The sequence below is a fragment of the Microbacterium sp. MYb54 genome, from assembly GCF_002979515.1.
Lineage (GTDB): Bacteria > Actinomycetota > Actinomycetes > Actinomycetales > Microbacteriaceae > Microbacterium.
On record NZ_PCPA01000025.1, the window covers coordinates 1 to 47,667 of the forward strand.

The window sequence follows — 47,667 nt, forward strand, 5'->3', positions numbered from 1 at the left end:
CCGCCGCCCCCGGCACCCCCGACATCTCGCCGAGTGCACCGGATGCTGCCGAGTGCACGGCTTCTTCCGGTGAACAAGCCGTGCACTCGACGACAAGCCGTGCACTCGGCGGCGAGGGCGCGTACTCCGACGCGTTGCTGGGAGCGTTCGCGGCGATCACGCCCGTCGCCTCCGCGGCGATCCAGGCGCTGGATGCCGGCGACCGGGAGGGGTATCTGCGCATCCTCGGCCCGACCGAGGAGCTGAGCCGACAGGTCTTCGCGGCTCCCACGTTCTATTACAAGACCGGGGTCGCCTTCCTCTCGTGGCTCAACGGGCACCAGCCCGCGTTCCAGATGGTCGGCGGACTCCACTCCGCCCGCAGCCTGCCGCATCTGAGCCGCATCGTCGAACTCGCCAACGCCTCGCTGGCGCTGGAGCAGCCCGACCTCGCCCGTGAACGGTGGCACGGCATGCTGCGTCTGAACGGAGTGGACGCATGAGCGTTCCTTCGCAGACCCCCGACCCGCGTCTGTCGATCAACCAGGCGACCGTCAAGTACGCCGACCTCGCCACGGCTCTGCGGGTCACGGCCGACGCCGGGGTGCAGGCCATCGGACTGTGGCGCGAGCCGGTGAACGAGGTCGGCCTCGACGTCGCGGCCCGGATGCTCGGCGACTCGGGCCTGCGCTTCACGACCCACTGTCGTGGAGGCTTCTTCACGCTGCCGGCCGGAACGCAGCGGAACGCCGCGCTCGACGACAACCGCCGGGCGATCGAGGAGACGGCGACCCTGGCCGCTGCCGGTGCCGAGGGGTCGACCGCCGTGCTCGTGCTCGTCGCGGGCGGACTGCCCGAGGGATCGCGCGACCTGGTCGGGGCGCGTGAACGCGTGCGAGACGCGATCGGTGTGCTGGCTCCGGAGGCGAAGGCGGCGGGCGTGACGCTCGCGATCGAACCGCTGCATCCGATGTACGCGTCCGATCGGGCGGTCGTCTCGACACTCGGACAGGCGCTCGACATCGCCGCCGACTTCGACGCGGACGTGGTCGGCGCCGCGGTCGACACCTTCCACATCTGGTGGGATCCGCAGGTGCTCGAACAGATCGCACGCGCCGGTCGTGAAGGACGCATCGCCACGTACCAGGTGTGCGACTGGAAGACGCCCCTCGCCGCCGACGTGCTGCTCTCGCGGCACTACACCGGAGACGGGGTGATCGACTTCGGCTCGCTCACCCGTGCGGTGGTGGCGACCGGGTACGACCGCGACATCGAGGTCGAGATCTTCAACGCCGACATCTGGGCGGATGCTCCTTCGAGCGTCGTGCGCCGCACGGTCGAGACGTTCGCCGCCGCCGTCTCCCCGCACCTCGGTTGAACAGGGCGATCGGGCACGACTTGAGAGGATGACACCATGACCCGAATCCGCGCAGGACTGTGCTCGGTGACGTTCCGAGCTCTCACGCCGGAGCGGATCGTCGAACTCGCGAAGGATGCCGGGCTCGAGACCATCGAGTGGGGCGGCGACGTGCACGTGCCGCCGGGCGATGTCGTCCGAGCAGCCGAGGTCGCCCGGATCACCATCGACGCCGGACTCGCGGTGGCCTCTTACGGGTCGTACTTCCGCGCCGGGGTCGGGGAATCGCTCACGCCGATCCTCGACAGTGCCGAGGCGCTCGGCGCAGACCGGGTGCGTATCTGGGCGGGCGACGTCGGATCGGATGCGGCCGCCGAGGGCGACCGGCGCGCCGTGGTCGCGCGACTCCAGGCTGCGGCATCCGAGGCCGAGGGGCGGGGGATCGGTCTCGCCCTCGAGTTCCATTCCGGAACCATCGCCGATACGGCGCCGAGCACGCTGCGATTTCTGGCCGAGGTCGGCAGCCCTGCGCTGTCGACGTACTGGCAGCCGACGGTCGGCGCCGGGGTCGATGCGGTGCTGAACGACTACCGGGCGCTGGCCGCGCACACGAGTGCCGCGCATGTCTTCTCCTGGTGGCCGGAGCACGAGCGCCTGCCGCTGCGGGCCAGAGACGCCCTGTGGACGCGGTTCTTCGCCGAGGCCGGCACCGCTGCGACTCCGCCGCGAGATGCACTGCTGGAGTTCGTGCCCGGCGACGATCCGGCGCTGCTCGCGAGCGAGGCGGCAGCGCTACGGGGGTACCTCGTGGGGTCGGTGTGACGATGCCCCTGGAAGTAGGCTCTGGGGCATGACAAAGTCCGCATCGTCCGCGGAACGACCTTCGCCGACGCGGGCCCAGCGTCACGCGCGGGGGCCCGCTCCCACGCTGCACGACGTCGCGCGCGAGGCCGGTGTGTCGCTGGCGACCGCGTCCCGAGTGCTCAACGGATCGGAGCGCAAGGTCGCCGAGTCGTTCCGGGAGCGTGTGGAGTCGGCGGCCGAGAAGCTGGGATACACCGCGAACGTCTCGGCCCAGTCGATCGCTCGTGGCACGTCTCCGGTCATCGCCCTGCTCGTCGCCGACATCGCCGACCCCTACTTCGGCCTGATCGCTTCCGGTGTGGCCCGTGGCGCCGACGAGGAGGGGCTGGTCGTGACCATCGCGATCACCGAACGCGACCAGGCACGCGAGGCGCGGATCGTGCGTGCCCTGCGTGGGCAGCGTCCGCGCGGGCTGATCCTCGCCGCCTCCCGCACGCAGGAGCCGACGGAGACCGAGACCGCGCACGAACTCGCGGAGTTCGTGCGCCTGGGCGGCAGGGTCGTGGCGTTCGGGCCGGATGACGAAGGCGAGCGTCGCATCGAGATCGACAATCGTTCCGGTGCGGAGGCTCTCGGTCAGCGGATGGCCGAGGCCGGATACCGCTCGGCGATCGCCCTCGGTGCGGCGGAAGGCGTGCGGACGTCGGACGATCGTCTGGCCGGCTTCCGTGCCGGATTCGAACCGGCCGGTGGTGTGGTGGAGAGCGTGCGCCGGGGAGACTTCCGCCGCGAATCGGGGGCGGCGGAGATGAAGAAGGCGCTCGTCGACGGCGTTGCGCCCGGCACCCTGATCTTCGCGATCAGTGATGTGGTGGCGCTCGGAGCGATGTCCGCGATCCGTGATGCCGGGCGCGAGGTCGGCGGCGACATCGCGGTCTGCGGCTTCGACGACGTGCCGGCGAGCAGTGATGTCTCCCCGGCTTTGACGACGGTGCGCGTGCCGTTGAGCGAGGTCGGCTACCAGGCCTTCCGTGCGACGGTCGATGCCGACTGGGAGCAGGCGCCGTTGCCGCTCGAGATCGTCGTGCGCGCCAGCACCCCGGGGCTCGCGCAGTGACCAGGGTCGTCCTGGCCCCGGACAGTTTCAAGGGCACGATCACGGCTGCGGATGCGGCTGCAGCACTCGCCGAGGGATGGGCCGCTGTCGACCCCACCGCCGAGTTCGTGCACCGCCCGATGGCGGACGGCGGCGAGGGCACGGTGTCCGCTTTCGAGGCGGCGGTGCCCGGCGCTGTGCGGATGCCGATCACGGTCGACGGACCTGCCGGGGAGCGGATCGACACGTCGTGGCTGCTGCTCCCGCCCACGGATGATGCCCCGGCCGGCACGGCCGTCGTCGACCTCGGCTCGACCTCCGGCATCGAGCTGCTGCACGAGCTTCGCCCCTGGGATGCCGACACGACGGGTCTCGGCCAGGCTCTGTCCGCAGCTCTCGACCACGGTGTCTCGCGGTTGGTCGTCGGCATCGGCTCCAGCGCATCCACCGATGGTGGCACCGGGATGCTCTCCGCTCTCGGCGCGCGGTTCCTCGATTCCGCGGGTGTGCCGGTCGCGCGAGGCGCGCGCGGGCTCGACGACATCGCATCGGTCGATCTGACCCGACTGCGCACGGCACCCGAGGTGCGCGTGCTCACCGACGTCACCAACCCGCTCACAGGTCCGCGGGGGGCCGCCGCGGTGTTCGGCCCGCAGAAGGGTCTGCGCGCGGCATCCGACATCGCCCGCGTCGATGAGGGCCTGCATCGGCTCGCCGGGCTGCTCGGCATCGATCCGGCGGGTCGGGGAAACGGCGCGGCAGGGGGCACCGGAGCGGCCCTCGTGGCGTGGGGTGGCACACTCGCCCCGGGAGCCGCCGAGGTGGCCGCGCTCATCGGACTGGCCGACGCGATCGCCGAGGCCGATGTCGTCATCACCGGCGAAGGCTCCTACGACGGACAGTCCGGTGACGGCAAGGTACCGTCGTTCCTCGCCGGGCTCGCCGCACACGCGGGCGCGGTGGCGATGCTCGCCGCCGGCCGCATCACCGCAGACGCCGACACCGCGCTGTTCACGGCATCCTTCTCGCTCACCGACCTCGCCGGGGCATCGGATGCCGCCCTCGCGGAGCCCGCTCGCTGGTTGCGAGAGGCCGGGGCAGCACTGGCACGCACCGCGTCCTGATCCGGTCGATCGATCCGTGACTCGGCCGTTCGCTTCCTGACCCGGCCGAGTCGACCGGCCGAGTCGAGCGGAGTGTCAGCCCCCGAGGGCCGCCGACACCACGGCGCGGGCCTCGGCCTGCACCTCGGCGAGGTGCTCCGGGCCGCGCAGGCTCTCGGCGTAGAGCTTGTAGACGTCTTCGGTGCCCGACGGGCGGGCGGCGAACCAGGCGTGCTCGGTCTGCACCTTGAGCCCGCCGATCGCCGCGCCGTTGCCGGGCGCATGCGACAGCTTCGCGGTGATCTCCTCGCCGGCGAGAGTGGTCGCCGTCACGGCCTCGGGGGCGAGCTTGCCGAGAGTGGCCTTCTGCTCCGGCGTCGCCGGGGCGTCGACGCGCTGGTACGCGGAGGAGCCGAACGCCTGCTCCAGCTCGGCGTACCTCTCCGAGGGGGTCTTCCCGGTGACGGCGATGATCTCGGCCGCCAGCAGACACAGCAGGATGCCGTCTTTGTCGGTCGACCACACCGAGCCGTCCCTGCGCAGGAACGAGGCGCCGGCCGACTCCTCGCCGCCGAACGCGACCGAGCCGTCGAGGAGCCCGGGCACGAACCACTTGAACCCGACCGGAACCTCGAGCAGGCGTCGGCCGAGCGACTCGGCGACGCGGTCGATGATCATCGACGACACCAGGGTCTTGCCGATCGCCGCGTCACGCGGCCAGTCCTCCCGATGCGAGAACAGGTAGTCGATCGCGACGGCCAGATAGTGGTTCGGGTTCATCAGTCCGGCATCCGGGGTCACGATGCCGTGCCGGTCGGCGTCGGCATCGTTCCCGGTGAGGATGTCGTAGGAGCCCTTCTTCGCGACCAGCGACGCCATCGCCGAGGGGGAGGACGGGTCCATCCGGATCTTCTCGTCCCAGTCCAGCGTCATGAAGCGCCAGGTCGGGTCGACCTCGGGGTTCACGACGGTGAGGTCGAGGTCGTGCATCTCGGCGATCAGCGCCCAGTACTCCACCGATGCTCCGCCGAGCGGATCGGCGCCGATGCTGACGCCGGCGTTGCGGATGGCGTCGATGTCGATGATCGTCGGCAGATCGCGCACGTAGGCGTCGCGGAAGTCGTAGCCGGTGAGGGAGTCCCAGTCGATGTCGGCGAAGCGCTCGAGCTTGACGCCCTCGAGTCCCGCGGAGATGAGCGCGTTCGCACGGTCGGCGATCCAGCCCGTGGCGTCGGTGTCGGCAGGTCCTCCGTGCGGCGGGTTGTACTTAAAGCCGCCGTCGCGTGGCGGGTTGTGCGATGGCGTGACGACGATGCCGTCGGCGCGGCCGGGATCGTCGGCGGCCTTGTCGCGGTTGTAGGTGAGGATCGCGTGGCTGAGCGCCGGCGTCGGCACCCATGAGTCGCGGGAGTCGACGCGCACGTCGATGCCGTTCGCGAGCAGCACCTCGATGGCGCTGCGCTCCGCCGGCAGTGAGAGAGCGTGCGTGTCACGGCCGAGGAACAGCGGACCGGTGATGCCCTGGGCGTCGCGGTAGTCCACGATCGCCTGCGTGGTGGCGAGGATGTGGTTCTCGTTGAAGCTGTTCGAGAGCGAGGATCCGCGATGGCCGCTGGTGCCGAACGCGACCCGTTCGGCCGGAACCTCGGGGTTCGGGGTTCGGTCGTAGTAGGCGGCGATCAGCTCGTCGACGTCGATCAGGTCACTTTCCTCCGCGGGGAGGCCGGCACGGCTGGTCATCCCCTCAGTCTGCCCCCTGTTCGGCAGGACCGCATCCGGGAAGTCACCGGGAGATCGGTCCCGTCGCCGAGGGCTAAGGTGAAACCCGTGACTGAACGCCGCACCTACAGCTATCTCGGCCCTGCCGGAACCTTCACGGAGGCGGCGCTCGATCAGGTGGCCGAGGCCCGCGGCCAGGACTGGCGCCCCGTGCACAACGTGGGCGAGGCTCTGGCCGACGTGCTCGAGGGCCGCAGCGACGCCGCGATGATCGCGATCGAGAACTCGATCGAGGGCGGCGTCTCCACCACGCAGGACGCCCTCGCCACGCTCCCAGGGCTCCGCATCATCGGCGAGTACCTGGTGCGGGTGAACTTCGTGCTCGTCGCTCCCCGGGGCACGACGCTCGACCAGGTCGAGGTGATCGCGGCACATCCGGTCGCGTACGCCCAGTGCCACGGCTGGCTCGGGGCACACCTGCCATCGCACTCGCACGTTCCCGCGTCGAGCAACGTGGCCTCGGCGATCGGCGTCCTCGACGGCACGCTCCCCGCACAGGCCGCCATCGCAGCCCCCGGCATCGTGAACCACTACGACGTCGACGTGCTGGCGGACGGCATCGGCGACAACGCCCAGGCCGTGACCCGCTTCGTGCTGGTCACGCGCACGACCCGTTCACCTGAGCCGACCGGGGCCGACAAGACCTCGCTGATCGTCGAGCTCCCGCACGACCACCCCGGCTCGCTCCTCGAGATGCTCGAGCAGTTCTCGACCCGCGGCATCAACCTCTCACTCATCGAGTCGCGGCCGATCGGCGACGAGCTCGGCCGCTACCGCTTCGTGATCGACGCCGACGGTCACATCGAGCACGAGCGCATGGCCGACGCGCTGCTCGGCATCCGCCGGTTCAGCCCGCGCGTGGTCTTCCTCGGCTCGTACCCGCGTGCGGACCGTCAGATCGTGCAGTACCCCGACCGCTACTCCGACGACGTGTTCGTCGAGGCGCGCGACTGGCTGCGTGGCATCCTCTCCGGCGAGCCTGACGCCTGACGTCACCCGCCCGACCGCCCAGCGCGGTCAAGCGGATGCCGTGGTTCAGTGCTCCTGGAATCGCGGCCAGTCGCTGCCGGGCGCCATGTGCGAGTGCAGAGCACCCTTGGCCGATGCCAGGCTCGGGTACGTTCCGGTCGAGGCTTCGGACCCGACCATCGTGACCGTGTAGCCGTCCTCATCGTGACGGATGCTGCCGACCACTCCGTTCGGGCCGTACGCCACCCAGAGGGCGAGGGTCTTGGTGGTGCTCATGATCGAACTCCTTCCACTGCCGGTGGCCCGTGCGTCCGCCGGTGCGGTTGCGCACCAGACGGCCACACTGATGGTGACGCTACGCCTGCGGCCCCCGGAAAGCCAGGGGTTGACAGACGGTCCCAGGGGTTGACAGACGGTCCCAGGGGTTGACAGACGGTCAGAGTGCAGCGGCGATGAGTTCCAGGGTCTGTGCGCGACCGGTCGGGGCGTCGTTCGGTTCTGCCTCATAGGCGCCGGCGACCGGCGACAGCATGACCTCGTCGACGCCGTATCGTTCGGCGAACGCGCGGACCTCGGCGGCGACGGTCTCACCCGTGCCGACGAACCAGCGCGAGCGTGCGGCCTGCACGACCTCGTCGGTCGCGGCATCCGTCACGGCGGCGGCTGCCTGCTCCACGGTCTCGAGCGCCGCGAGGGGCTGGTTCAGCCGCAGACGCGCCATCATCCGCAGCTGCGGGAGGGCGCGGGCCTCCGCCTCCTCCTGCGTGGGCGCGGCGACCGCATTCACGGTCAGGAAGGTGCGCGGCTCGGGGTTCTCCTCGCTCGGGCGGTAGCCGGTGCGGTAGAGGTCGAGCGCCCGCTCGAGGCCCTGCCCGGAGAAGTGGTTCGCGAAGACGTAGGGCAGCCCGTGCGAGGCGGCCAACTGGGCGGAGTAGTCGCTCGAACCGAGCAGCCACACCTCGGGCGTGCCGGTCGCAGCAGGTGTGGCACGCACGGTGTACTCGCCGCCGGAGGTGAAGCGCAGCGCGGCGCCGTCACCGGAGAGCAGTGCCGCGATGTCCTGCACGTGGCGGGGGAACTGCTCGACGTCGCTCGTGGTGCCGGAGCCGCGCAGCAGCTGCGTGATCACCGGGTCGCTGCCCGGCGCGCGGCCGAGGCCCAGGTCGATGCGACCGGGGGCGATGGCCTCGAGGGCGGCGAACTGCTCGGCGACGATGAGAGGTGCGTGGTTGGGCAGCATCACCCCGCCCGAGCCCAGACGCAGCCGCGAGGTGCGGGTGGCCGCAGCGGCGATCAGCACCGGGGGAGTGGTGGATGCCACCGACGGCATGTTGTGGTGCTCGGCGAACCAGTAGCGGCGATAGCCGAGCTTGTCGGCGACCTCCGCGAGAGCGAGCGAGGCGGCGATGGCCTCTGCGCTGGTCTGGCCGGTGCGGACCGGAACGAGGTCGAGGACGGAGAGAGCTGTATCGGACATCCTCAACCACAACGCGAGCCCGAGCGGCTCCATTCCCCCGCTACCGTTGGGGACATGGAAGCAGGCATCTTCTACGTCCTCGTCGGATCCGTCGCCGTCGCCGCTCTGGCGCGCTGGCGCGGGTGGCCGGCGCCACTGCTGGTCACCGTCGCGGCGCTCGCCGCATCGTTCCTGCCTTTCGTGCCGAATCTGGAGATCGACGGGCACGTGCTGCTCAGCCTCGTGCTGCCGCCGCTGCTGTACTCGGCTGCACTCGACGTCTCATTCGTCGGATTCAAGCGCAGCCTGCCGCAGATCCGCCGACTCGGCATCTGGCTCGTGCTGATCACGGCGCTCGCAGTCGGCCTCGTCGCGTGGTGGATCCTGCCGTCCCTCACGCTTCCGGGCGCACTGCTCCTCGGCGCGATCGTCGCCCCGCCCGACGCGGTGTCGGCTGCGGCGATCGGCCGTCGGCTCGGGCTGCCACGCCGCATCATGACCGTGCTCTCGGGCGAGAGCCTCATCAACGACGCGACCTCGCTGACGCTGTACCGTGTGTTCGCGGCGATCCTCGCCGGCGCGACCGTCTCGATCTGGGGCGGCATCTGGCAGTTCCTGGTGGCGGTCGGGGTCGGTGTGGCCGTCGGTCTCGTGTTCGGCATCGTCCTGCACCAGTTGCGCATGCGCATCAGCGACCCCGTCGTGATCGGCACGTTCGGGCTGCTCGCTCCGTTCGGCGCCTACGCGATCGCCGAGCATCTGCTCGGATCGGGTGTCCTCGCGGTCGTCGCGATGGGGCTGTACGTCGGCTACAACTCGCCGCGCACCGATTACACGACGCGTCAGCAGGAGAAGCCGCTGTGGCTCTCGGCCGATCTGCTGCTGGAGAGCTTCGTGTTCGCCTACATCGGGCTGCAGTTCCCGCGTGTGCTCAACGACCTCGGCAGCGAGTCGGTCGGGCAGATCCTGCTGCTCTCCGGTGCGGTGCTGCTCGTGGTCCTGATCGTGCGGCCGCTGTACATCTACCCGACCAGTGCGTGGGCGAACTTCCAGGACCGCAAGCGGCTCGAACGCTGGGATCGCGGCGTCGAATCCGGAGAGTTCGACAAGCGGCACCGCAAGTCCCGCCGCTGGGAGAACTACACCGCCGACGAGTTGCGCAGCCACATCGTGCGCGAGCAGATGGCCGGGCTCAAGCTCACCTGGAAAGACAGCGCCGTCATCTCCTGGGCCGGCATGCGCGGGGTGGTGACGCTGGCCATCGCGGTGGCTGCAGCCGACCTCGCAGCGCTCGACACAGAGGCATCCCATGCGATCGTCGTCGTCGCGTTCATCGTCACGGTCGGCACGCTGCTGTTGCAGGGGCTGACGCTCCCGATGCTCATCCGTGGTCTCGGCATCGCCAGCGATGTCGACGAGGAGGAGGACGAGGCGGCGCTCGCCGAGGTTCGTGCGAAAAGCCGTGAGGCCGGGAAGAAGTTCCTCGCCGAGAAGCGCGTCGAGTGGGAGGCGAAGTACGGCGATGTCGATCTCAGCGTGTTCGATGCGTTCACCAAGCGCATGACCCGGGTCGAGAAGGACACCGATGAGGCGCAGAAGGTGGAGGATGCCGCGAGCCGGCCGTCGTACGAAGACCTCGTCGCCCTGTCGCGGGGATGGCTGCAGGTGCGCCGCGAGATCCTCCTCGCCGAGCGCAACGCGGGCAACCTCGACGAGGAGGTCATGCGCGAGCTGATCGCCGCGATGGATGCCGAGGAGCTCGCGCTCGACACCCGTGGTGCCACTCGCCAGCAGAGCCGCGCCTGAAGCCCTGAACGACAGAGCGCCTCGTCCCGGAGAAGGGGCGAGGCGCTCTGTGCGTCGAGGCAGGGGTCAGCGGGCGCCGACCGGCTCCTTGTCGGAGGCGGCATCCGTCTCGGGAGCATCCTCGTCGTCTCCGGAGTCGTCGGCGAAGGGCAGGCCCTCGCGCGGCGCGTTGTAGAGCTCCTCGTTCAGGATGCCCTCGCGCTTGGCGACGATCGTCGGGATCAGCGCCTGACCTGCGACGTTGACCGCGGTGCGGCCCATGTCGAGGATCGGGTCGATCGCGAGCAGCAGTCCGACGCCCTCGAGCGGCAGACCCAGGGTCGACAGCGTCAGCGTGAGCATCACGACCGCTCCGGTGGTTCCGGCGGTGGCGGCGGAGCCCACGACCGAGACGATCACGATCAGCAGGTACTGCACGAAGTTCAGCTCGATGCCGAAGAACTGGGCGACGAAGATCGCGGCGATGGCCGGGTAGATCGCGGCGCAGCCGTCCATCTTCGTGGTCGCGCCCAGCGGCACGGCGAACGAGGCGTACGAGCGGGGCACGCCGAGGTTGCGCTCGGTGACGCGCTCGGTGAGGGGCAGCGTGCCGATCGAGGAGCGGCTGACGAAGGCCAGCTGCACGGCGGGCCAGACACCCGAGAAGTACTGCTTGATCGACAGGCCGTGCGTCTTGACCAGGATCGGGTAGACCACGAACAGCACGAGCGCGAGGCCGATGTAGACCGCGGCGGCGAACCAGCCGAGGGATGCGAGCTTCTCCCAGCCGTACTTGATGACGGCCGAGCCGATGAGGCCGAACGTGCCGAGCGGGGCGATGCGGATGATCCACCACAGCACACGCTGGATGACCTTCAGCAGCGACTCGGTGAAGACGAGGAACGGCTCGGCCTTCTTGCCGGCCTTGAGAGCTGCGATGCCGATCACGGCAGCGACCACGATGACCTGCAGGATGTTGAAGCCGACGTTCGACGAGAAGGTGCCTTCGACAGCGCCGGGCGAGGTGCTGACCGTCAGGCCGAGGAAGTTCTGCGGGATGAGTCCCAGCAGGAAGTTCCACCAGGTGCCGACGGTGTACGGGTCGCCGGGTTCGAGGCCCTCGCCGGCGCGGTTGCCCGGCTGGATCACGAGGCCGAGGACGATGCCGATGATCACGGCGATGAACGCGGTGATCGCGAACCACAGGATCGTCTGGCCTGCCAGGCGCGCGGCGTTCTGCACGCGACGCAGGTTCGAGATGCTGGCGACGATGGCGGTGAAGATCAGCGGGACGACGGCGGCGCGCAGCAGCGTCACGTACGAGTTGCCGATCGTGTCGAGTGTCGCGGACAGCCCGGTCGGGTTCTCGGCGGTGGCGCCGAGCTGGCGGCCGATCAGACCGGCGGCGATGCCGAGGACGAGGGCTGCGAGGATCTGGAAGCCGAACGAGGTCAGCAGCTTCCGGACCGGTCCGCGGGTATCTGGCGCTTTCTGGGCGCGTGCGGTGGTGCTCATGGGGTGGGGACTCCAGAATCGCGGCGCGCCGTGTGCGCGCCATGAGGCCCAACGCTATGACTGCCTGAGAATTCCCTGGGTGGATATGACGAACGATGACGCTCGAGCCGGATTCCGCTCGGTGCGGCCGGCAGACCTGGTTCCGGTCGCACTTCCTGCTGCCTGAACGCGCCACGAGCGGCAGCAACTGCGACCGGAATCGGGGTTCCCCGTCAGCGTGGGGCGAGCACCAGCAGGTCGCCGACCTCGCAGTCGAGAGCCTCGCAGATCGCACGCAGCGTCGAGTACCGGATCGCGCGGGCGCGGTCGTTCTTCAGCACCGACAGGTTCACGATGCTCACCCCGACCGTGGCGCTCAGCTCGGTGAGCGTCATCCCCCGGTCGGCGAGCAGCTCGTCGAGTCGGCAGTGGATGCCGGTGAACTCGTCGTCGCTCTCGGCCGGGGTCACACCAGACCCTCCGTGTCCTTCTGCAGACGCGCGGTCTCCAGCTGCAGGCGTGCCCGGTCCTGGTCGAGGCGCATGCCCTGACGGAACACCGCGGCGAGGGCGAGGAGCCCCAGGGCAGCGGCGAACGGCAGAGGGGAGACGTTGAGGGAGAAGTTCGGGTACCACTCGCTGTCCGGCGGGAACACCTCGCGCAGACCGGCGGTCGCCGCGATGGCGCCGAGAAGATCGGTGGCCACCCCGAACACGAGCACGGCGATGGCCCCGACAGTGAGAGCGCGCGTCACGGTCTGTGAGAACGCGCGACCCCGCAGCGTCTGGAAGCAGATGACCATGAGCATCGCGGCAGGCGTCGTGGAGAACGCCAGCGATGCGAGCTGCGCGGCGCCCGCAAGCGCCCGGAGCCCGAGCGAGGCGTTGGCGACGGTGAAGTTCGTGATCGAACCGCCGCCGCATCGAAGGACCGCAGCGGTCACTTCATCAGCGTCGCTGCAGGGGACGTCGGTGGGCCAGGGGACCCAGAGCGACCCCGAGGCGATCTCCGCCCAATCGGTCGCGAACACCTTGAGGATGATGATGATCGCACCGACGGCGGACAGGATGACCCACCAGCCGGAGACGGTGAGTGCCGCGTCGATCGCGAGTGTGCGGCTCCCGCGACGTCGGCCGCGCCAGACGACGATGCCCACGATCACGGCGATGACCGCCAGTCCGATCCCGATCTGGCCGAGCGAGGTTCCGAGGTCTTCCGAACTGATTCCGAACATCAGACGAGTCCTTCCGTGTCGCGCTGCAGCCTTCGACCGATTTCGAACAGACCTGCGACGAGCGCGAGCGCGAACGCCCAACCCACCGGCGCGAGGTCGAACTGCACCAGCAGCGTCCACAGCACGTCCTCGACCTGCGGGTCCGTGTTCGCAAGGTCCTGGACGATCATGGCTCTGCCGACCCCGCCGGCGAACTGTCCGAGCAGAGCGCCGGCGATCATCAGGCACGCGGCGAGACCGAACATCCACCCGAGCGATGTGCGGAACGGGCGCGACCGGATGAGCGACACTCCCAACCACCAGACGCCTGCGCACAGCGCGACCGTTGCCAGGGCGGGAAGGGCGGTCTCGAGGAACAGCATCCAGCGCGCGCCGGTGGGCATGGCCGGAATCGTGACGAGTGCGGAGTCGACCGTCGCCGCGCTCACGCCAGAGACGTCGTCGAGAGCGGTCAGGTCGACATCGTGCACGGGCATCGACACCGTGGGCGCGGCCCCGAAAACGGCGAATGCGGCGGAGACGACGGCCACGATCGCGCCGATCGCGACGCTGACCGCTCCGGTCGCGATGAGCCCGAGCGCGATCCCTTCCGTGCGTGAGGGGCGTCCTTCTCTGGCGAGCATCGCTGACTCCTAGCGTGGGTTGTTATCGACTGTCGTTAACATAACGACTGTCGATAACACGGTCAACCCCCGGTATGCCCACGGCGAACACGGGCATACGTGCCCTGCGTGGTGGTTACTCTCGATGTACAGGCGCAGAGAACGCCGTAGGTGTCAGCGCTTCGCCCCGTGCGAATAAGGAGTCACAGCATGTTCGAGAGATTCACGGACCGAGCCCGTCGAGTGGTCGTCCTCGCCCAAGAAGAGGCGAAGATGCTCAACCACAATTACATCGGAACCGAGCACATCCTGCTCGGCCTCATCCACGAGGGCGAAGGTGTCGCCGCCAAGGCGCTCGAAAGCCTCGGCATCTCCCTCGACGCCGTGCGCGAGCAGGTGCAGGACATCATCGGCCAGGGTCAGCAGCAGCCGACCGGGCACATCCCGTTCACCCCGCGCGCCAAGAAGGTGCTCGAGCTCAGCCTCCGCGAGGCTCTCCAGCTCGGCCACAACTACATCGGCACCGAGCACATCCTGCTCGGCCTCATCCGTGAGGGTGAGGGTGTCGCAGCCCAGGTGCTCGTCAAGCTCGGCGCCGACCTGAACAAGGTCCGCCAGCAGGTCATCCAGCTGCTCTCCGGCGCTCCCGGCCGCGAGCCGGCATCCGTCGGTGCGCAGACGAACGACTCGCAGGCCAGCGCCCAGGGCGGTTCGGCCGTGCTCGACCAGTTCGGCCGCAACCTCACCCAGGCCGCGCGCGACAACAAGCTCGACCCGGTGATCGGGCGCGAGAAGGAGGCGGAGCGGGTCATGCAGATCCTCTCCCGCCGCTCCAAGAACAACCCCGTCCTGATCGGTGAGCCCGGCGTCGGCAAGACCGCCGTCGTCGAGGGCCTGGCCCAGGCGATCGTCAAGGGCGATGTGCCCGAGACGCTGAAGGACAAGCAGCTCTACTCGCTCGACCTCGGCTCGCTCATCGCCGGTTCCCGCTACCGCGGTGACTTCGAGGAGCGTCTGAAGAAGGTCACCAAGGAGATCCGCACGCGCGGCGACATCATCGTCTTCATCGACGAGATCCACACCCTCGTGGGTGCGGGTGCCGCCGAGGGCGCGATCGACGCGGCCAGCATCCTGAAGCCGCTCCTCGCCCGTGGCGAGCTGCAGACGATCGGTGCGACCACGCTCGACGAGTACCGCAAGCACTTCGAGAAGGATGCCGCTCTCGAGCGCCGCTTCCAGTCGGTGCAGGTCAACGAGCCGACGCTGCCGCACACGATCAACATCCTCAAGGGCCTGCGCGACCGCTACGAGGCGCACCACAAGGTGCAGATCACCGACGGCGCCATCGTGGCGGCCGCGAACCTCGCCGACCGCTACGTCTCCGACCGCTTCCTCCCGGACAAGGCCATCGACCTGATCGACGAGGCCGGCGCACGCCTGCGTCTGTCGATCCTGTCCAGCCCGCCCGAGCTGCGCGAATTCGACGAGAAGATCGCCGCTGTCCGCGAGCAGAAGGAAGTCGCCTCCGAGGAGCAGGACTTCGAGAAGGCGGCATCCCTCCGCGATGAGGAGAAGAGCCTCCTCGCCGAGCGTCTGCGGCTCGAGAAGCAGTGGCGCGCGGGCGACGTCGCGACCTCCGCGGTCGTCGACGAGGGTCTGATCGCCGAGGTGCTCGCACAGGCCACCGGCATCCCCGTCTTCAAGCTCACGGAAGAGGAGTCCTCGCGGCTCGTCTTCATGGAGAAGGCCCTGCACCAGCGCGTCATCGGTCAGGAAGAGGCGATCGCCGCCCTCTCCAAGACGATCCGTCGTCAGCGTGCCGGTCTCAAGGACCCGAAGCGTCCCTCGGGCTCGTTCATCTTCGCCGGCCCCACGGGTGTCGGAAAGACCGAGCTCGCCAAGGCGCTCGCCGAGTTCCTGTTCGACGATGAGGCTGCGCTGATCTCGCTCGACATGAGCGAGTTCGGTGAGAAGCACACCGTCTCGCGTCTGTTCGGTGCCCCTCCCGGATTCGTCGGATTCGAAGAGGGTGGCCAGCTCACCGAGAAGGTGCGGCGCAAGCCGTTCAGCGTGGTGCTCTTCGACGAGATCGAGAAGGCCCACCCGGACATCTTCAACTCGCTGCTGCAGATCCTCGAAGAAGGTCGTCTCACCGACGGTCAGGGTCGGATCGTGGACTTCAAGAACACGGTCATCATCATGACCACCAACCTCGGTGCGCGTGACATCGCCGGCGGACCCGTCGGCTTCCAGGTCGAGGGCAACGACTCGACCAGCTACGACCGGATGAAGGGCAAGGTGAACGAAGAGCTCAAGCGGCACTTCAAGCCCGAGTTCCTGAACCGTGTCGACGACATCATCGTGTTCCCGCAGCTCTCCAAGACCGAGCTGGTGCAGATCGTCGATCTGTTCACCAAGCGCCTCGGCGAGCGTCTGCTGGACCGCGACATGACGATCGAGCTGTCGCAGCCGGCCAAGGAGCGTCTCATCGAGATCGGCTTCGACCCGGCTCTCGGCGCCCGACCGCTGCGTCGCGCGATGCAGCACGAGATCGAGGACCGTCTGTCGGAGAAGATCCTGCACGGCGAGCTCAATTCCGGTGACCACGTGAAGGTCGACGCGAAGGACGGGGAGTTCCTGTTCGAGCACGGCCCGCGCGGCGAGAAGGTCGCAGTCGGTGTCAACACCGGCGGCGGCGCGATCGCCAGCACGCCTGACCTGGCGGTAGCCAGCGGGGAGTGACCTCCGGTTGAACAGAGAAAGGGGCGGATGCTGCGGCATCCGCCCCTTTCCTGTGTCCGGTCCAGGTGCCGACCGACCAGGGGTTCTAGGCTTGTCTCGTGAGCGAGTACATCGTCAGGCCGGCGCGGAGCGCCGACATCGTCGGCATCCGTGACCTGCTGCAGCCGCTCGTGGAGCAGCGCATCCTGCTCGGCAAGGATCTGGCTGTGCTCTACGGTGCCGTGCAGGAGTTCGTCGTGGCGGAAGCCGACGGGGTGCTGATCGGATGCGGTGCACTGCACGTGTTCTGGGAAGACCTCGGTGAGGTGCGCACGCTGCTCGTGCGCGACGACTGGCTGCACCACGGTGTCGGCCGCGCACTCGTCGACGGGCTCGAGGAGAACGCCAGGATGCTCGGTCTGTCGCGCCTGTTCTGCCTCACGTTCGAGGTGGAGTTCTTCGGACGCCGCGGGTACACGTCGATCGGCGAGCAGGTCGTCGACTCCGACGTCTACTCCCAGCTGTTGCGCAGCGGCGACGCCGGTGTCGAGGAGTTCCTCGACCTCGCCCACGTCAAGCCGAACACGCTCGGCAACACCCGCATGCTCAAGGTGCTCTGAGCACGCGCCGCAGACCGCATCCGCCGTCCGGCCTCCCAGGCTGGGCGCGGGGGATCGCATAGCCTGGAGGCATGTCTCGTCGCCCATCCGCCGCCGTCTACCGTCGTCGGCGACTGGTCGTCATCGTCGGACTCATCCTGGTCGTCGCGGCCATCGGCATCGGGGCGTGGCTTCTGATCGCGCGGCCCTGGGCGGCCGCCGACACTGCTGAGACGCCTTCGCCTTCGGCGTCGACGTCGCCGAGTGCGGCCCCGTCGACCGGCACCGACTCTCCCTCTCCCTCTCCCGATGCCTCGACCGAGCAGGCTCCGGCGATCGTCGCGTGCGAGGCGAACGACATCGAGGTCGCGGCCGTCGCCGACGCCGCCACGTATGCGGCGGGTGTCATGCCGAAGCTCTCCATCTCGTTGACGAACAAGGGCGCCAAGGACTGCACGATCGACGTCGGGTCGACCACGCAGGTGTTCACGGTCTCCAGCGGTGAAGACGTCTGGTGGCGTTCGACCGACTGCCAGGAGAACCCGAGCAGCATGATCGCCACTCTGACGGCGGGGACGACGGTCACCAGCAAAGATCCGGTCACCTGGGATCGCACGCGCTCGAGCGTCGAGACGTGCGCGCAGGAGAACCGACAGCGCGCTCCTGGCGGGGGAGCCTCGTACCATGTCGAGGTTTCGATCGGCGGCTTCACGAGCCTCTCGACCGCGCAGATCCTGCTCTACTGACCTCCGCTGACTTCGAAGCGATCATCGCAGGCGTCTTCGAAAATCGTCGTGAACTGATTCCGGACGCACGAAATGATGCGATATCAGACGCCTTCGGCACGCGATGCTGACATCTGCGAGTCTTTGGGATACCATTGACATGACTCTCCGCATCATGCGGCAATATGCCATCCCCAGTGGCGTCGAACTACAGCGTCCCCAGCGCTTCGACACCGCCGCTCGAGAGTCCGAGGGCCCTCTCGAGTACCCCAGTCCCCAATGTGGGACTCGAGAGGGCCCCAATCGTATCCGCGGTCGATTCCGGGCGGATGCCGTGGCTGTTCTCCATGCCTAAGCTGGAGGCATGGCAGCGAAGAAGGCGAAGTCCGCGAAGAAGAAGCCCGCACCCGAGGACTTCCGCTCGGATGCTCTGGCCCAGGCTCTGGAGAAGCAGGATGTCGCCGCGGTCGCTCTCGCCCTCCGTCACGGCACCACCGTCGTGCCGCTGATCACACCTGGTGCGCGGGACAACCCCCTCGACAGCGGTGAGGTGTGGACGTACCGCGATCCGAAGACCGGCGACCTCGCCCTGCTTCTGTTCAGCGATGCCAAGAACAAGCCGGCCAACCTCCCGCCCGGTGTGGGGATCTACACGGCGGACTGGCTGCGGAAGTTCCTCGCCGCGCACCCGATCACGACAGTGTTCCTCGACATCGCCGGCCCCCACCCGATGCAGGCCGAACCGGCCGAGCTGCTCAAGGCCCTCGACGCCTGACGGCATCGGCGCCTGACAGCCCGTTGCGGCTGTGGTCAGAACGGCGGGATGTCGCGATCGGAACGGCGTGACGTGTTGCGTGCGCGCACGTCTCCGAGCGCCGCGCGGAGGGTCTTCGATCGGTCGTCGACCACCTGTTCGTAGCCGAGCCGTGCGGCCTCGGACCGCCGCTGAGCAGCCTGGGTGACGGGACGGATCTCGCCCGCGAGGCTGAGCTCGCCGACTGCCGCGATCGTGCGCGGCACCGAGAACTGTTGGATGGAGCCGGCCACTGCGATCGCGATCGCGAGGTCGGCGGCTGGCTCCGTGAAGCGCACTCCTCCCACGGTCGAGACGTAGACGTCGAGGGTGCCGGTGGGGATGCCGGCGCGCCGCTCGAGGATCGCGAGCACCATCGCCACCCGCGAGGAGTCGAGGCCGTGCACGATGCGGCGCGGGTTCGGTGCGTTGCTGGGGACGGTGAGCGCCTGCACCTCGACCGGCAGCGCACGCCTGCCCTCGAGCGAGATCGCAACGCACGTTCCCGGTTCGGTGGCGCCCTGGGAGAGGAAGAGGCCAGACGGGTCTGGCACCTCGGCGATGCCGTCTCCGGTCATCTCGAAGCAGCCGACCTCATCGGTCGGCCCGAAGCGGTTCTTGAGCGCGCGGATGAATCTCAGTGACGTCTGGCGGTCGCCCTCGAAATGACAGACGACGTCGACCAGGTGCTCGAGCACGCGGGGTCCGGCGACCTGGCCGTCTTTCGTGACGTGGCCCACGAGGATGATCGGCAGATCGCGATCTTTCGCGATGCGGATCAGCGTCGCCGCGACCTCGCGCACCTGGCTCGGCTGCCCGGCGGCGCCGTCGATCATCGAGGACGAAACCGTCTGCACCGAGTCGACGATGACGAGCTGCGGCTTCACCTCGTCGATGTGGCCGAGGATGGTCGCCAGGTCGGTCTCGCTCGCGAGGTACAGCTCGTCGTGCAGCGCGCCCGTGCGCTCGGCACGCAGTCGCACCTGGCCAGGAGACTCCTCGGCGCTCGCGTAGAGCACCCGGCGCCCACCGCGAGCCGCTTGTGCTGCGACCTCGAGCAGCAGTGTCGACTTGCCGACACCGGGCTCGCCGCTCAGCAGGATCGCAGCCCCGGGCACGATGCCGCCGCCGAGCACGCGGTCGAACTCGCCGACGCCGCTCGAGCGGCGCGGAGCATCTTGCGTCGTGATCTGTGTGATCGGCCGTGCTGCGCGATCGGCGGTCGGCGCGACCGCGCCCACGCGGCGGAGGATGCCGGTCTGCGCGGCCTGTTCCTGAACCGTGCCCCACTGCTGGCACTCCCCGCACCTGCCGACCCACTTGGCGGTCGTCCACCCGCATTCCGTGCACACGTACGCGGGTGGAGCGGGTTTCCGGGTGGCCATGCTCCCAGGCTATCGCCGGCATCAGACATCCCTATCGGCCAGGTGTTTATTCACGGCCATACCTCTCGGCAAACTCGCAGTCTCGCGGGATACTGGGGTCATGGCCAACGGCGGGCCCGTCTGCGGGCCGATCTCGAGCTACTCCCGGGTGCAGATCCTGCACTTGCTCTTCGAAGCGGGAAGCTCGAGGACCCGAGCCGATCTCTCCATCACCGAGCTGTGCGAAGCCACCGGGCTCCACCCCAACACGGTCCGTGAACACCTGCAGCGACTGATCGAGGGCGGCTACGTGATCCCGACGATCGAGCACCGCACCACGAGGGGGCGGCCGCGCACGCTGTACAGCGCTGCCACCGGAGCGCCGGGTGCTTCCAGCCCGGTCGCGCGCGACAAGGCCAAGGCGGCCGCTCGCCGCGGTGACCTGATGCGGAGCATGCTGCCGGACGCGACGGCATCCGGGCTCGGACGCGAGGCCACCTACCAGCTCGACGCTCTCGTGGAGCATCTCGAAGAAAGCGGCTTCGAGCCCGTTGTCGACGACCAGGGGCTCACGGTCGACCTCAGCCCGTGCCCGCACGCGGCCGGTCGCTCGGAAGACCGCCCCATGCTGTGCCGCGTGCACCTCGAACTCATGCAAGGCGTCCTGAACGAGGCAGGCGGACCACTCGAAGCCGAGTGCGTGCGCGACGCTGTCCTCTCATCGGATTGCACCGTGCAGCTGCGCGACACCACCGCGCCGCTGATCGAGGGAAAGGGGCGGCTGCGTCACAGCACCAGGCAGCGCCTCCACAGAACAGGAGTCGCGCATGGAATGGCTTGATCCACTGGTCCTCGCCCGATGGCAATTCGGGCTGACGACGGTCTATCACTACCTCTTCGTGCCGCTGACGATCGGCATGGCGCTGGTCGCCGCGATCTTCCAGACCGCGTGGGTGCGCACCGGCAAGGTGCAGTACCTGCATCTGACCCGCTTCTTCGGCAAGATCTTCCTGATCAACTTCGCGATGGGTGTCGTCACCGGCATCGTGCAGGAGTTCCAGTTCGGCATGAACTGGTCGGACTACTCCCGCTTCGTCGGCGACGTGTTCGGCGCCCCGCTCGCGTTCGAGGGGCTGCTCGCCTTCTTCTTCGAGGCCACGTTCATCGGGTTGTGGATCTTCGGCTGGGACAAGCTCCCGCAGAAGCTGCACCTCGCGACCATCTGGTGCGTCTCGATCGGCAGCATCCTGTCGGCGTACTTCATCATCGCCGCCAACGCGTTCATGCAGAACCCGGTCGGCTACACGTTCAACGAGGCGACGAACCGGGCCGAGCTCACCGACTTCTGGGCGCTGCTGACGAACCCGGTCGCGCTCGCGGCCTTCCCGCACACGATCTTCGGCGCGTTCATGTTCGCCGCCGGTGTCGTCATCTCGGTCTCGGCCTGGCACCTCGCACGCGGTCAGCACTTCGACACCATGCGCATCTCGCTCAAGTTCGGGCTGTGGGCGATGATCGTATCCACCGCGGGTGTCGTGCTCACGGGCGACCAGCTGGGGCTTGCGATGTATGCCGCGCAGCCGATGAAGATGGCGGCGGCCGAAGCGACCTTCAATACCGTGTGCGGGCCGGACGCCTCGTTCAGCCTGTTCACGCTGGGGACACCGGACGGCAGTTCGGAGCTGTTCTCGATCCGCGTGCCGTATCTGCTGTCGCTGTTGTCGACGCACACGCTCGACGCGTGCGTGCACGGCATCAACGACCTCAACGCCGAGTACAGCCAGACGTATGCCGCCACCGGTCTCACCGACTTCGCTCCGGTCCTGTGGATCACGTACTGGGCGTTCCGCTGGATGATCGGCCTGGGCATGGCTGCAGCGCTCGTCGCCGTGATCGGTCTGTGGCTCACCCGCAAGAGCGCCAAGAAGCCCCCGGCGCAGTGGATGTGGAAGCTCGCGATCTGGTCGTTCCCGCTCGCACTCGTGGCCAACATCATGGGCTGGGTCTTCACCGAGATGGGCAGACAGCCCTGGATCGTGTTCGGACTGATGACCACGCAGGACGGCGTCTCGCCAGGGGTCAGCGGTGTCGAGGTGCTCATATCGCTGATCGCGTTCACGGCGATCTACGCGGCCCTCGCCGTCGTCGAGATACGCCTCATCATCCGGGCAGCGCAGAAGGGCCCCGACACCGAAGAACAGCCACATGACGAGACGGCCCAGCTGCCGTCGGTCGTCTACTGAGAGGGAGGAGCATCATGGATCTCGCAACACTCTGGTTCTTCATCGTCGCCTTCTTCTTCGTGGGCTACTTCGTGCTCGACGGGTTCGACTTCGGCGTCGGCATGTCGCTGCCGTTCCTCGGCAAGAACGATGTCTCGCGCCGCCAGGTCATCAACACCATCGGTCCGGTCTGGGATCTCAACGAGACCTGGGTCATCGTGGCCGGTGCCTGCCTGTTCGCGTCGTTCCCCGAGTGGTACGCCACCCTCTTCAGCGGCTTCTACCTGCCGCTGCTGCTGATCCTGCTCGCACTGATCCTGCGCGGAGTCTCGTTCGAGTACCGCCACCAGCGCGACAGCGTGAAGTGGAAGGCGGGCTTCGACCGGATGATCGTGATCGGCTCGGTCGTGCCGGCTCTGCTCTGGGGCGTCGCCTTCGGCAACATCGTGCAGGGCGTGGCGATCGATGAGAACCACATCTACGTCGGCGGCTTCTTCGCGCTGCTGAACCCGTACTCGCTGCTGGTCGGCGTCACCACGCTGCTGCTGTTCTTCCTGCACGGGGTGCTGTTCGTCGCGCTCAAGACCGACGGGCAGGTGCATGAGGACGCACGGAAGCTGGCGAAGAAGGCCGCCATCCCGACCATCCTCGTCGCGGCCGCAACCGTGATCTGGACGATCGCGATCGCGATGGGCCGTGAGGCTCCGCTGCTCTGGCTCGTCATCGGCGCCGGCGCGCTCGCGGCGGTCAGCCTGATCGCGGCGGTCGGATTCTCGTTGGTCCGACGTGACGGCTGGGCGTTCTTCGCAGGCATGCTCACGGTGATGTTCGCGGTGGTCATGCTGTTCTCGGCCCTGTTCCCGTTCGTGATGCCATCGACGATCGACCCGGCATTCAGCCTGACGATCGCGAACGCATCGAGCACGCCGTACACGCTGCAGATCATGAGCTGGACCGCCTTGATCGCGATGCCGCTGGTGATCGCGTACCAGGCCTGGACGTACTGGGTCTTCCGCAAGCGTGTCACTCGCAAGTCCATCGAGGGGGCTCCGGCGCACGCGTGAAACCCGTCGACCCGAGACTGCTGCGCTACGCGGGTGCCGCGAGGGGCTTCCTCGCGGCATCCGCGGTGATCGGCGTCATCCAGACCGCGGTCACGATCGCCTTCGCGTGGTTGCTGACCGATGCGATCACCGGCGCGATCGCGGGTCGCGATGTCACCTCCTCCCTGATCTGGCTGCTGGTCGCGGCGCTGCTGCGCGGGCTGCTGATCGCAGCGTCGGATGCCGCGGGGACGCGGGCGGCGGCGAAGACCGGGATGCAGCTGCGCTCGGCGCTCGTGAAGGCGGTCGGGAAGCTGGGGCCCGGATGGCTGGCACAGCGGAACCAGACCGCACTCGCCGTCACCGCGGGCCACGGGCTCGAAGCGCTCGACGCGTACTTCGCGCGGTACATCCCGCAGCTTGTGCTGACCGTGATCGCGACTCCGGTGCTGGTCGCGGTGATGTGGTGGCAGGACTGGCCGAGTGGGCTGACCGCGGTCATCACCCTGCCGCTGATCCCGCTGTTCCTGATCCTGATCGGCATGGCGACGCGCACGGTGCAGACGCGGCAGTGGCAGACGCTGCAGCGCCTCGCCGCCCGATTCGCAGACACGGTGCAGGGACTGTCGACGCTGCGACTGTTCGGGCGCGACCGCCGCGCGGCCGACCGCATCGAGGTCACCGCAGAGGAATACCGCCGCGAGACCATGAAGGTGCTGCGGTTCTCGTTCCTGTCCGGGTTCGCGATGGAACTGCTGGCCTCGATCGCGGTCGCACTGATCGCAGTATCGGTCGGCTTTCGGCTGCTCTCGGGTGACCTGACGCTCGAAGTGGGGCTGTTCGTGCTGCTGCTCGCCCCCGAGGCGTTCCTGCCGATCCGCCAGGTGGGGGTGCAGTTCCACGCGGCCTCCGAGGGGGTGGCCGCGACCGAGGATGTGTTCGCGGTGCTCGACGCGGCAGGGGAAGGTGCGCCCGCTGTTCACAATTCAGGGCAGCCGTCGTCCTCCGGTCCCGGTGACCCGGTTCGGCGCACTGCGGAGCACGTTCCTCCTGAGTTGCGGACGGAGAACGGCGGAGAGCTGATCGTCGAAGAGCTGCGGGTGCGCGATCTGCCGCCCGTGTCTTTCGCCGCAGCGCCGGGAACGATCACCGTCATCGAAGGGCCGAGCGGGTCGGGGAAGTCGTCACTGCTCGCGGCGCTTCGAGGCGCGGTCGAGTTCGAGGGCACGGCCTCGTACGCCGGGACGGACCTGCGGGGGCTCGCGCCGTCGGCGTGGCTCGCCTGGGCAGGGCAGGCACCGGGCCTCACGCGGGGGACCGTGGCGGCGAACGTCACCCTCGGTGACCCGGAGCCGGATACCGGCCGGGTGCGCACCGCACTCGACGACGCCTGCGCCGAGGCCATCGACCCCACGCTCGAACTCGGTGTGCAGGGAGCAGGACTGTCGGGCGGGCAAGCACAGCGTGTGGCGGTCGCTCGAGCCCTGTATCGCCAGGCATCCGCTTCCGACCGCGTGCTCGCGCTCGACGAGCCCTCCAGCGCCCTCGACGGCGAGACCGAGGATCGGCTGTGGCGGTCGCTGCGGGAGAAGGCGGATGCCGGAGCGACGATCCTCCTCGTCTCGCACCGTCGGACCGCACGGGAGATCGCCGATCAGATCGTGACGCTGGGGGTGAGCGCATGACCGCACGCCGAGACGCGTCCGAGGCCGCGCACCCGCGCGGGCACCGGGTCCGTGGCATCCTGCGGCTCGCGCAGCCGCCGGTCGGCCGATTCGTGCCAGGACTCGTCTGGGGGATGCTGTCCGCCGGCGCCGCAGTGAGCCTGCTGGCGGTCAGCGGCTGGCTGATCGTGAGCGCTTCGATCGTCGACTCGCTCGTGCCGCTGTCGATCGCCGTCGTGGGGGTGCGCTTCTTCGCGGTGTCACGCGCGGTCACCCGCTACCTCGAACGTCTGAGCGGCCACGACGCGGCACTGCGTCAGCTCGCCTCGACCCGCGCCGACATCGTGCGGCGGCTGATCCCGCTGTCTCCGGCCGGCCTCGGCTCGACCGACCGCGGGCAGGTGCTCACAGCCCTCGTGGACGATGTCGAGAACCTGCAGAACCTGCCGCTGCGGGTGGTGCAGCCGCTCGGGGTCGCAGCGCTCGTCGCGGTCGGTTCCATCGGCTTCATCGCCTTCGTCTCCCCTCCCGCCGCGCTCGCGCTCGCCGTGTGTCTGCTGGTCGCCGCGGCCGCGGCGATCGGTCTCGGCTGGGTGTTCGGCTCACGTGCCGAGGCGTTGGTGTCGGCACGTCGCGCCGAGCTCTCTGCGGCCCTCGTCGACTACTTCGGCAGCCTCGACGTGCTCCTCGCCTACGGGGCGGAAGAGCAGGCGCGCGCACGGATCGGTACGGCGGATGCCGCGCTGCGACGGGTGGTCGACCGCGCCTCGTTCGCGCAGGCCGTCGCCGCAGGCGTGGTCTCCGCGGTCGCCGGGGCTGCCTCGGTCTGGGCCCTCGCTGCTGCGGCTCCCGGACTCGCAGACGGCACGATCGACGGCCCCTGGCTGGCCGTGGCCGTGCTCGTGCCGATGGTGGTGTTCGAGATCTTCGGAGCGGTGCCGATCGCTGCGGCATCGTGGCGGAGTGTGCGCTCCAGTGCCGAGCGCATCGTCGACGTGCTGCCGGAGCGGATGCCGGACGAGCTGCGCTCCGACGCCGGAGACGACATCGAGATCGAGGGCACCCCGGCCGTGCGGATGCGCGGCGTGCGGGCGAACTGGCCGGGTGGTGCGCCCGCTCTGAAGGGGATCGACCTCGACCTCCGCCCTGGTGAGAGGGTGCTGGTCGCGGGACCGAGTGGGGCGGGCAAGAGCTCACTCGCCGCGGCCCTTGTCGGCTTCCTGCGGGTGGAGGGCGAGTACCTGGTCGACGGGCGTGATGCCGCGGAGCTTTCGGGCCCCGCACTGCGCCGCGTGATCGGGCTGTGTGAGCAGAGTCCTCAGCTGTTCGACGAAGACATCCGCCAGAACCTGCTCTTCGCACGCGACACTGCGACGGACGCCGAGCTGCAGGAAGTGCTCGACAGGGTCGGCCTCGGCGCCTGGGTCACCGAGCGCGGTGGCCTCGACGCGAGGGTCGGCGACCGGGGTGCGCTGGTGTCGGGTGGGCAGGCACAGCGGATCTCGCTCGCCCGCGCACTGCTGAGGGGCTTCCCGGTATTGGTGCTGGATGAGCCGACCGCCGGGGTTGACCCTGAGGCATCCGATGCCCTGCTGCGCGATCTGCTGCAGGCCGCAGGCGAGCAGTCGGTGCTGCTGATCTCGCACCTCGCGCCGCCCGCGGGCACGGTCGACCGGGTGGTCCGCATCGAAGACGGCCGCACGATCTGACGGCGAGGCCGCGCGCGCCTCAGACGTTCATGTCGACGGGCGGTTCCATCACGATGCCCTGCGCCTCGAACGCGCGACGGCGCTCTTCGATGCGGCGGTGCAGCTCGACCTGTGCGGCGTCGACGAACTGCGGGTCGAGGTCGACCGTCGGCGGGTTCGGGTCGCCGTGGTTCGCGGCGATGTACGCATCGAGCTCGGGGCCGCTGGTCCACGAGGTGATGAGCGCGTAGCGGGGTGCCGTGCCGCGGTGCCAGACCGCGTGCCAGAAGCGCTGGGTGTCGACGATGATGCGGGAGCCCGCGCGCAGCGGCAGGCGGATCTCGGTCGCCGGGTCGAAGCGGTCGGCGCGCAGGATCAGCATCGACTCGGTGTCGTCGGAGAGGTTGAAGAACCCACGGACCACCCAGCCGGTGCCCTCTTCGTTGAGGCGGTTGTTGTCATCCTGATGCAGGTTGTAGATGGCGTCGGCGTATTCGTTCGCCTGCAGCTCGATCACGCGGCAGCGTCCGATGCCGGCACCCGGCTCTTGCGCCCGACGCTGGAGCGTGGGGGCGATGGCGACCTGCGACTCGACCCAGATGCCGTCCTTGTCGGCGCGCGGCGGGGTGTGGTTCCAGAAGCCGTTGCAGTCGACGTCGCCTGCGTAGCTGGTGAGCGGGGCGAAGCGCGTGATGCCGGAGGAGCGCCAGCCGACGTACTCCAGGTCGTGCCACTCGGCGGGGTCGGCGGGCGAGGTGTGATCGTCGAGGACGACGTAGCCCGTCTCGGCCAGTGCCTCGGAGGTGATGAAGCCCATGATGAATACCCTTCCCGTCATCGCTGCCCCCACAGGCGGCGGGTTATTAGGCCATCCTAACCGGGATGCGCCTCCCATGGCGGAGGGCCGACCGGGGAAAAGGGCGGTGGGGAGCGCCGATATTCTGGGGATATGACTCAGCCGCAGGGTGCCCTCCTCGTGGGCAGCGTGAACTACGACGACGCCGAGACCACGATCCGCACCGCCGCGGATCTGCTCGGCCCCCGACTCCGCCGCATCCCGGACGGAGAGGTGGGCAAGCGGTTCCACTGGATCATGTTCCAGCCCGACGTGATCGGCCAGGCCGAGGGCATCGAGCGCGTCGGCGACGAGCCCATCCCGTTCCCCGCCGGCATCGACGCCAGAGGACTGCGGCTCGCTCAAGGAGTGGATGCCGCGAGCATCGAGCTGCCTCCGCTCGGCTACGCCGCAGCCGCGATCGAGTCGTACGCCGTGTTCACGCGTCTCCGTGCAGAGGGTGCTGTTCCGGCCGGCATCCGGTTCCAGGTGTCGCTGCCGACGCCGCTCGCCGTGATCTCCTCGTTCTTCCACGGCGATGATCGGGCCGAGATCGAGCCCGTCTACACCGCTGCGATCCTGCGCGACCTCGACGAGATCCTGGCCGCCATCCCGCATGAAGACCTCTCGGTGCAGTGGGACGTCGCCAGCGAGATGGGCATCATCGAGCGCGCGGTCGGCTACGGAGCGGTCATGGAGGCGTGGTGGCCCGGTGACCCGTTCGACGGTCTCGTCGCGCGCCTGGCTGCGCTCGTCGATGCGGTGCCCGCTGACGCCGAGGTGGGCGTGCACCTCTGCTACGGCGACGCGGGGGAGAAGCACTTCTTCGAGCCGAGGGATGCCACGAACCTCGTGCGCTACGCGAACGCCGTCGTGGCGGCATCCGCCCGCCCGCTCACCTGGCTGCACCTGCCGGTGCCGATCGACCACGACGACGAGGCGTACTTCGCCCCGCTCGCAGACCTCACCCCGGTCGACGAGCTCTACCTGGGACTCGTGCACCGGGAGGACGGCGCGGAAGGGGCAGCTCGCCGCATCGCCGCCGCCGCTCCGTTCGCGACGGAGTTCGGCGTCGCGACCGAGTGCGGCATCGGCCGTGCGCCCGCCGGATCGACCGAGGGCATTCTGCGCACGCACGCCGAGGTCGCCACCGCCTGGTGACGAGCAGCTCTCGATTCGCGTGCAGGCCCCGCGTCGCGTAAGCTATTCCGCGGTGACGTGTCCGAGCGGCCGAAGGTGCAACTCTCGAAAAGTTGTGTAGGGTAACCCCCTACCGTGGGTTCAAATCCCACCGTCACCGCCATGGAAACCCCCTCCGAGTGAGGGGGTTCTTCCGTATCCGATGTGGGGTCTCAAAGGAAGCGTCGGCGGTTGTCGACGCTCGGCCGCCTCGATGAGATGATGCGATGGTGACCGATGCCACGCCTCATATTCGCGCACTGCTCAGACGAAACATCGGTGCGGGTGCGATTCTCGACGTAGCCTCGCGCCTGCGCGAGGACCTGGCAGCGACAAATGTCCTTTCTGCGATGGGCCTCGCTGTCGGGACCGGCGCTCCGCCGGAAGTCCGCGCCGCCTTGGCCGAACAGCTCAGGCGAGTGCTTGCAAGCGCGGTGCTCGATGCTGAACACTTGACGTGGATACTCGCCGCGTCATCCATCCCGGCTGCAGAGGCTCAAGCGATCGCGAAGACGCTTGCGGCGCTCCGATTGAATGTCCTTGATGGATCCCCGGAGCCGTATGGTCTTCCCCCGGACGTATGGGTGACGATCACCGGACCGGATGTCCTCGTCGACCTCCTATTCCAGCCGCTCAACGTGTTCGCCACGTTCGTCCGCGCCGTATTCACGACCTGGCAGGGTGCTCTGGACGCGGGTGCACGGACCTACTGGGAGAACAAGCTCCCGGATGAAGCGACGACCTCCATCGAGCTCTTCATCCTTCGCGCATGGGGAGTGCCCATCGCCCCTTTCGCTGCGCTCGAGACCGCCGAGGGGGCAGCTAAAAGGGTGATCGAAGGCCTCGACCTCGAGCCCGTCGATTCTGTCGACGATCTACCTTGGGAGCGCAATCCCGACCCGTTCGTCAATCAGAGCGCGTTCGTGTCGGTTCCTGCACGGGAGGCGGGCGGGCTCGCCGACCGCTTCTACGGTCATGTGTTCAGCAACGACTTCTGGGAGGCGGTCGAGGCCCCATACCGGCCTCGAAGGCGTATGGAGCCACTCCCTCCGTACGGCGTGCTGTCTGTCCCGTTTCGCGAGATTCCTCGGTTGTATGCGTCTTCGGCGGACGAACTCCTTGCAATGTGCTCGAGTATTGCTCGCCACGTTTCGAAGCAGGGAACCGGGGTCAACAGGATCCTGTTCCGCGGACAAACGCGCGAGTACACGCTGCCGCGTGACAAGACGACGTTGAAAGCGCTATACGGCCGTGACGATGTGATCGAACCGTCCTTGGTGCCCAGCGCTTCCCGCCGCCCCCCTTCGAGTGCAACGCAGATGGCCTTCGCGTCTGTTCTCGAACTCGCGTCAGTTTCTCCCGCAGTGCAGCAGGCGACCTGGCGCTCGATTCTCGGGGACAGGCAGAAGGTTGCCTTCGCACAGCACTACGGACTCGCGACCGACGCGCTCGACCTCACGGAAGACGTGAAGGTTGCGCTGTGGTTCGCACTGACTCGACTCGACGCCGCCACCGAAAACGACTTCGTTGCGTCTCCCGTCGACGAGGACAACGTGAGTGTGCTCTACCTGTTCCGAGTCGGCGAGTTCGACGCACGCGCGATCGACGTCGTCGATTCGCCGAGTTCGCGCCCCGCACTGCAACGGGGGTGGGTGAGCTCCGGTTCGTGGGGGTGGCGGGCGAACCGCGCTGCGACGCGCCTCGAAGCGGCCATCTACTTTCCCGGGAGCGTTCGCAACGCCTTGGCGCTCCCCGCCACAACCGAACTGTTCCGTCCCCCGACCGACGAGCCAGTCACCCGAATCGCCCAGGAACTCCTCGAGAGATTGCCGGAAAGCGTCGTCGGAGCGGAGCTGGCCCGCGCCCTCTACTCGATCGTCACATGACTTCGTCCCCCGGCTCCGCCCCGCGAGGCTTGTACTGAAGAAGGAGTTACCGATGGTCATGGCCGTGTCGCATGAGAATTTGATCAACCGCTCGCTGGCGGGCCTGTTCCTTCCATTCAGGCCTAAGCTCACTCGCTGTGCGGCTCAGCTGCTCGGGTTCCCGCAGCGCATCGGCGCGAAGGTGCTGGACAACGTGTCGTTCAACGGGTTCGGCCCGGACGTCGTGCTCCTCGAGGAGGGCACCTCGGAGATCCTGGTCGTCATCGAGACGAAGCTGCATGCGGCCGCGCAGGCGACCACTCTGGTCACAGTGCAGAACACCCCGCCACGCCTTGGCGACGAGCGGGCGACAGCGGTTCATGATGCCGTGAAGGACCCCGCGTACCGGGTCGTCGGCGGAAAGGCCAATGCCCAGGGCATCAAGCCCGAGGGTGTCTGGCAGATCGACGCGTATTACGGCTGGAAGTGGTGGGACAACGACTTGCCACAGTTGAGTCTGGCTTCTGACGCGCAGTTCATCTACTTGACGCTCGAGGGCGGCGAAGCGGCCGGAATGTATCGCGGCGCCGCGTCCGCCGCGCACTGGTGTGCGATGAGCCTCGTCGCCCTGGTCTTCGGCCTCAACCGAGAGCTCCGCCGCGAGCAGGAAGACGGCTTCGTGCCGGATGAGTCCGGCGTCTTCACTCAGGACGAGAAGGATGCGATCGCCGTCCTGACTTTCCTGGTCTATACCCACGAGGGCGGTGAGTGCGCGAGTCCTCGCGACTGGGTGGATGCGTTGGAATGATCTGATGGTCGGTGTGAGCGACATCAGCCGAGCAGTTCCACCCCGAAACCCGAGACGACAGTGCGCAGTTCGGCGAGGTAGCGCTGCGCCTGCTCGGTGAGCGGGATCGCCGCGTGACCGATCCAGCCGATCTCGATGCGCTCGTCGACGTCGAGCGGGATGGCGACGATCTCGGGATCGAGGTCATCGCTGATGATGCCTGTCGAGATGGTGTAGCCGTCGAGTCCGATCATCAGGTTGAAGATGGTCGCGCGGTCGGAGACGCGGATGTCGCGCGAAGTCGAGAGGGTGGAGAGGATCTCCTCGGCGAAGTAGAAGGAGTTGTTCGCGCCCTGGTCGAAGGTGAGTCTGGGCACATCGGCGAGATCGGCGAGGGTCACGCGATCTCGAGTGGCGAGGGGGTTCTTGCGGGAGATGAAGATGTGCGGTTCCGCGACGAAGAGCGGGTGGAACGCGAGCCCGGAGTCGCGGAGCAGCTTGTCGATGACGTTCCCGTTGAAGTCGTTCCGGTAGAGGATGCCGAGCTCGCTGCGGAGGGTGCGGACGTCTTCGATGATGTCCCACGTGCGCGTCTCACGAAGGGAGAACTCATACTGCTCGGCCGAGGTCGCCTTCACCATCCGCACCAGTGCGTCGACAGCGAATGAGTAGTGCTGCGTCGACACCCCGAGCAGGCGTCGCGAGGGCGGTCGGCCGAGGTATCGCTGTTCGAGGAGTGCCACCTGCTCGACGACCTGCCTGGCGTACCCGAGGAACTCCACACCGTCGGTGGTGAGGGTCACGCCGCGAGCGGAACGGAGGAGGAGCACGCGCCCGACCCGGCTCTCGAGGTCTTTCATCGCCGCCGACATCGTGGGCTGGGCGACGTAGAGCAGATCGGCGGCGGCACTGATCGATCCTTCCGCGGCGACCTCGATGTAGTAGGTGAGCTGCTGCAGGGTGATGCCGCTCGAGCGCTTGGCCATAGCCTCAGACTATGTCATGGCATAGTCGCGGCGCATTACTCGATAGGGCCGTTCGCACCGCACCATGGAGGTATCCCCTTCGCGAGGCCGAGCCCGGCCGATCAGCTCACCGATTGGCACCTCATGGCACACGACTTCACGTTCCGCATCACGACGACCCGCTTCGACGAGGACTACTCGCCGTCGGAAAACTCCCGGATCACCACCAACTTCGCCAACCTGGCGCGGGGCGAGCACCGTCAGCAGAATCTCCGCAACGCCCTGACGATGATCGACCGTCGGTTCAACGATCTGGCGCGCTGGGACAACCCGAACGGGGATCGCTACACCGTCGAACTCGAGATCGTCTCGGTCGCGGTGCAGTTCGCCGCAGAAGGCGAGGACCAGGAGTTCCCGCTGCTCGAGGTCCTGGACATCCAGATCGTCGATCGTCTCACCGGAAAGCGCAGTCACGGGATCGTGGGGAACAACTTCTCGTCCTACGTGCGCGATTTCGACTTCAGCGTGCGGCTGCCTGCTGCCGCGGAAGCAGCGGGCCGGTTCACCGTTCCGGCTGACTTCGGCGACCTGCACGGCAAGCTCTTCCAGCACTTCCTCGACTCGGAGACCTATCGGGAGCGCTTCACCGTGTCGCCCGTGATCTGTATCAGCGTCTCGACGAGCAAGACGTACCGTCGCACCGAGAACCACCACCCGATCCTCGGTGTCGAGTACGAGCAGAAGGATCCCTCGCTGACCGACGAGTACTTCGGCAAGATGGGGCTCTCGGTCCGGTACTTCATGCCACGCGGCAGTGTCGCCCCGCTGGCGTTCTACTTCCGTGGCGATCTGCTCAGCGACTACACGAACCTCCAGCTCATCGGCACGATCAGCACGATGGAGACGTTCCAGAAGATCTACCGACCGGAGATCTACAACGCGAACGCGGCCGCTGCGAGCGTCTACCAGCCGAGCCTCGAGGAACAGGATTACTCGGTGACGAAGATCGCCTACGACCGCGACGAGCGCAGTCGGCTCGCGGCCGAACAGGGGAAGTATGCAGACGAGCACCTCATGAAGCCGCACGGCGAGCTGCTCGAGCAGTGGGCCGCCGGCTCCGCCGCCTCCCTGGTCTCCGTCGGATGACGAACGGAAGATCGCCGATCATGAACACCCTTCTTCCCACGTCGATCGTCGGCAGCCTGCCCAAGCCGTCCTGGCTGGCTTCGCCCGAGACCCTCTGGGCTCCGTGGAAACTGGAGGGTGATGACCTGGTCGAGGGCACCCAGGATGCGCTGCGTCTCACCGTCGAGGAGCAGCGTCAGGCGGGCCTCGACATCATCAGCGACGGCGAGCAGACTCGCCAGCACTTCGTCACGACGTTCATCGAGCATCTCTCCGGCGTCGATTTCGACCAGCGCGAGACCGTCCGGATTCGCGACCGGTACGACGCCAGCGTGCCGACTGTCGTCGGCGCCGTGAGCCGCGAGAAGCCCGTGTTCGTCGAAGACGCGAAGTTCCTCCGCCAGCAGACGGATCAGCCGATCAAGTGGGCCCTGCCCGGTCCGATGACGATGATCGACACGCTCTACGACCGTCACTACAAGAGCCGCGAGAAGCTGGCCTGGGAGTTCGCGACGATCCTCAATCAGGAGGCGAAGGAGCTCGAGGCGGCCGGGGTGGACATCATCCAGTTCGACGAGCCGGCATTCAACGTGTTCTTCGACGACGTGCAGGACTGGGGCGTGGCGGTGCTCGAGAGGGCGGCCGAAGGATTGCGCGCGGAGACCGTGGTGCACATCTGTTATGGGTACGGGATCAAGGCGAACACCGACTGGAAGGCCACTCTCGGGTCGGAGTGGCGGCAGTACGAGAAGTCTTTCCCGCTGCTGCAGCAGTCGAGCATCGACACCATCTCGCTGGAGAGCCACCACTCGCACGTCCCGCTGGACCTCGTCGAGCTCATTCGAGGCAAGAAGGTCATGCTCGGAGCGATCGACGTCGCCAGCGACGTGATCGAGACCCCGGAGGAGGTCGCCGACACCCTCCGCAACGCGCTTCGTTTCGTCGACGCTGACAAGCTCATCCCGAGCACGAACTGCGGCCTGGCGCCGTTGGCACGTGACGTCGCACGCGGCAAGCTGCACGCGCTCAGCGCGGGCGCCGCGCTCCTCCGCGAGGAGCTGGCCGCGGCAACAGTCTGACTTTCTGCGGAGCTCGGGCGACCGAAGATTGCGCCAGGCATCCGTGGCCCACCCGTCGTCAGAAGAACAGCATCGCCTTGTAAGCGATGACGGATGACACCACGCACAAGGCGACGACGAGAGCTGTGCCTGCGAGAGGGATTCTCCAGACCGTGGTGCGCCGACGCAGCGCGATGATCAACACGATGCTTATGAGTTGGATCAGCGCGGTAGCGATCATGAAACCCTGGAAGTTGAAACCCAGGAGATCCCACTCGCAGTTCGGCGAGCAATGCGGGGTCGAGATACCTAGGAAGCCGACCCAGAACACGGCCGCCATCGACGCCAGCAGCTGGAGGCACCAGACGAAGAGGCTGCTCCAGTATTCGGGCGCAGGTTTCGGCCGGAGCCACATGCCGATGGCGACGGCGATACCGAGCGCGATCGCGGCCGCGAGCCCCGCATATCCGAACAAGACGTTCATCTGCGCATCCTTCGGGCTCCACTCACATCTCTGCTGTCGTTGTTCACATTATGTATTCCTCCACGCGGCGGTCCCGGTTCCACATTGCCCAAAACTTCGTGGGTCTCATCGTTGCCGCTACGGTGGAGCCGCCACGCCCCACCACATCAGGAGACCGCATCACATGGTGAAGCTCATGAACGCCGACCAGCTCGTCAAGATCGCCGCCGGCGCCGGAATCTTCCTCCACGAGGCGACCCCGGAGACGGAGAACCTCTACGTCTATGCCACGGATGACAGCCAAGCTCACACCGTCTACGTCGGCAAGAGCGCGTCGCGCGCTCGCAGCACCGGCGAGGTGAATGTGGAGGGTCAGGACTACAAGGACCGGATTGGTGTCGGCTTCTCCGCCCTCATCAAGGAGAACAACGCCACACGTCGCTCGTTCCGCTACGACCCGACCTCGTTCGACCCGGCGCTGCTCCTCCGGCACATCGAAGAGCACGAGTGGGGTGGTCCTGCAATCGAAGCCCTGCGGGAGCGACTCGACGCGCACCTCGTGGCTGCGCCGACGATCTCGGTCGAGGACGTCGAAAAGGTCCTCGTGCGCATCCATGTCAACACAGGCCGCCTGATCGGGAACTCGCAGTTCGCATCGCAGTGGGAGGCGACCGTCAACGGCGCCCCCAACGTCATCGCGGTGCTCGCCGCCGACATCGCTCGACAGAACGGCACGTTGCCGAAGGACACCGACGTGGACGCTGTCCCGACTGTCGAACGCCCCCGCGACGAAGCCGAGTGACCCGAGGCGACCCCGTTCGCCCCGTCGGAGAGTCGGCTCAGGAGCGCACGAGGCGCGAGATCGCGTCGGTGGCTTCCTTGATCTTCGCGTCCGCATCGGCACTGCTCATCCGCGCGGCGTCGACGACGCAGTGCTTGAGGTGGTCGTCGAGGAGGCCGACGGCCACAGCCTGGAGCGCACTGGTCAACGCGCTGATCTGCGTGAGGATGTCGATGCAGTACTTCTCCTCGTCGACCATCTTCGTGATCCCACGCGCCTGACCTTCGATGCGGCGCATCCGATTCAGGTACTTGCTCTTGTCGGTGATGTAGCCGTGCGTGTGCTCTTCGGTCGTCGCCTCGGGGGTCATGTCCAGGTCCTTCATCTCGTGGTCGGCCCTCTCAGCGGCCGAGGACGGCGCGCGTGCTCGCGTCTGGTGTGAGGTCGATGCGGCGCAGCAGCTGTGCGTTCAGTGCGACGACGATGGTCGACAGCGACATCAGGATAGCGCCGACCGACATCGGCAGGATGAATCCGATCGGGGCCAGGACGCCGGCGGCGAGCGGGACCGAGATCAGGTTGTAGCCGGCCGCCCACCACAGGTTCTGCTTCATCTTGCGGTAGGCGGCGCGGGACAGCTCGATCACGGAGATCACCGAACGCGGGTCGGAGCTCGCGAGGATCACGCCGGCCGAGGCGATGGCGACATCGGTTCCGGCACCGATGGCGATTCCCACGTCGGCCTGTGCGAGGGCGGGCGCGTCGTTCACGCCGTCGCCGACCATCGCCACCTTCTTGCCTTCGGCCTGCAGCTCGGCGACCTTCGCGGACTTGTCCTCGGGGCGCACGCCGGCGAAGACCCGGTCGATGCCGAGTTCGGCAGCCACCGACTCGGCGACGGCTTGAGCATCGCCCGTGATCATGACGACCTCGACGCCCAGACGGTGGAGGGCGTCGACGGCCTGCCGGGACTCGGGACGCACCTCGTCGGCGAGTCGGAGCCCGCCGGCCACCTCGCCGTCGAGGACGACGTGGAGGATGATGGCGCCTTCTTCGCGCCACTCCTCAGCGGCAGCGATCTCGCGCCCGCCGATCTCGTCGAGGAGCTTCGGACCGCCGACGCGGACCTCTCTGCCGTCGACGGTCGCCGTGACGCCCACTGCCGGAGACGAGGTGAATCCAGAGGCCTTCGCGAGCGTGAGGCCTCGTTCCTGTGCCGCGCGCACGATGGCACGAGCCAGTGGGTGCTCGCTGTCCGCCTCCGCGGAGGCGGCGAGGACGAGCAGGCGCTCGGCATCCACGTCGCCGGTCGGCTCGATCGCCGTGATCGTCGGGGCGCCCTTCGTCAGCGTGCCGGTCTTGTCGAACAGGACCGCGTCGACCGTGCGCATGCTCTCCAATGCGAGTCGGTCCTTGATCAGCACGCCACCGCGCGCTGCCCGCTCCGTGGCGATCGACACCACCAGCGGGATCGCGAGACCGAGTGCATGGGGGCAGGCGATGACCAGCACGGTGATGCTGCGCACGACGGCGGCATCCGGATTCCCCACCAGCGTCCACACCACAGCGGTGAGCGCGGCGGAGAGCAGCGCGAACCAGAAGAGGAGTGCGGCGGCGCGGTCGGCGATCCGCTGCGCACGGGACGAGGAGTTCTGCGCTTCGGTCACGAGGCGCTGGATGCCGGCGAGGGCGGTGTCGTCGCCGGTCGCGGTGATCTCGACCCGGAGTCCGGAGTCGGTGGCGACCGTGCCCGCGGTGACGGTGTCGCCCGTGGCTCGCGTGACCGGACGCGATTCGCCGGTCACCATCGACTCGTCCATCGCGGCGGTGCCGTCGATGATGCGGCCGTCGGCGGGGACGCTCCCGCCCGGGCGCACCACGACGACATCGCCGACGACCAGATCGGCGGGGGAGACCTTGACGATCTGGTCGCCCTCGACCCGCTCGGCTTCATCGGGCAACAGGGCGGCGAGCGAGTCGAGCGCCGAGGTCGTCTGTGCGAGCGAACGCATCTCGATCCAGTGGCCGAGCAGCATGATGACGATGAGGAGCGCGAGCTCCCACCAGAACTCGAGCTCGTGGTGGAGCAGCCCGAGTGTCGCGCCCCACGACGCGAAGAAGGCCACGGTGATCGCGAGACCGATGAGGAGCATCATCCCCGGTCTGCGCGTCTTGAGCTCACTGACGGCACCGGTGAGGAACGGCCATCCGCCCCAGACATACATGACGGTGCCCAACACCGGCGCGATGAACGTCGCCCAGGCAGGCACCTCGTACCCGAGGATCATCGCGAACATCGGCGAGAACGCGACCACCGGCACGGCGATGACGAGGTTGATCCAGAACAGGCGCCGGAACTGTCCGACGTGATCGCCGTGGCCCTCATGACCCCCGTGCCCGGAGTGGTCCTCGTGACCGGAGCGATCCTCGTGATCCTCGTGCCCGGAGTGACCCTCGTGCCCGGAGTGGTGCTCGTGACCGCCGTGGGCATCCTGGTCGTGGTGGCTGTCGGCGCCGGCGGGGTGTGCCGGCGCGTCGTGGTGCGCGTGCGGATCGGTCATGAGTGTTCCTTCCACGGGCTGTCTGCGAGCTCACCCCTACCCTATACCCCAATAGGGTATGCAAGTCAGGGGTGGACGGTGGGGTTCGCAGCGGGAGTCGAGCGCCGCGAACCCCACCTCGGTGTCACGCCATGTTGGCGGCGTACTTGGCGGGATCGGAGTCGAAGGCGGGCCCGCATCCGGCGCAGCAGAAGTAGTAGCGCTCGCCCTCGTGGTCCCGGAAGAGTCCCGCAGCCTCCGAGGCCTTCTTGCTCACGGGGCTGCCGACCATCACCGGGCAGGTGGTGAGGTCATCCCCGGCGCTGCCGGCGAGCAGATTCGCGCGCCCGTTTCCTGCCGCAGCAGGGTTCACTGCGCTGGTGCTGCAACAGCTGGCGGTCACCTCGGTGTCGTTCGTCATGCGGGATGATTCCTTTCTCGTTCTCTCCTGGTGGTGGGAGATGGTGCGTGCGTCGTCACTTGGCGACGCTCTTGAACCCGCGCAGGCGCAGGCTGTTGCCGACGACGAAGACGCTGGACAGCGCCATCGCCGCGCCGGCGAGCATGGGGTTGAGCATGCCGAGCGCTGCGACGGGGATCGCTGCGACGTTGTAGGCGAAGGCCCAGAACAGGTTGGTCTTGATGGTTCCGAGCGTCTTGCGCGAGAGTCGGATCGCATCGACGGCGCTGCGCAGGTCGCCCCGCACGAGCGTGATGTCGGATGCCTCGATCGCGACGTCCGCGCCCGTTCCCATCGCGAGCCCGAGGTCGGCCTGGGCGAGGGCGGGGGCGTCGTTGACGCCGTCGCCGATCATCGCCACGATCTTCCCCTCGCGCTGCAGCCGGGTGACCACATCGACCTTGTCCTTCGGGAGGACTTCGGCGATGACCTCTTCGATGCCCACCTCTGCGGCGATCTGCCGTGCCACGGCCTCGTTGTCACCGGTGAGCAGGATGGGGGTCAACCCGATCGCCTTGAACTGCGCGATCGCTTCGGCGCTGCTCGGCTTGACGGTATCCGCGACCACCAGGATGCCTCGTGCGCGTCCGTCCCAGCCCACCGCGACGACGGTCTTGCCCTCGCCCTCGGCGCGGGCCTTCGTCGACGCGAGTTCCCGGCTCAGCTTCTGCGACCACTCGGCGAGGAGCGATTCGCGGCCGACGAGAACGGCATGGCCCTCGACGACGCCCTGCACACCCTTGCCTTCGATGTTCGCGAAGTCCTCCGGCGTCGGCAGTGCTCCGATCTCCTGGGTCGCGCCCTTGGCGATCGCCTGTGCGATCGGGTGCTCCGAGGCATCCTCCAACGCCCCGGCCAGTCGCAGCAGTGTCGCGCGGTCGGTGTCGGCCTCCACGACGACGTCGACGAGGGTCATCTTGCCGCTGGTGACCGTGCCGGTCTTGTCCAGCACGACGGTGTCGACCTTGCGGGTGGATTCCAGAACTTCCGGGCCCTTGATGAGCACGCCCATCTGCGCTCCGCGCCCGGTGCCGACCAGCAGTGCCGTCGGTGTGGCCAGCCCCAGCGCGCACGGGCAGGCGATCACGAGCACCGCCACCGCCGCCGTGAAGGCCGCGGTCACCGGGAATCCTGCGCCCAGCCAGCCGCCGAGGGCGACGAATGCGATCACGATCACGATCGGCACGAACACCCCGGAGATCCTGTCGGCGAGGCGCTGGACCTCGGCCTTCCCGGTCTGCGCGTCCTCGACGAGCTGCGCCATCTGCGCCAGCTGCGTGTCAGCGCCGATCCGGGTCGCGCGGACCACGAGTCGACCGCCGACGTTCGTCGTGGCGCCGGTGACGGTGTCGCCCTCGGCGACCTCGACCGGTACGGCTTCGCCGGTGAGCATGGAGGCGTCCACGGCCGACGTCCCGGAGACGACGACACCGTCGGTCGCGATCTTCTCCCCTGGCCGCACGATGAACTCGTCGCCCACCCGGAGGTCTTCGACCGGGATCTTCGTCTCCACGCCACCGCGCAGCACGGCGACCTCTTTCGCGCCGAGTTCGAGGAGCGCGCGCAGGGCCGCGCCTGCCTGCTTCTTCGACCGCTTCTCGAAGTAGCGTCCGGCCAGGATGAACATCGTCACACCGGCGCCCACCTCGAGGTAGATGTTCGCCGCTCCATCGGAGGGAGCCAGCGCGAACTCGAAGGGATGCGTCATGCCCGGTGTGCCCGCCGTGCCGAAGAACAGCGCGTACAGCGACCACAGGAACGCGGCCGAGGTGCCCATCGAGATGAGCGTGTCCATCGTGGCGGTTCCGTGCTTGAGGTTCGTCCACGCGGCCTTGTGGAACGGCCAGGCGGCCCAGATGATCACGGGGGCGGCCAGGGCGAGCGAGGCCCACTGCCAGTAGGTGAACTGCAGCGCGGGGATCATCGCCATGGCGATCACGGGCACCGTCAGCACGATCGCGCCGATCAGCCGGTTGCGCAGGGAGAGCAGCTCGGGGTCGGCGTCGCCGACGTCTCCGTCCGCCCCTGCATCCTTCTTCTTCCCCTTCGGCGCTGGCAGGGCCGCGGAGTATCCGGTCTTCTCCACCTCGGCGATCAGCACCGCCGTGTCGTAACCGTCCGGGACCGTGACCTTCGCCTTCTCGGTCGCGTAGTTGACGGTCGCCACGACGCCCTCGAGCTTGTTCAGCTTCTTCTCGATGCGCATCGCGCAGGAAGCGCAGGTCATTCCGCCGATCTCCAGCTCGACGCCTGACCCCGCGCTCGGAGGTGCTGATGTACTCATGTGCTTTTCCTTCTCTTGACTGTGGCTGAGGACTGCAGCGAGCGGCCGCAGCGGAGGCGAGGTCCGACGGTCAGTGACCGTCGTCGTGCGCGCCGCCGTCGGCCGCGGCCTGGCCGTGAGCGGCGTCGACCACGAATTCGGCGGTGTGCACCTGGCCGTCCACCTGGAAGTCCAGGTACAGGAAGTACCGGCCGGCGGTCGGCGCCTCGGCGGCGAACTCGATCTCCGGACCGGAGGTCTCGCCCGCCTCGGGCTCGTCCCCCATGGCATGCACGTGCAGGTATGCGAGGTCGCCGTCACGCAGGGCGACGAGATGACCGAACGCCCCCAGGTAGGGCTCCAGGGCGGTGACCGGTGTGCCGTCCTTCGTCACGGTGAGCGTGAGATCCTCCGCCGATCCCGCCGTCAGGTCGCCGTCGAGCGAGACCGTGAAGCCATCGACCTGTGCGATCTGTGTCGGCTCCGGTGTCACCGGGGCGAACGCGCCCGCCACCTGGACGGTGCGGGTGAGAGTGAGCGAGGGGGCATCGGCGCCGGCGGGCGTGAAGTCCGCGAAGACGCGATAGGTCCCGGCTTCCGTCCATTCCCACGGCAGCGACCAGGTGCCCGTGCTCGCATCCAGCGTCGGGTGGACGTGGCGGAACTGGCTCCCGTCCGATCGCACCACGATGAGGTGCAGGTCTTTGTCGTGCGCGGTCGCATACTCCGTGACCGGGGTGCCCTCGGCGTCCTGGATCCGGAAGGTCAGCTCTCCGGCGATGCCCACTCCTGCGGGCGCCTCGACCGGCGACAGGACGTAGCCTTCCAGGCCGAGCGCGAGCCCCTTCAGGGTGTCCGCCGCGACGGTCGCGGATTCGTCCGTCGTCGTCGCACCGGTGTCGTGACCGCCGTTGTGGCTGTCCATTTCCGTGCCTTTCGTCCAGTCGTCGACAATGCTCGTGGGGATGACGGCGCTCGCGAGACCGAAGGCCCCGCCGAACGCCACCACCAGGCCGAGTCCGTAGAGGGTGAGCCGCGTGCCGGCGTTCATACCGTCCGCACCGCCGAATACCCGGCCTCCGTGACGGCGGCCAGAACCTGTGCGTCGTCCACGGCGCCGGAGCTCGTGACGACGAGCTTGCCGGTTTGCGCGCTCACCTGGATCTCGCCGACGCCGGGGATCTCGGCGACTTCTTCGCGGATCGACATCTCGCAGTGTCCGCACGTCATGCCGGTCACCTGGTACTCGTTCGTGGTCATCACGTCTCCATCTCGTTAGGGTGTACCCGTACTGGGTATCTCATCTTCCTCAACGGTATACCCATAAGGGGTATTCCGCGAACCGAATTTCGGCCTGTCTGGCTCGAGTCGAACCGTCGGCGGGCTGAGCCGAGGGCGCCCGTCGTCGGATCCGACGCACATCTCTGCGCGACGGATCCGACGAGAGCGCCGTGGGTGCTTCTTACTCGGAGGGTGTCGCCGTCCGGAGGCTCCGGCGCGCCCCCGCCACGTCATCCGACGGAATGACGAGGGTCGGGCGCGTGGCGTGATGGAGCACATTCGCCGACGTGCTCCCCAGCAGCGTCGCCTTGAATCCACGCAGACCCCGGGAGCCGAGGATGATCAGATCGACGTTCAATTCCTCGGCGGCGTCGACGATGGCCTCCGAGGCGGTGGCCATCGTCGACGAGATGAGCGGCTCGGCCTGCAGTCCCAGATCTCGGGCGAGCTGCGCGCCGTCGGCGGCGATCTTCTCCGACACGTCGAGCGCGGCGGCATCGAGGCCCTGCAGCTTCTCCAGCGCCGGATGGCCTTGGAGGTGTGCGGCGAAGCCTTCCAGCGGTTGGCGGGCGTAGAACAGCACCGCGGTCGCGCCGGGGAAGAGGCCGGCGACGGTGTGCATCGCGCTCTGCGCGTTGGGGGAGCCGTCGTAGGCGATGAGCAGTTTCGGAGAGGGCATCAGTGGTTCCTTCGTATCGATGGCGTGGTCGCTAGACCGACATGGCGTTGTCGGGTTGCAGGGCCGAGGCCCGTGGCTTCGTCATGGTGATCGCGGTGATGATCGCCCCGAGGAGAGCGAGGATCGCTGCGCCGATGAATGCGGCGGAGTACCCCTGGGTGAGCTCCACCGGGGAGGCGTCTGTGCCGGCGATGCCGTAGACGATCGCGGTGAGTACTGCGAGTCCGAGCGCAGAGCCGATCTGGTAACTGGTGCTGACCAGTCCGGACGCGACGCCGGTCTCTGCGGGCGGTGCCGCATTGATGGCGGTGCCGAGCGACGGCACGAACGCGAGCGACATGCCGAGCGCGGCCAGCAGGGACGCGGGCAGGACATCGACCGCGTAGTTGCCGTCAGGGCGGACGAAGGCGAGCCACGCTAGTCCGGCCGCGAGCAGCAGGAGGCCGCTGACGATCAGGGACTTCGCGCCGAATCGCTCCTGCAGACGCGGTGCCAGGGCGATCATGACGATCACGACCAAGCCGGTCATCGGAAGGAGTGCGGCGCCGGCGGCGAACGCACTCGCGCCGAGCACCTGCTGCAGGTACAGGTTCAGGAAGAACCACATCGACACCCAGGCCGCTCCGAGCATCAGCTGTGCCGCGTTCGCGGCACCCAGGAGCGGCGCGCGGAGCAGGCTCAGGCGCAGCAGCGGGTTGCGGCTGCGCGCCTGGATGACGAAGAAGATCACCAGCAGCACGATGCCCGCGGCCAGCATGCCCAGGGTTGACCAGGTGAGCCAGCCGACCTCGGGGGCGTTGACGACCGCGTAGACGACCGCGGCCAGTCCCACCGTCACCGTGATGGCTCCGCCGATGTCGATGGAGCCCGTCGCCTTGCGGACGGTGCGGGGGAGTGCGGTCGCGGTGAAGGCGAGCACGAAGAGCGCGATCGGCACCGTGACGTAGAAGACCCACGGCCAGCTCACGTACTCGGTCAGGACTCCGCCGAGGAAGACGCCGGCCGTGCCGCCGATCGGTGCGGCGGCCCCGTAGACGGCGAAGGCCTTGGGGAGATCGGATGTGCCTCCGAACAGCATCATCAGCAGGGTGAGTGCGGCGGGGGCGATCATCGCGGACCCGGCGCCCTGGATGGCGCGACCGGCGATCTCGACCCCGACGTTGCCGGCAGCCCCGGCCATGATCGACCCGGCGATCAGGACGAGCCAGCCGAGCACGAAGATCTTCCGCGCACCGAAGGCATCGGACAGGCGGCCTCCCAGCAGGAGCAGGCCACCGAAGGCCACGACGTAGGCATTGAAGACCCAGGACAGGGACTCGGGGGTGAAGCCGAGGGCGCGCTGGATGTCGGGGAGGGCGACGCCGATGATCGAGGTGTCCATGATGACCACGAACTGTGCGGTGGCGATCAGGACGAGCCCGAGCCACCGCTTCGCTCGTGACATGGGTGGGGGTGTGGACATGTTCTTTCCTCCTGTGAAGCTGTGCCGGACGACCCGGTCGCGGTGTAGCCTATACCCATGGGGGGTAGGGGTGCTCGGGTGTGATCAACGCATCATCGATGGCGCCGACGCCGCGCGGTTCGTCGCGACGGTCGAGGAACGCCTCGAAGAAGGGGCGTTCGCGCCGGATCTCGGGATCTCCTCACGCGACTCGCGGGAAGGGTGAGACGGGGGCACGCCGCCGTGGGCACAGCGTCAGCCGCGATCCCGGATGGTTCGGACCTTGACGCCTACGAGGCCATGAAACGGAAGACCGCGACGAAAGCCGCGAGCAACAGGAGAGTGGCGTTGAACGGTACGGACTTCGCTTCGCGGATGCGGATGTGGATCACGATCGCGACGGCCTGAAGGAGTACGAGTCCTATGGCGGCGATCGGCGTCAGGATCGGGGCGATGCCGGTGAGCCACGGCAGGATCAGCCCGATCGCTCCCAGGATCTCGAGTGTGCCGACGGCCTTGATGATCGCGGGCGACGCCGAGCGGGTCCAGCTCATCGTCTGCGCCAACTCCGCCTTCGAGCGGAGTATCTTCGCGCCGCCCGTGAACAGGTAGAGGAGGGCGAGTAGACCGGAAACGATCCAGACGGCGATGTTCATCGGGTGTCCTCGGCCACGGTCATCGGGATCTCCACCTCATACTCGTGAGCGCCGATCCAGAGCACCGCGTCTCCAGGGTCGGCGGAGGCAGGAATGTCGACCTGGCCACTGAAAGCGCGGTCGACGATCGCGATGTCGCCCAGCGAGACGGTGCCGTCAGGCCCCCGCCATTCGACGGAGACCAGCGGCCACGGCTCATCGAACGAGTGGTTGGTGTCGTTGCAGGGGCCCCAGTACCGTCCGCTGACCGTGACGGTCTGATCCGCCGTGGTGGACGTCGGCGACGCGGTCGCCTCCACAGCGACGCACGCCCCGGACGACTGCCCCGCGCAGCCCGTCACGACCAGCGCGGCGAACGACAGGGCGACGGCGCTAGCGGTGCGGCGGCTCCTCATCGACGACATGCTCATTGATACCGCGTCTGAAGACGGTGCGGCGCACTTCGACTTCGAATCGATACCCGGCGTCGACAGGGGGTGCAGCGCGCGGAGGCGAGTAGCCTCAGTCCATGGGAACTCTCGAGTACAACAGCTCACGACCTCCGATCGAGGTCGATGATGCGACGTTGGCGCACCTAAAGATCGTGATCGGGACGAAGCTGCGCCGCCACGAGAGCTTCATGATGACGTGGCTGCCGGAGGTGAAGAATCCTGCCGGCCGTCTCACGATCTGGATGCACCCGGCGATTCCGCTGATCTTCGCGTACGAAGGCTCGAAGATGCCGGAGATCGACACGAAGCGGATCGAGCACATGATGGAGAACCTCAACGCCCGCGGAGAACTCGTCCTCGATCAGCTCGGATAGGTCCGCCATCCGTCGTTCTCTCGGCCGATCCGCGTTCGCTTTCGCCGGCGTCATGCTCATGGCCCTGAGGCGTGCACGGCGCCCGCTCGCCTGAGGTCGGCTCCGGCGGGTGCTCCCTATAGTTGGGGCATGCAACGGCGCTCCGCTCTGGTCCTCGGCCTTACTGCACTTCTGCTCCTGACAGGCTGCACATCGGCAGCGGTTGCCGGCGGTGGATCCACCGCTCCGAACAGCGAGGCCACCGCATCGCCGACCGCGGAGTCACAGGAGCTGGACGCCGCCGCGCAGCAGGCCCAGGCGTGGTTGGATGCGGCCGTCGTGCCTCCGGGGGCCGTGCGCGTTGCTGACAGCCCCGCCTCGTTCAACTCGTATCAGGGGTGGCCGTGCACGCCGGTCGCCGAGCTCAAGGGGTACTGGACCCTCGCAGACTCGACCGTCGCCGAAGCCGCGAACTGGTTGCAGGAGAACCCGCCCGCCGACCTCGTCATCACGACCGGGACCGAGCCGCAGTCGGAAGACGCGAACCTCGACGGCGTGCTCGTCGGCTACATCCCGGCAGACGAGTCGCAGCAGGGCATCGTCTACACGGTCGCGAAGATGGATCCGGGCATCGCGATCAGGGCAGAGGTCGCGGCCCTCAGCGCGTCCGCGACGTGTGCTTCGCTCGCCCCCGGCGAGACCTGGGGCAAACCGGGACAGGGCTGAGCGCCTCCGCGGCCGCAAGCATGGTGACGCTCGCTACCCGGCGGGAACGCAGACCGAGGCCGACGTGAGGTGGATCAGGCCGTCGATGCTCGAGGTGTCTTTGATGCCCAACCGGGCGATGGGGAGGGTCTCGCTGTAGCGGATGTCCTCGTGCATCGCCCTGTCCTTCTCGTAGCCGGCCTGGTCCCACACCGCGAGGATCCGCTCGACAGATCGGGTGTTGTCGTCGGTGCGGAACCCGATCTGCACCTCGCGCCGTGTGCCGGCGCCCTCCGTGCACGGCGTCGAGATCATCGACAGTGTGGAGGCGTCCAGCGGTGCGCCCGAGGCATCGACGACCGTTCCCGAGGCGGCCGCGAAGGACGCGCCGATGATCTCCCGCATGTCGCTCTCGACCGCCGGCGCCGTCGCCGGCTCAGCGGAAGGGCGCGTCGGGATCGGATCCGCAAAGGGGTCGGCTCCTGGCCGCAGCCCGCACTGCGGCGTCCGACTGTCGAGAACGGGCAGCGAGACCGACGTCCCCGAGCCGGCGGTCACCCCCATGCTCGCGACGGGGCGGTTGACCGCATAGTCGATGGTCAGCGTTCCCTGCTCCTCGGTCACGGCATAGCCGCCCATCGAGAACGGCTGGTAGGCGTTGTCACCCGACGTCATCGCGACCTGGGTGACGATGAACGCGCCATCCTGCCGGTACACCGTGCCGCTCGACCCCATCAGGAATGCGCGCTCGACGACCACGTATCCGGTGTCGCATCCACCGTGCAGCACGGGCGTCACGTTCACCTCGACGGTCAGGACCGAGGCGAGGGCCGCGAGGGCTCCGGCGCACGAGGCGAGGACGATGCCGATGACCTTCAGCGGCAGCATCCATCGTGGCGCTTCGACGCTCCACAGTCCGACGCAGAGGGCGGCGAACGCGAGGAACACGGACAGCGTCAGCAGACTGCGCTCGTCCAGTGGGCCGATGAGGACGGATGCGGTCCCCGACGATGCGGACGACACCGTGACCACCCAGAACACGACGGCCGTGGCGAATGCGAACACCCCGCCCGCGACCCATGTGACTGTGCGTCGAGGGGAGCGTGGGGCCGGAGTCACGTCTGAAGCCTAGGCGGCGCCAGGGCTCGAGCCGCGCGATCCCCAGCCGACTCTCGGCTCCCCGGGTCTGTGCGACTCGCCGAGTGCACGGCTTGTCCGCGAGCGCACGGCTTGTCGACGCAGGCATCCGGTGCATTCGGCGGCAAGCCGTGCACTCGGCGAGTCGCACAGACCCGGGGAGCCGAGAGTCGGCTGGGGATCGCG

46 protein-coding genes and 1 tRNA gene are annotated in these 47,667 nt (G+C 68.0%); 25 read left to right on the forward strand and 22 right to left on the reverse strand.

The features are described 5' to 3' along the window. The 5 genes from CQ040_RS18040 to CQ040_RS18060 form a co-directional block, all read left to right on the forward strand. The coding region (locus CQ040_RS18040; RefSeq protein WP_258133646.1) for a dihydrodipicolinate synthase family protein at positions 1-482 on the forward strand (482 nt) is incomplete at its 5' end. Further along, positions 479-1,357, forward strand: coding sequence for a sugar phosphate isomerase/epimerase (locus CQ040_RS18045; protein WP_105528244.1), 879 nt, complete (start codon positions 479-481; stop codon positions 1,355-1,357). The genes CQ040_RS18040 and CQ040_RS18045, both read left to right, overlap by 4 nt. Positions 1,358-1,393: 36 nt before the next feature. After that, complete coding sequence (locus CQ040_RS18050; RefSeq protein WP_105528243.1) at positions 1,394-2,158, forward strand: sugar phosphate isomerase/epimerase; 765 nt, start codon at positions 1,394-1,396, stop codon at positions 2,156-2,158. A 28-nt stretch (positions 2,159-2,186) separates the two neighbouring features. Beyond that, entirely contained in the window at positions 2,187-3,257 is a 1,071-nt protein-coding gene (locus CQ040_RS18055) for a LacI family DNA-binding transcriptional regulator (RefSeq protein WP_105528242.1), read from the forward strand. Then, positions 3,254-4,360 carry a glycerate kinase gene (locus CQ040_RS18060; RefSeq protein ID WP_105528241.1) on the forward strand — a complete coding sequence of 369 codons (1,107 nt, stop codon included), beginning with the start codon at positions 3,254-3,256 and terminating at the stop codon, positions 4,358-4,360. The genes CQ040_RS18055 and CQ040_RS18060 overlap by 4 nt, the downstream gene beginning before the upstream one ends. 75 nt (positions 4,361-4,435) lie before the next feature. On the opposite strand, the gene pgm is transcribed toward CQ040_RS18060, so the two are convergent. Next, entirely contained in the window at positions 4,436-6,079 is a 1,644-nt protein-coding gene (gene pgm / locus CQ040_RS18065) for a phosphoglucomutase (alpha-D-glucose-1,6-bisphosphate-dependent) (protein WP_105528240.1), read from the reverse strand. 78 nt (positions 6,080-6,157) lie between these two features. Here pgm and pheA point away from each other — a divergent pair, with 78 nt between their 5' ends. Beyond that, positions 6,158-7,108 (forward strand): prephenate dehydratase, encoded by a 951-nt coding sequence (gene pheA / locus CQ040_RS18070; protein WP_105528239.1) that lies wholly within the window; start codon positions 6,158-6,160, stop codon positions 7,106-7,108. 45 nt (positions 7,109-7,153) lie between these two features. Here pheA and CQ040_RS18075 read toward each other — a convergent pair whose 3' ends face one another. Together CQ040_RS18075 and CQ040_RS18080 are read right to left on the reverse strand one after the other, a co-directional pair. Then, entirely contained in the window at positions 7,154-7,363 is a 210-nt protein-coding gene (locus tag CQ040_RS18075; RefSeq protein ID WP_028503896.1) for a hypothetical protein, read from the reverse strand. 160 nt (positions 7,364-7,523) lie between these two features. Then, entirely contained in the window at positions 7,524-8,564 is a 1,041-nt protein-coding gene (locus CQ040_RS18080) for an LLM class flavin-dependent oxidoreductase (protein ID WP_105528238.1), read from the reverse strand. Positions 8,565-8,618: 54 nt separating this feature from the next. On the opposite strand from CQ040_RS18080, the gene CQ040_RS18085 reads away from it, so the two are divergent. Next, positions 8,619-10,349, forward strand: a complete 1,731-nt coding sequence (locus tag CQ040_RS18085; RefSeq protein ID WP_105528237.1) for a sodium:proton antiporter — start codon at positions 8,619-8,621, stop codon at positions 10,347-10,349. A gap of 66 nt (positions 10,350-10,415) precedes the next feature. Here CQ040_RS18085 and CQ040_RS18090 read toward each other — a convergent pair whose 3' ends face one another. The 4 genes from CQ040_RS18090 to CQ040_RS18105 form a co-directional block, all read right to left on the reverse strand. Further along, on the reverse strand, positions 10,416-11,843 hold the full coding sequence (locus CQ040_RS18090) for a dicarboxylate/amino acid:cation symporter (protein WP_181157014.1): 1,428 nt from the start codon (positions 11,841-11,843) through the stop codon (positions 10,416-10,418). Positions 11,844-12,055: 212 nt separating this feature from the next. Further along, positions 12,056-12,292, reverse strand: a complete 237-nt coding sequence (locus CQ040_RS18095; protein WP_105528236.1) for a helix-turn-helix transcriptional regulator — start codon at positions 12,290-12,292, stop codon at positions 12,056-12,058. Further along, complete coding sequence (locus CQ040_RS18100; RefSeq protein WP_105528235.1) at positions 12,289-13,056, reverse strand: hypothetical protein; 768 nt, start codon at positions 13,054-13,056, stop codon at positions 12,289-12,291. The genes CQ040_RS18095 and CQ040_RS18100 overlap by 4 nt, the downstream gene beginning before the upstream one ends. Continuing rightward, a complete protein-coding gene (locus tag CQ040_RS18105) occupies positions 13,056-13,679 on the reverse strand; it encodes a hypothetical protein (RefSeq protein WP_105528234.1) in 624 nt (207 codons plus the stop codon). Before CQ040_RS18105 ends, CQ040_RS18100 begins: the two co-directional genes overlap by 1 nt. Positions 13,680-13,868: 189 nt before the next feature. Here CQ040_RS18105 and CQ040_RS18110 point away from each other — a divergent pair, with 189 nt between their 5' ends. From CQ040_RS18110 to CQ040_RS18125, 4 genes are all read left to right on the forward strand, one after another. Continuing rightward, entirely contained in the window at positions 13,869-16,400 is a 2,532-nt protein-coding gene (locus tag CQ040_RS18110; protein WP_028503888.1) for an ATP-dependent Clp protease ATP-binding subunit, read from the forward strand. 98 nt (positions 16,401-16,498) lie between these two features. Next, entirely contained in the window at positions 16,499-16,999 is a 501-nt protein-coding gene (locus CQ040_RS18115) for an amino-acid N-acetyltransferase (RefSeq protein WP_028503887.1), read from the forward strand. Between the two features lie 71 nt (positions 17,000-17,070). Then, on the forward strand, positions 17,071-17,724 hold the full coding sequence (locus tag CQ040_RS18120) for a hypothetical protein (RefSeq protein WP_105528233.1): 654 nt from the start codon (positions 17,071-17,073) through the stop codon (positions 17,722-17,724). 343 nt (positions 17,725-18,067) lie between these two features. Beyond that, positions 18,068-18,478 (forward strand): dehydrogenase, encoded by a 411-nt coding sequence (locus CQ040_RS18125; protein ID WP_105528232.1) that lies wholly within the window; start codon positions 18,068-18,070, stop codon positions 18,476-18,478. A gap of 35 nt (positions 18,479-18,513) precedes the next feature. Here the strand turns inward: CQ040_RS18125 and radA are convergent, their stop codons facing one another. Then, on the reverse strand, positions 18,514-19,881 hold the full coding sequence (gene radA, locus CQ040_RS18130; protein WP_105528231.1) for a DNA repair protein RadA: 1,368 nt from the start codon (positions 19,879-19,881) through the stop codon (positions 18,514-18,516). A 100-nt stretch (positions 19,882-19,981) separates the two neighbouring features. Here radA and CQ040_RS18135 point away from each other — a divergent pair, with 100 nt between their 5' ends. Genes CQ040_RS18135 through cydC form a run of 5 tightly spaced genes read left to right on the forward strand, consistent with a single transcriptional unit; the run spans position 19,982 to position 26,498 of the window. Continuing rightward, on the forward strand, positions 19,982-20,701 hold the full coding sequence (locus tag CQ040_RS18135; RefSeq protein WP_105528230.1) for a metalloregulator ArsR/SmtB family transcription factor: 720 nt from the start codon (positions 19,982-19,984) through the stop codon (positions 20,699-20,701). Continuing rightward, on the forward strand, positions 20,688-22,103 hold the full coding sequence (locus tag CQ040_RS18140) for a cytochrome ubiquinol oxidase subunit I (RefSeq protein WP_028503882.1): 1,416 nt from the start codon (positions 20,688-20,690) through the stop codon (positions 22,101-22,103). The genes CQ040_RS18135 and CQ040_RS18140 overlap by 14 nt, the downstream gene beginning before the upstream one ends. A gap of 14 nt (positions 22,104-22,117) precedes the next feature. Then, a complete protein-coding gene (gene cydB / locus CQ040_RS18145; protein ID WP_105528229.1) occupies positions 22,118-23,146 on the forward strand; it encodes a cytochrome d ubiquinol oxidase subunit II in 1,029 nt (342 codons plus the stop codon). After that, positions 23,143-24,810, forward strand: coding sequence for a thiol reductant ABC exporter subunit CydD (gene cydD / locus CQ040_RS18150; protein WP_105528228.1), 1,668 nt, complete (start codon positions 23,143-23,145; stop codon positions 24,808-24,810). Before cydB ends, cydD begins: the two co-directional genes overlap by 4 nt. Next, entirely contained in the window at positions 24,807-26,498 is a 1,692-nt protein-coding gene (gene cydC, locus CQ040_RS18155) for a thiol reductant ABC exporter subunit CydC (protein ID WP_105528227.1), read from the forward strand. The genes cydD and cydC overlap by 4 nt, the downstream gene beginning before the upstream one ends. 19 nt (positions 26,499-26,517) lie before the next feature. Here cydC and CQ040_RS18160 read toward each other — a convergent pair whose 3' ends face one another. Beyond that, complete coding sequence (locus CQ040_RS18160; protein ID WP_105528246.1) at positions 26,518-27,294, reverse strand: hypothetical protein; 777 nt, start codon at positions 27,292-27,294, stop codon at positions 26,518-26,520. A 132-nt stretch (positions 27,295-27,426) separates the two neighbouring features. Between CQ040_RS18160 and CQ040_RS18165 the strand changes: the two genes are divergently transcribed. The 4 genes from CQ040_RS18165 (at position 27,427) to CQ040_RS18180 (ending at position 31,164) form a co-directional block, all read left to right on the forward strand. After that, positions 27,427-28,473 (forward strand): hypothetical protein, encoded by a 1,047-nt coding sequence (locus CQ040_RS18165; RefSeq protein WP_105528226.1) that lies wholly within the window; start codon positions 27,427-27,429, stop codon positions 28,471-28,473. A 51-nt stretch (positions 28,474-28,524) separates the two neighbouring features. Continuing rightward, positions 28,525-28,615 (forward strand) — tRNA-Ser (locus tag CQ040_RS18170). 460 nt (positions 28,616-29,075) lie between these two features. Further along, the gene (locus tag CQ040_RS18175) at positions 29,076-30,377 is read left to right on the forward strand and encodes an FRG domain-containing protein (protein WP_181157010.1); all 1,302 of its coding nucleotides are present in this window, start codon (positions 29,076-29,078) and stop codon (positions 30,375-30,377) included. 52 nt (positions 30,378-30,429) lie between these two features. Continuing rightward, positions 30,430-31,164, forward strand: a complete 735-nt coding sequence (locus CQ040_RS18180; protein WP_105528224.1) for a hypothetical protein — start codon at positions 30,430-30,432, stop codon at positions 31,162-31,164. A 23-nt stretch (positions 31,165-31,187) separates the two neighbouring features. Here CQ040_RS18180 and CQ040_RS18185 read toward each other — a convergent pair whose 3' ends face one another. Further along, positions 31,188-32,129, reverse strand: a complete 942-nt coding sequence (locus tag CQ040_RS18185) for a LysR family transcriptional regulator (protein WP_105528223.1) — start codon at positions 32,127-32,129, stop codon at positions 31,188-31,190. A 123-nt stretch (positions 32,130-32,252) separates the two neighbouring features. Between CQ040_RS18185 and CQ040_RS18190 the strand changes: the two genes are divergently transcribed. After that, on the forward strand, positions 32,253-33,254 hold the full coding sequence (locus CQ040_RS18190) for a DUF1852 domain-containing protein (protein WP_105528222.1): 1,002 nt from the start codon (positions 32,253-32,255) through the stop codon (positions 33,252-33,254). 20 nt (positions 33,255-33,274) lie between these two features. Then, positions 33,275-34,312 carry a methionine synthase gene (locus CQ040_RS18195; protein WP_105528245.1) on the forward strand — a complete coding sequence of 346 codons (1,038 nt, stop codon included), beginning with the start codon at positions 33,275-33,277 and terminating at the stop codon, positions 34,310-34,312. Positions 34,313-34,370: 58 nt separating this feature from the next. Here CQ040_RS18195 and CQ040_RS18200 read toward each other — a convergent pair whose 3' ends face one another. Continuing rightward, positions 34,371-34,775: a hypothetical protein gene (locus CQ040_RS18200; protein WP_105528221.1), complete on the reverse strand. Its 405-nt coding sequence runs from the start codon at positions 34,773-34,775 to the stop codon at positions 34,371-34,373. Positions 34,776-34,938: 163 nt separating this feature from the next. Between CQ040_RS18200 and CQ040_RS18205 the strand changes: the two genes are divergently transcribed. Then, positions 34,939-35,556 carry a hypothetical protein gene (locus tag CQ040_RS18205; protein ID WP_105528220.1) on the forward strand — a complete coding sequence of 206 codons (618 nt, stop codon included), beginning with the start codon at positions 34,939-34,941 and terminating at the stop codon, positions 35,554-35,556. Positions 35,557-35,593: 37 nt separating this feature from the next. Here the strand turns inward: CQ040_RS18205 and CQ040_RS18210 are convergent, their stop codons facing one another. From CQ040_RS18210 to CQ040_RS18255, 10 genes are all read right to left on the reverse strand, one after another. Next, positions 35,594-35,920: a metal-sensitive transcriptional regulator gene (locus tag CQ040_RS18210; protein WP_105528219.1), complete on the reverse strand. Its 327-nt coding sequence runs from the start codon at positions 35,918-35,920 to the stop codon at positions 35,594-35,596. 16 nt (positions 35,921-35,936) lie between these two features. Beyond that, the gene (locus CQ040_RS18215) at positions 35,937-38,096 is read right to left on the reverse strand and encodes a heavy metal translocating P-type ATPase (protein ID WP_105528218.1); all 2,160 of its coding nucleotides are present in this window, start codon (positions 38,094-38,096) and stop codon (positions 35,937-35,939) included. Positions 38,097-38,220: 124 nt separating this feature from the next. After that, on the reverse strand, positions 38,221-38,496 hold the full coding sequence (locus CQ040_RS18220) for a YHS domain-containing protein (RefSeq protein ID WP_105528217.1): 276 nt from the start codon (positions 38,494-38,496) through the stop codon (positions 38,221-38,223). A 55-nt stretch (positions 38,497-38,551) separates the two neighbouring features. Continuing rightward, positions 38,552-40,819, reverse strand: a complete 2,268-nt coding sequence (locus CQ040_RS18225; RefSeq protein ID WP_105528216.1) for a cation-translocating P-type ATPase — start codon at positions 40,817-40,819, stop codon at positions 38,552-38,554. Between the two features lie 70 nt (positions 40,820-40,889). Then, entirely contained in the window at positions 40,890-41,849 is a 960-nt protein-coding gene (locus CQ040_RS18230) for a heavy metal-binding domain-containing protein (protein WP_105528215.1), read from the reverse strand. Then, positions 41,846-42,058, reverse strand: a complete 213-nt coding sequence (locus tag CQ040_RS18235; RefSeq protein ID WP_105528214.1) for a heavy-metal-associated domain-containing protein — start codon at positions 42,056-42,058, stop codon at positions 41,846-41,848. Before CQ040_RS18235 ends, CQ040_RS18230 begins: the two co-directional genes overlap by 4 nt. A gap of 202 nt (positions 42,059-42,260) precedes the next feature. Next, on the reverse strand, positions 42,261-42,758 hold the full coding sequence (locus tag CQ040_RS18240) for a universal stress protein (protein ID WP_105528213.1): 498 nt from the start codon (positions 42,756-42,758) through the stop codon (positions 42,261-42,263). Between the two features lie 31 nt (positions 42,759-42,789). Then, complete coding sequence (locus tag CQ040_RS18245) at positions 42,790-44,220, reverse strand: MFS transporter (protein ID WP_105528212.1); 1,431 nt, start codon at positions 44,218-44,220, stop codon at positions 42,790-42,792. Between the two features lie 269 nt (positions 44,221-44,489). Further along, positions 44,490-44,855: a DoxX family protein gene (locus tag CQ040_RS18250; protein ID WP_105528211.1), complete on the reverse strand. Its 366-nt coding sequence runs from the start codon at positions 44,853-44,855 to the stop codon at positions 44,490-44,492. Then, on the reverse strand, positions 44,852-45,250 hold the full coding sequence (locus tag CQ040_RS18255) for a hypothetical protein (RefSeq protein ID WP_146113951.1): 399 nt from the start codon (positions 45,248-45,250) through the stop codon (positions 44,852-44,854). Before CQ040_RS18255 ends, CQ040_RS18250 begins: the two co-directional genes overlap by 4 nt. A gap of 113 nt (positions 45,251-45,363) precedes the next feature. On the opposite strand from CQ040_RS18255, the gene CQ040_RS18260 reads away from it, so the two are divergent. Together CQ040_RS18260 and CQ040_RS18265 are read left to right on the forward strand one after the other, a co-directional pair. Further along, positions 45,364-45,660 (forward strand): hypothetical protein, encoded by a 297-nt coding sequence (locus CQ040_RS18260; RefSeq protein ID WP_028502653.1) that lies wholly within the window; start codon positions 45,364-45,366, stop codon positions 45,658-45,660. 129 nt (positions 45,661-45,789) lie between these two features. Next, positions 45,790-46,365, forward strand: a complete 576-nt coding sequence (locus tag CQ040_RS18265; protein ID WP_105528209.1) for a hypothetical protein — start codon at positions 45,790-45,792, stop codon at positions 46,363-46,365. Between the two features lie 33 nt (positions 46,366-46,398). Here the strand turns inward: CQ040_RS18265 and CQ040_RS18270 are convergent, their stop codons facing one another. Next, entirely contained in the window at positions 46,399-47,463 is a 1,065-nt protein-coding gene (locus tag CQ040_RS18270) for a hypothetical protein (protein WP_146113950.1), read from the reverse strand. Between the last annotated feature and the right edge of the window lie 204 nt (positions 47,464-47,667).

Coding starts and splice junctions, on each gene's coding strand:
- CQ040_RS18255 (WP_146113951.1), bottom strand. CDS start 45,250: ATGAGGAGCCGCCGCACCGCTAGCGCCGTCGCCCTGTCGTTCGCCGCG.
- radA (WP_105528231.1), bottom strand. CDS start 19,881: ATGGCCACCCGGAAACCCGCTCCACCCGCGTACGTGTGCACGGAATGC.
- CQ040_RS18210 (WP_105528219.1), bottom strand. CDS start 35,920: ATGAAGGACCTGGACATGACCCCCGAGGCGACGACCGAAGAGCACACG.
- CQ040_RS18045 (WP_105528244.1), top strand. CDS start 479: ATGAGCGTTCCTTCGCAGACCCCCGACCCGCGTCTGTCGATCAACCAG.
- CQ040_RS18165 (WP_105528226.1), top strand. CDS start 27,427: ATGACTCAGCCGCAGGGTGCCCTCCTCGTGGGCAGCGTGAACTACGAC.
- pgm (WP_105528240.1), bottom strand. CDS start 6,079: ATGACCAGCCGTGCCGGCCTCCCCGCGGAGGAAAGTGACCTGATCGAC.
- CQ040_RS18085 (WP_105528237.1), top strand. CDS start 8,619: ATGGAAGCAGGCATCTTCTACGTCCTCGTCGGATCCGTCGCCGTCGCC.
- CQ040_RS18195 (WP_105528245.1), top strand. CDS start 33,275: ATGAACACCCTTCTTCCCACGTCGATCGTCGGCAGCCTGCCCAAGCCG.
- CQ040_RS18075 (WP_028503896.1), bottom strand. CDS start 7,363: ATGAGCACCACCAAGACCCTCGCCCTCTGGGTGGCGTACGGCCCGAAC.
- CQ040_RS18160 (WP_105528246.1), bottom strand. CDS start 27,294: ATGGGCTTCATCACCTCCGAGGCACTGGCCGAGACGGGCTACGTCGTC.
- CQ040_RS18140 (WP_028503882.1), top strand. CDS start 20,688: ATGGAATGGCTTGATCCACTGGTCCTCGCCCGATGGCAATTCGGGCTG.
- CQ040_RS18135 (WP_105528230.1), top strand. CDS start 19,982: ATGGCCAACGGCGGGCCCGTCTGCGGGCCGATCTCGAGCTACTCCCGG.
- CQ040_RS18100 (WP_105528235.1), bottom strand. CDS start 13,056: ATGTTCGGAATCAGTTCGGAAGACCTCGGAACCTCGCTCGGCCAGATC.
- CQ040_RS18250 (WP_105528211.1), bottom strand. CDS start 44,855: ATGAACATCGCCGTCTGGATCGTTTCCGGTCTACTCGCCCTCCTCTAC.
- cydB (WP_105528229.1), top strand. CDS start 22,118: ATGGATCTCGCAACACTCTGGTTCTTCATCGTCGCCTTCTTCTTCGTG.
- CQ040_RS18180 (WP_105528224.1), top strand. CDS start 30,430: ATGGTCATGGCCGTGTCGCATGAGAATTTGATCAACCGCTCGCTGGCG.
- CQ040_RS18260 (WP_028502653.1), top strand. CDS start 45,364: ATGGGAACTCTCGAGTACAACAGCTCACGACCTCCGATCGAGGTCGAT.
- CQ040_RS18055 (WP_105528242.1), top strand. CDS start 2,187: ATGACAAAGTCCGCATCGTCCGCGGAACGACCTTCGCCGACGCGGGCC.
- CQ040_RS18230 (WP_105528215.1), bottom strand. CDS start 41,849: ATGAACGCCGGCACGCGGCTCACCCTCTACGGACTCGGCCTGGTGGTG.
- CQ040_RS18220 (WP_105528217.1), bottom strand. CDS start 38,496: ATGACGAACGACACCGAGGTGACCGCCAGCTGTTGCAGCACCAGCGCA.
- CQ040_RS18105 (WP_105528234.1), bottom strand. CDS start 13,679: ATGCTCGCCAGAGAAGGACGCCCCTCACGCACGGAAGGGATCGCGCTC.
- CQ040_RS18215 (WP_105528218.1), bottom strand. CDS start 38,096: ATGACCGATCCGCACGCGCACCACGACGCGCCGGCACACCCCGCCGGC.
- CQ040_RS18235 (WP_105528214.1), bottom strand. CDS start 42,058: ATGACCACGAACGAGTACCAGGTGACCGGCATGACGTGCGGACACTGC.
- CQ040_RS18120 (WP_105528233.1), top strand. CDS start 17,071: ATGTCTCGTCGCCCATCCGCCGCCGTCTACCGTCGTCGGCGACTGGTC.
- CQ040_RS18185 (WP_105528223.1), bottom strand. CDS start 32,129: ATGGCCAAGCGCTCGAGCGGCATCACCCTGCAGCAGCTCACCTACTAC.
- CQ040_RS18050 (WP_105528243.1), top strand. CDS start 1,394: ATGACCCGAATCCGCGCAGGACTGTGCTCGGTGACGTTCCGAGCTCTC.
- CQ040_RS18190 (WP_105528222.1), top strand. CDS start 32,253: ATGGCACACGACTTCACGTTCCGCATCACGACGACCCGCTTCGACGAG.
- CQ040_RS18240 (WP_105528213.1), bottom strand. CDS start 42,758: ATGCCCTCTCCGAAACTGCTCATCGCCTACGACGGCTCCCCCAACGCG.
- CQ040_RS18125 (WP_105528232.1), top strand. CDS start 18,068: ATGGCAGCGAAGAAGGCGAAGTCCGCGAAGAAGAAGCCCGCACCCGAG.
- CQ040_RS18080 (WP_105528238.1), bottom strand. CDS start 8,564: ATGTCCGATACAGCTCTCTCCGTCCTCGACCTCGTTCCGGTCCGCACC.
- CQ040_RS18265 (WP_105528209.1), top strand. CDS start 45,790: ATGCAACGGCGCTCCGCTCTGGTCCTCGGCCTTACTGCACTTCTGCTC.
- CQ040_RS18200 (WP_105528221.1), bottom strand. CDS start 34,775: ATGAACGTCTTGTTCGGATATGCGGGGCTCGCGGCCGCGATCGCGCTC.
- CQ040_RS18090 (WP_181157014.1), bottom strand. CDS start 11,843: ATGAGCACCACCGCACGCGCCCAGAAAGCGCCAGATACCCGCGGACCG.
- CQ040_RS18205 (WP_105528220.1), top strand. CDS start 34,939: ATGGTGAAGCTCATGAACGCCGACCAGCTCGTCAAGATCGCCGCCGGC.
- CQ040_RS18225 (WP_105528216.1), bottom strand. CDS start 40,819: ATGAGTACATCAGCACCTCCGAGCGCGGGGTCAGGCGTCGAGCTGGAG.
- CQ040_RS18110 (WP_028503888.1), top strand. CDS start 13,869: ATGTTCGAGAGATTCACGGACCGAGCCCGTCGAGTGGTCGTCCTCGCC.
- cydC (WP_105528227.1), top strand. CDS start 24,807: ATGACCGCACGCCGAGACGCGTCCGAGGCCGCGCACCCGCGCGGGCAC.
- CQ040_RS18245 (WP_105528212.1), bottom strand. CDS start 44,220: ATGTCCACACCCCCACCCATGTCACGAGCGAAGCGGTGGCTCGGGCTC.